Origin of the sequence: Streptomyces sp. NPDC127129 (assembly GCF_042671585.1) — a bacterium.
Lineage (GTDB): Bacteria > Actinomycetota > Actinomycetes > Streptomycetales > Streptomycetaceae > Streptomyces.
Genome location: NZ_JBHXTV010000002.1, coordinates 517,329 through 573,285 on the forward strand (window position 1 = coordinate 517,329; position 55,957 = coordinate 573,285).

The window sequence follows — 55,957 nt, forward strand, 5'->3', positions numbered from 1 at the left end:
GGCGGTTCGTCGGGGTGTGGGCATGCGGGTGCCGGCGCACAGGCCACGGCACGAGGCCCGGTGCGCCGTCGGAGCACGCCGAAGAGCGCCGAGGGCGAGAGCGGAAAGGAGGGCGAGGGTGAGCGCGGCGGGGCGGGGCGAGGAGGGCGAGGGTGAGCGTGGCGGGGCGTCCCGATGGGCCGCCGGTCCTCGGCAGACCCCGGGGCGACCCGGCCGCACGGCCTACGGGCGCGGCGGCGGGTGTGTCACGGACGCCCCCGCGGGGCCGTCCGTCGTACGCGGCGGGTCAGTAGAGCCGGGGCGACATGACCTGCGGTTCGACGCCCGGTACTTCCAGGACGCAGCGGGGGATCCCGGGGCCGGCCGCGGCGCGGACGGTCGCGGACGTCGGCGGGTCGGTCGGCAGCTCGATGTGCACGGTCACCGGGCGGTCGTGACCGGTCGTGGCGTACCCCGTCTCCTTGCCGTCGACGAGGACCTCGACGACGGCCTTGTGGCCGGTCTGGACCGTGACGCTGACCGAGTGCCCCGCGTGGTCGATGTGGAAGTGGTGGCGTCGTCTCATGGGGTCGCCTCCGACCGGTTCGCCGTCCTCGCCCCCTGCTCCAGCGTAGCCATCCGTCCCCCGGGCAGCCTGGTCGGCGGCGGCGCGGGGCGCGTCACCCGAACAGCCGCCCTCCGGGCGTGCAACCGGCCCTCCGTCGGGTGCACTGGAAGGGCAAGCGTCCGCCGAGCATGGAGACGACCATGTACGAAATGCACGTCGGCATAGCGCCCCGTGACGGGATCTTCGTCTGGCACGTGGCCGCCATCGGCACCGCGACCGCCCTGTGCGGGCAGTCGCTCCACGAGGAGCCGCTGGAGGAGCGCGAGAGGACCGACCGTCACTGCACCCCTTGTATGAGTTCGTTCCAGGAGCTGATGAACGACCGGCGTTGACGGCCGGGTTTCCGAATTCCCCCATGTCCCCCAGCCCGAGTCCCTCAGACCCCCAGTCGGTCGCGGAGCGCCGACAGCCTCGGCCGCCGCTCTGCGCGTTCGCGCGAGTGGCGGTCGAGTTCTTCCATGAGGCGGCGCCCGCGGTGGTCGAGGTCGAGCTCGTCGAGGATCCGGTCGATCTCGGCGAGCAGCGCCCCGTACAGCTGCCAGTGGCGCGGGTCGCGCTGGGCGACCTGGAGCAGGAGGCCGGCCGCGTGGTCGCGGACGGCGCGGGCCGCGCGGAGTTCGCCGGCGAGCCGTTCCTCGGCGGCGTCGGCGTCCTCGCTGACGTGGGTGGAGACCAGGACGGCGAAGCTCACGAGGGTGTCGGCGACGCGGGCCAGGAGGTCTTCGAGCGCGAGCGCGAGGTCCTCGGAGAAGAGTTCCGCGCCCTTACGCGCCTTGGCGAGGTCGGTGAGCGTGCGGGCCATGACCCGCAGGACGACGGCGCAGATCTCCAGGGTGTCGAGGCCGGTACGCAGCACGATGCGGTAGAGGACGCCTTCCTGTTCCTTGACGCGCGGGTTGAGCCGGAGGCTGTCCTCGGCCTGGCGCAGCGCGGCGTCGACGTCGGCCACGTCGTTGTCGAGCCGGCGTGCCTCGTGGAGGCGCGCGGCGGCGTGCGCGACGGTCGTGGGGGTGGCGAGTTCCTCGCCCATGCCCAGCATCAGCCGGCGCATACGGCGTGCCAGGTCCTCGATGGACTCACCGGCCGACCCGACCCAGACCGGTGGGGCGAGGAGCGTGTTGAACGTCAGGCCGACGATCGCCCCGATGAGGGTCTCCAGGACCCGGTCCCAGGCGGTGTCGGTGACCTGGGTGACGCCGAGGACGAGCATCGCGCTGATCGCGACCTCGGGCACGAACTCGTCGACGCGCACGAAACGGCCCACCACCAGCGAGGCCAGGATGATCAGCCCGAGGCTCCACCAGGTGAGACCGACCAGGGCGCTGAAGGCGATGGCGATGAGGACGCCGACGACCACCGCGTTGACCCGCCGGATGCCGGTGGTGAGGGTGGAGTAGAGGGTCACCTGGACGACGAGCAGCGCGGTGAGCGGGGCGGTCAGGGGGGCGGGTTCGCTGCTCAGCTGGAGAGCGACGACATAGGAGATCGTGGCCGCGACCGCGGACCTGACGGTCTGCACGACCACCGGGTCCCGGCGCCGCGCGTACAGGTCGGCCACCACTTTTCGCAGCGCAGCGCGCACGTCCCTCACGCTTTCAGGCTTTCGTACCGGTGGGGAGTTCGCACGCCGTACCGGTACGGCGCGCCGGAATGGCGATCTCCCCGGGGGTACGGTGGGATGGGAACCGATCACGCGTCCACGACGGATGGATGAAGGTTGTGTCGACCTCGAGCCATGCGGTGTCCGGCGCCCCCTGCTGGGTCAGTCTCATGACCCGCGATCTCCGCGCTGCCGAGACCTTCTACGGGGGTGTGTTCGGCTGGGAGTTCCGGTCCACCCGGTTGGGTGAGGAGTTCTCCGTCGCCCTGCGCGACGGCGCTCCGGTCGCCGGGATCGGCGCGCTGGCGCCGCGCCTCGCGGTGGCCGTCGCCTGGACCCCGTACTTCGCCGTCGACGACGCCGACCTGACCGCGGCGCGGATCCGGGAGCGCAGCGCCACGGTGGCCGTGGGGCCGCTGCGCTTCGGGACCGGGCGGGCCGCGCTCGCCTCGGACCGCGAGGGTGCCGTCTTCGGCATCTGGGAGGGCGAGGTGATCCCCGACTGGAGCGTCGGCAAGGGCGGGGCTCCGGCCTGGCTCGAACTGCGGACCCGGAACGCCTTCGACGCGGCGATCTTCTACGCCGAGGTGCTGGACTGGGCCGGCGAGCGGCCGGGCTGCTGCCAGGTGAGCTACGAGGACGATCATGTCGTTCTGAGCCATGCGGGTGTCACGGTCGCCCGGCTCTTCGGCGGGGCGGTGGAGGCGGCCCCTGACCCGCAGGTGCGGCCGCGCTGGCATGTGCACTTCCGGGTCCCCGACGTCGACGAGGCGGCCAAGGAGGCCGTGCGGCTCGGTGGGAAGACGGTCTCGCCGGTGAGCCCCTCGGGCAACGGGCGGCGTGTCACGCTCTGTGATCCGGACGGCGGGCTGTTCACGGTGGCGGACAGCGTGGAGTGAGGCCGGGCGCGGCGGCGGGGGCTCGCGTGCGGGCCCCCGCCGTACGGGTCCGGTCACTCCCCCGCGTGCGTGGCGCGCCGGATGGTGGCGTCGAGGAGTGCCAGGGCCTGGTCGGCGGTGCGTCCGGGGGCGCGGTTCCAGGGGCCGATGAGCCCGGTCCAGCCCTGGGCGCGCAGTTCGGTGACGATCCAGGCGGCGGAGCGGTTCATGGTGTCGGCGCTGCCGTGGCCGAGGCGGTGGGCGGCGAGCAGCGCGCCGCAGAGGCAGCGGGCGCCCCGGGCGTCGCGGAGGCGGTACGGCCTGTTCTGCCAGCCCCACTCGACGAGGACGTGGCGGGCGTGGGCGAGGTGGACGGAGGGGCGCACGTCACCCTGGCCGATGCGGCGCCAGGTGTGCAGCCGGTCGGGCAGGACGGCGCCGAGCCGGCCCGGGAGCCGCCGTTCGGCGGGCGGGGGCGGGGTGAGGCCGGCGAGGGCGGTGGCCACGAGCTGGTCGACGGGGGCGGAGAGCAGCCTGCGCCACTCGTCGGAGGCGGCAGCCGGCTCCTCGTGGGGAGCGTCCCAGTGGCGGACGATCTCCTGCCACGCGGCGGTGTCGTGGAGTGCGACGGCCGTCCGGTCGAGGACGTCGGGGGCCAGGGTCGGCAGGGACATGGGCGCTCCGGTCTCGGCGGATCCTTCACTCATCAGAATGTCGGCTTTGCCCGGAACATTCTTGAGCGATCCAGCCAAAAGTTACCAATCGGTATGCCGTGACTTCCCATGCGGGCGGCAGTAGAACTCGTTCCCATTCCACCTACAGTGAGGGCTCCTCATGGCTGTTACACGCCGTGGATTCATCACGGGAACAGGTTCTATTCTCGGCACTTTGGCACTCCCCGCGCACGCCTACGCGTCGGCCACACAGTCCCGTATCCCCGCCCTGGTGATCGGCACCGGCTACGGCGGATCCGTCGCCGCGCTGCGGCTCGCCCAGGCGGGTGTCGACGTGCGCATGGTCGAGATGGGCATGGCCTGGGACACCCCCGGCCCCGACGGCAAGATCTTCGCCAACACCACCACCCCCGACTACCGGTCCTTCTGGCTGCGCACCCGCACCAAGCAGCCGCTCAGCCAGTTCCTCGGCTTCCCGCTCGACAAGGACGTCCCCCGCCACACGGGCATCCTGGACGCCGAGGAGTTCGGCGGCATCACCGTCTACCAGGGCCGGGGCGTCGGAGGCGGCTCCCTGGTCAACGGCGGCATGGCCGTCACCCCGCGCCGGGAGAACTTCGGCGCGATCCTTCCGTCGGTCGACGTCGACGAGATGTACGGCGTCTACTACCCGCGCGCCAACGCCGGGCTCGGCGTGAACCACGTCGACCCGTCCTGGTGGGAGAGCGCGGCGTGCTACCAGTACGCCCGGGTAGGCCGCAAGCACGCACAGCGCTCCGGCTTCCCCTTCGTCTTCGTGCCCAACGTCTACGACTGGGAGTACATGAAGCAGGAGGCCGCCGGCGCCGTACCGAAGTCGGCGCTGGCCGGGGAGGTGCTCTACGGCAACAACCACGGCAAGAAGACCCTGCAGAAGACCTATCTCGCGCAGGCCCGGGCGACCGGGCGGGTCACCGTCTCACCGCTGCACAAGGTGACGTCGGTGTCCCCGGCGGCGGGCGGCGGCTACTCGGTCCTCGTCGACCGGCTGGACACCTCGGGGAACACCACGTCCACCGAGACGATCCTGGCCGACCGGGTGTTCTTCGCGGCCGGCAGCGTCGGCACCAGCAAGCTGCTGACCAGGCTGCGGGCCACCGGGGCACTGCCCGGACTCAACGGCGAGATCGGCAAGGGCTGGGGCGACAACGGCAACGTCATGTGCGGGCGCGCCAACCACATGTGGGACCCGACGGGGAAGCTCCAGGCGTCCATGCCCACGGCCGGCATCGACAACTGGGACGCGGGCGGGGCGTTCGCCGAGGTCGCGCCGCTGCCCACGGGCATCGAGACGTACGCCTCGTTCTATCTGTCGATCACGAAGAACCCGAACCGTGCCGAGTTCTCGTGGAACCCCACGGCGGGCCGGGTCGAGCTCAACTGGCAGACCGCCTGGAAGCAGCCCTCCATCAACGCCGCCAAGACGATCTTCGACAAGATCAACGCCAAGGAGGGGACGATCTACCGCACGGACCTGTTCGGCGCGTACAAGATCTGGGGCGACCACCTCACCTACCACCCGCTCGGTGGTGCGGTGCTCGGCCGGGCCACCGACAACTACGGCCGTCTCCACGGCCATCCGGGGCTCTACGTGATCGACGGCGCGCTGATCCCGGGCAACACCAGCGTCAACCCGTTCGTCACGATCACCGCGCTCGCCGAACGCAACATCGAGAAGATCATCGCCACCGACCTCTGAGTGGCCTCCGGTTCACTGGGTGGGCAGCACGCACACGGCGTCCAGGCCCAGCACCCGGTTGAGCCGGCCGAACGACAGCCAGGAGCCGATGCTCATCGTCAGCTCCACGATCTCGGGCTGACTGTAGTGAGCGGTCATACGAGTCCAGAAGTCCTCGTCGAGACCGTGATGATCCAGGGCGTACCGCTCGGCGTACTCCGCGGCCAGCCGCGTACGGTCGTCGAAGGCATCGGTGGTGCGCCACTGGGTCACCGCCTCGGCGAACGACTCCTCGACCTTCTCGCCGTCCCGGTCGGTCCTCCAGTCCAGGCAGAACAGACAGCCGTTGACCTGCGCGATCCGCAGCCGCGCGGCCTCGAACTCGCGCAGGCCCAGGGTCGTGTGGGCGTAGACGGAGAGCGAGAAGTTCGCTGCGGCGGTACCGATCTCCGGGACGATCTCGCCCCAGACGTACTCGATCGGGTGCCTGCCCTCGGGGACGTCGATCCTCATGGCCGTTTCCTTCCCAGTCGGCCCACCGCGGGGCGCAGCGGGACGTCGAGCGCGTCGTAGAGTCCGGGTTTCGTGTCCACGAGCCAGTCGACGGCGTTCACGAGCCTGCCGACGGCCGTGGCGTTGCCGCCCGCCGAGCGGTTCTCGCCCTCGTCGGTGGCCTCGACCGTGACCTCGATGCGCGGGCGGCCCTCGATGACCACCCGGTGGGCGCCGGCGCCGTCGGGCGGAGTGGGCCAGTCGGGGGCGCAGGAGGGGTGGATGCGGGTGACGTGTTCGATGACGATGCGGGGCTCGCCGCCGACGATCCCCTGGACCTCGAACCGTACGGCGCCCTGGGTGCCGGCCTCGAAGACGCCCATCGTGCGGGTGGTCACGGTGGTGTCGAGGGCGCGCCGCTCCATGGTCTCGCGGATCTCGTCGAGTTCGACGCCGAGGGCCCGCGCCATGAGCCGGATCTGGCCGCCCCAGACCATGGTCGGGATGGAGGGGGCGAGCATCAGCGGTTCGTACTCCATGGGGTGCCCCATGCCGATGAGATGGCGGACCGAGTCCTCCTGCTCGTACGTGGAGTAGTCGAAGATCTCCTGGCAGCGGACGACGTCCACGAGGGTGCCGAGGCCGCTGATCAGCAGGGGCAGGACGTCGTTGCCCCAGCCGGGGTCGACGCCGGAGACGAAGAGGGAACCGCCGCCCTCCGCCACGGCGGCGAGGACCGGGTCGCGGAACTCCGGCGGGGCGCCGCGCTGGTCGTAGAGCGGGTAGAGCGCCGGCGTCACCACCACCGCGCCGCCGCGGACTGCCCTGACGACGTCGGCGAGCGCCTCGTCGGGCCTGATGTCGCCGGAGGCGGCGTACACCACGGCGCGGGGGCGGGCGCCGAGCACGGCGTCGACGTCGTCGGTCGCCGCCACCCCGAGGGAGCGGTCGAGTCCGGCGAGCGCGCCCGCGTCACGGCCGACCTTGCCGGGGTCGTGGACGAGGACGGCGGTGAGGGCCAGCGCAGGGTGGGCGTCGACGGCCCGTATGGCCGCGCGGCCGACATTTCCGGTTCCCCAGACAACGGTCGGAATCATGCGGGGAGAGTAACCTGACGGATCGTCAGTTCCTAGGGGTGCGGACGATTTCGGCGGACGCAACCCTCTCGCAACCTCCGGCGGTGTTCGCTGGAGCCCCGGCGGACGCACGAAGAGGGGGCGGGAGATGGATCGACCCGGAGCGCGCGTGGAGTTGACACCCGGCGCGGCCGACCTGGTGCGGCGGCTGCGCGAGTCGCACGGTCCGCTGATGTTCCACCAGTCGGGCGGCTGCTGCGACGGCAGTGCGCCCATGTGTTATCCCGACGGGGAGTTCCGCACCGGCGCGGCGGACGTGCTGCTCGCCTCGCTCGATGTCGCCGGTGTCGCGGAGCCGGTCCCGTTCTGGATGTCGAAGGCGCAGTTCGAGCTGTGGAGCCACACCCGGCTGATCGTGGACGTCGTGCCGGGCCGGGGCAGCGGATTCTCCCTGGAGGCGCCGGAAGGCGTCCGTTTCCTCATCCGTTCCCGGCTCGTCGACTCCCGGTCCGACTCCGCTCACTGACGCCTGGTCACATCTCCTGACGCCCGCGAAACACGGCTCCAGCCGCCAGGGGGGATCATGCGGAGTCCGGGGACGCGCACGCGCGCGGCTGCGGCCTTCCTGCTGGCCTGCTGCGCCCTGCTGGGCCGGGCCACGCCGGGTACGGCCGACGCCACATGGACGACGGTGGCGCCGGGCGTCACCTACCGCGCCTTCGACGTGCCGGGCCTCAAGGGTCCGGCCCGGGTCCATCTGGTCTCCGTGGATCTGCGCGACCCGAGGGTCGCCGTCGATCTCCTCACCCCCGGGGCGGTCGCCGCCCGTGCCCCGCTCTCGGCGCTCGCCGACGCGAGCGGCGCGGTCGCCGGGGTCAACGGGGACTTCTTCCACCTCACCGAGACCCAGCACCCGGGCGTCGAGGCGACCGGCGCCCCCGTCGGCCCCGCGATCGCCACCGGACACGCGCTGAAGGCGGCCGTGCCGACCGGCCAGCGTTTCGGGCCGGCGCTGCCGCCGGGCACCGACACGCGTGAGGTCCTGGGCGTGGGCGTCGACCGTCGCGCCCGCCTCGGGCGCCTCACCCTGGACGGCACGGTGTCCACGCCCGACGGCCGGCTGCCGCTGGGCGGCCTCGACCAGTACGCGCTGCCCGTCGGCTCCGTCGGGGCGTTCACCTCCGGCTGGGGCGAGGCCTCACGCGTCCGCGCCACCTGCGGCACGGACACCGACCGCGCGGCGCCGTGCTCCTCGGAGACGTACGAGGTGACGGTGCGCGACGGGCGGGTCGTCGCGACGGCCGACACGCCGGGGCGCGGCCCGATCGCCGAGGGCAGCGAGGTCCTCGTGGGGCGGGAGGCGGGCGCGCGGGCGCTGCGGGGACTGGCCCTCGGCGACCGGGTGCGGCTACGGCACCGGATGGTCGCGGAGGGCTCCCGTGTCCCCTACGTCTTCGCGGTGGGCGGACATCCGGTCCTGCGGGCGGGCGCACCACTGCCCGGCCTCGACCCGCGCACCGCCGCCGTCCGCTCCGCGGCGGGCGTCGCGGACGGCGGACGCCGGCTGCTGCTCCTCGCGCTGGACGGCGCTCCCGCCTTCCGCACCGGACTCACGGTGGCGGAGGTGGCGGCGCTCCTCGACCAGGTGGGGGCGGAGGACGGTTTCAGCCTCGACGGCGGCGGTTCGTCCACTCTGGTGACCCGGGACCCGGGCGCCGCGTCCGTCACGGTACGCAACCATCCCTCCGGGGGTGTCGAGCGGCCGGTACCGAACGCCGTGGGGATCTTCTCCCGCCGCTGACCCCGGCACGGACACGGTCCGTCACCGAGCGGGGCGCGCCCGCCCTGACTAGCGTGGGACTCGGCAACCACCGGCGAGCCCCATCGATCGGAAGAGAGTCAGAGTCATGGCCGCACGACCTGAAGGCACACCCTGCTGGGCCGACGCGATGTTCAACGACGTCGAGGGCGCCAAGACGTTCTACGGCGAGGTGCTGGGCTGGACCTTCGGCGAATCGTCCTCGGAGTTCGGCAACTACACCCAGGCGTACCGCGACGGGAAGGCGGTCGCGGCCGTCGTCCCGCCGATGCCGGGCCAGGACAGCTCCGAGCAGTCGACCTGGTGTCTGTACTTCGCCTCGCCCGATGCCGCCGCGACGGCCGAGAAGATCAAGAGCAGCGGCGGCACGATCCTCATGGAGCCGATGGCCGTCGGCGACTTCGGGTCGATGTGCCTGGCGCAGGACCCGGCCGGCATCGTCTTCGGCATCTGGCAGCCCGGCGCCCACGAGGGCTTCGAGCTGGAGGGCGAGACCGGCTCCTACGCCTGGGCCGAGGTCTTCACGCGGGAGCCGGCGAAGTCGGACGAGTTCCTGACGTCGGTCTTCGGCTACAACGCCAAGAAGATGGCCGACGAGCACATGGACTACAAGGTCTTCGACCTCGGCGGCGAGATGCCGGCCCTGGGGCGGATGACGATGACGCCGGAGGACTTCCCGGCCGAGGTCCCGTCGTACATCCAGATCTACTTCGCCGTCGACAACTGCGACCAGGCGGTCGACCGGGCCGTGAAGCTCGGCGGTCAGAAGGTCTTCGGGCCGATGGACAGCCCCTTCGGCCGCTTCGCGGCGATCGTCGACCCGCAGGGCGCGGCGTTCGCCGTGATCGACACCAGGACCACCGTGGGCGACGTGCCCGAGATGGTCTGAGCGCACGGCAGCCGCGCGAGTGAGGGGACGGTGCCCGGGGCCGTACGGACGGCCCCGGGCACCCGTGTGCCCGCTCAGCCGCCGTCGCGGACGGCCACGATCCCGTTGAAGACGCCGACGTAGGCGGTTCCGTCGGGACCGATGGTGATCGGTGCCCAGTTGTTGTCGTACGCCGGACCCGTGCCGGTCAGCCGCTGCCAGGCGCGCTTCCCGGTGCGGAAGTCGACGGCCGTCAGATACCAGGCGTCCACGCCGAGCGGGTTCGGCCGCTTCTCGTAGAAGTAGAGCAGACCGTTGGCGGTGGAGAGCTTGGGGACGGTGGAGGGCGAGCGCACATCGCTCTCCCAGACGGTGTCGCAGCCGCTGCCGTCGGGGCGGACGTCGATCCGGGCGGCGCCGCCGACCACACTGCGCCCGAAGGTCAGCGTGGTCGGGTTCTCGTAGCCGTAGTTGTTCTCCACGACCAGGCTGTTGCCCCAGCTGATCAGGGAGTTGTCCGTGGTGGAGGCCCCGGAGCCGAAGACCGGGACCTTGCAGACCAGGCGCTGCTCGGCGGGGACGTCGACACCGCGGCGGTAGACGAGGACGTTCATCCGGTCGTCGGCGTTGTCGGTGATCGCCACGTACGGCCCGGCGGGTCCCCCGTCGCCGAAGAGATCGGGCGTGGTCCCCGAACCCTGGTTCACCGAACCGGGCTTGGTGCCGGTCCCCCGGTCGTACGTCTGGCGCCACTGGACCCGCGGGGTGCCGTCGGCGTCGGCGCGGAAGCTGTAGAGGGCATGGTCGGAGACGATGGAGACGCCGTCCTCGGCGACGGAGAACGAGTTCTGGATCTCCTCGCCGCTCAGGCGGATCGAGCGGAGCGTCCCGGTGGCGGGGTCGACGGTGCCGACCCGGCCGAGCCGCGTCACCCACCAGATCCGGCCGTCCCAGTCGGGCATGACGGAGGTGACGGGGTCGCAGACGCCGCTCGGGAAGAGATTGGTCCAGCTGACGCAGTCGTGCGGGACGAGCGGAGTGAGGTCCCAGTCGTCCTCGACGACGAACTCCCATGCTCCGTCGGACTTCTGACGGTGCGCGATGCGCAGGACGTGCTGGCGGGAGTCGGCGAGGACGACCCGGTCCCGGTCGTCGAGGTAGAAGTAGGCGCCGCCGGAGGTGTCCTTGAAGATCTTCTCGAAGTCGAGCCGGGTGATGGCCTCGACGGTGGAGGAACGCTGCGGCAGCTTGTACTCGGCGAGGGTGTTCAGGGTGCGGGGGTCGAGCAGCTTGAGCAGGAACCCCGAGAACGTCCCGCAGACCGTGAGCAGACGGCCGCCGGAGTCGAAGGTCACCGTGGCGCACTCGCCGCCGACGGCGGCGATCTTCTCGCTGGAGACCTTCGGATCGCGCCCGAGCGGGCCGGAGAAGGGGTGCGTGCCGCTGCCGGCGCCGTCGGCGTGCATTCCGCTGCGCCCGTTGGGCGCGAGATGGGGGTGCTGGGCGGGCGCGTCGCCCGGGACGGGCCGGGCGGCCGCGGGGGCGCCGTCGTAGTGCTCGACGAGGCGGTGACCCGGGGCCAGGGGTATCTCGTCGGCGAGGGCGACGGGGGTGGCGAACGCGAGCGCGACGGCGCTCACCGCGGCGATCAGGGCGAGCGCGCGGGCTCGTCCGGGATGGGTGGTCACATGCGGCTCCTCGGGTGCTTACGTCGGTCGCGCCGGCGGCCGACGTTAGGCCCGAGTGCGTGAGATGTACATGGAACTGCCGCTGGTTTCATGACCACTTCACGGCCGTGAAACGTTACGGCGCGGGTGGCTCAGGGCTTGAGGCTGCTGACGACGTTGGCGGTGGCGGCGACGCCGTTCTGGATGGTCGGCGCCATGCTCGTGCCCGCGAGGAAGAAGCCGAGCAGGGCGCAGACCAGCGCGTGCGAGAACTTGAGGCCACCGTTGCGGAGGAAGATCACCGCAAGGACGAGCAGCAGCAGTACGACAGAAACGGACACGGCCATCGCCCACACCCTCCTTGCGCCGCGCCGGAATCGCGGCGTTCGGCGGCCAGTGTGGCGCAGTGGGAGCGCCGTCCGGCCGTACGGCATGTCGGCCGAACGGGTGAGATTCGCCGTCAGCGGTTCAGGAAGTCCCGGAGCCCGGCGAGGTCGTCGGTGTTGATGTGGTCGACACCGGCGGCGCGCAGCTCGCTCCAGAGGGCGTCGCGGGCGGGTCCGGCCTGGTCGGGGGTGGCCCAGAAGCGGACCCGCTGGCCGCGCGTGTGGGCGGTCCCGACGATCGAGGCCAGCCGGGTCCGCTCGGCGGCGGGGAAGGGTCCTTCGCCGCGCCAGTCGAAGGACTGGGTCCAGTTGGAGCTGACGAGCGGGATGAAGGAGGCGGGCGCGGGGGTCTGCGCCGCGAGGTCGTCCAGCCGGCCGTCGTAGAAGGCATGGCGGACGCGCTGGGCCTCCATGGGGCCGCGGGCGGCGCGGTCGCCGGAGACGACGGGGGTGACGGCACCGAGGTGGACGCGGCCGGCGGTGACGGTGGACAGCATCCGCCGGTACGGGCGGAGTTGGCGGTCGAGTTCCCGGTAGGCGGCGACGCCGTCGGCCTTGATGTCGATGAGGAGCTGCACGGGACGGCGGTGACCGGAGTACACGGAGCCGTGGTGGGCTCGGACCCGGGCGAGGAGCGGGTCGAGATAGAGGGAGCGGAGGGTACGGCTCGGGTCGAGCCCGGCGGGCTCGTGGGCGACCAGCAACTCCCCGTCGACGAGGAAGACATCGGCCTCGACGCTGGTGAACCCGTGGTCGAGGGCGTCGTGGAGGGGCCGCGTGTGGAGGTAGTCGTTGTGCGCGTGCGCGAGCGGCAGGGGGCGCACCCGGTGGGCGGCGAGGGCGGTGCCGGGCAGCGCGGCCGAGGCAGCGGCGGCGGCCAGGGCGGCGACGGCGGTACGGCGGGACAGGGGCGCCATGGGACGACTCCGGGGACGTCGGGACGAGGGACTCGCACGAGTATGTGCGGGCGCCTTCCCCAACAGACCGTGCCCGGAGAAGAGTTGGCCGACACGATGCCGCCCGGTCGCCGGAGGTTCGCCCTGCGCTCCGGGGGCGGCGTACCGGCGGGGCGGAGAACCGGTTCCGGCTAGCGCGCCTTCGACGCGGCCCCGGCATCGGCTCCTGTACCCCCGCCGCCGCAACCCCCGCCGCCGCCACCCGCGCAGTCGGACCACTCGACGGTCCGGTCGCACCAGCGGTTCAGCAGGACGCGGTCGTGTCCGACGGCGAGCAGACCGGCGCCCGATTCGGCGCGGTACGCCTCCACCGCCGCGACCAGCGCCGCCGTCGTCGAGGCGTCGAGCATGGCGGTCATCTCGTCGCAGACGAGCCAGCGCGGGCGCAGCACCAACGCCCGTGCAAGACAGGCCCGTTGCAGCTGTCCGTCGCTGACCTCGTGCGGACGGCGGGCGAGCAGGTCCTCGGTGAGCCCGACGGCGGGGGCGAGCCGGGCGAGCCGCTCGGGGGCCTCGGCGCGGCGGCCACCGGCCCGGAGGGGTTCGACGATCAGATCGCCCAGCCGCAGACGCGGATCGGCCGACATCCGGGGCTGCTGGAACACCACGCCGACCGAGGTCCGCAGAGCGCGCGGCGCGCTGTGCCGCCAGCCCCGTACCCGCTCGCCGTCGACGGTGACACTCCCGGCGTCCGGCCGGTGCAGCAGCGCGGCGACCCGGGCGAGCGTGGACTTGCCGCAGCCGCTGGGCCCGAGGAGGCCGACCGACTCGCCCGGCGCGATGGCGAGCGAGGTGTCGACGAAGACGGGCGTACGCCGGTCGTAGCCGGCGGTGAGGGCGTCGAGTTCAAGCACGGGGCACTCCTGGCAGGTCGGCCGGCTGCCCCGTCGGGTGGTGACAGGCCACGCCCGCGAGCGGTTGCGGGAACGTGTCGCAGGCCGGTGTCGCCCGCTCGCAGCGCGGGGCGAACGCGCAGCCCGGCGGCAGGGCGGTCAACTCGGGGGGCATGCCCGGGATCGGGGTGAACGCGCGGTCGGGCAGGGCGTTCAGGAGGCCCCGGGCGTAGGGGTGGCGGGGGCCGGGCCGTCCGAAGAAGCGGTGGGCCGCCGTCGTCTCGACGATCCGGCCCGCGTACATCACGGCCACCCGGTCGGCGATGCGTTCCGCCGCCGCCAGGTCGTGTGTGATCAGCAGCAGCGCCCGGCCCTCGTCGGCGTGACGGCGCAGTTCGTCGACCGTCCGCTCGACGAGGTCGCGGTCGAGGCCCGTGGTCGGTTCGTCGGCGAGGAGGAGCGGAGCGTCGCCGATGAGGGCGAGCGCGGTCGCGGCGCGCTGCGCGAGGCCTCCGGACAGTTCGTGCGGGTACCGGTCGAGGTGTCCGGCCGGGAACGCGGCCCGTTCGGCCGCCGCCTCGGCGGCGGCGCGCCGCTGCCGCCGCGGGGCGCCGGTCAGCTCGCGGACGGTCTCCTCCAGCTGGGCGCGCACGGTCCGCACGGGGGTGAGGTGGGCGGCGGGGCTCTGCGGTACCAGACCGATGCGCCGTCCCCGTACCGTACGGGCCAGGGTCCGCTCGTCGGCGGCGAGCAGGTCGACGCCGTCGAGCAGCGCCGCTCCGGAGGTCTCGGCGTTCCCGGGCAGCAGCCCGAGGAGCGCGGAGGCGAGGACGGACTTGCCGCAGCCGCTCTCGCCGACGAGGGCGAGGCACTCCCCCGCCGCCAGGTCGAAGTCGGCGTCGGTGACGGCGGCGACGTGTTGTCCGCCGCGCATCCAGAAGCGGACGGAGAGCCCGCGCACGCTGAGGACGGCCTCGTCGGCGCGCCCCCTGCCCGCGGCGGGGGGACCCCCGGCGGTGGCGGCCTCCAGGGCTCGTGCGACGCGCGGGTTCACAGCATCAGCTCCGATCGGCGGCGCGGGTTGAGGCGGTCCCGCCACACTCCGGCGAGCCCGGCGATGGCCAGGGTCGGCACGATGAGCAGCAGGCCGGGGAAGAGTGTCGGCCACCAGTCGCCGGCGAGGAGCGAGGAGCGCGCGGACTGGACGAGGTTGCCGAGGCTGGCCTGGTGGCTGGGCAGCCCGAGGCCGAGGAAGGAGAGCGCGGACTCGTGCCACATGGCGTGCGGCACCATCAGGACGGCGGCGAGTCCGGCCTGCGGCAGGACGGCGGGCAGCAGGTGGCGTACGGTCACCCGCCAGCGCGACGCGCCGCCGGAGATCGCCGCGTCGACGTAGGGACGCGAGCGGAGCGAGAGGACCTCGGAGCGGACGATCCGGGCGGTCGACAGCCAGTGGGTGAGCGCGACGGAGACGATCACCGGCCACACTCCCGGCCGGAACATGGCCACGATGAAGATGCCGAGCAGCAGGTGCGGTACGGAGGAGAAGGCGTCGACGATCCGCATCACGAGCCGGTCGGTCCAGCCGCCGAGGGAGGCGGCCGCGGCGCCGACGGCCGTGCCGATGACGGTGGCGACGAGCGCGGCGACCAGGCCGACGAGGAGCGAGATCCGCAGTCCGTAGACGCAGCGCAGCAGCAGGTCGCGGCCGACGTCGTCGGTGCCGAAGGGGTGTTCCGGGGACGGCGGCAGGAGTTTCAGGGACAGGTCGACGGCCTGCTCGTCGAGCTGGACGAGCGGCGGGACGAGGAGGACGGCGCAGAGGACCGCGCCGACGATCCCGGCGGAGGACCACAGGCGCAGCCGGCGGGTGCGGGGATCAGCCATCGAAGCCCACCCTCGGGTCGGCGAGTCCGTAGAGCAGGTCGGAGAGGAGGTTGCCGAGGAGGACGGCGGCGGTGGCGAGCACGGTGAGCGCGGCCAGCAGCGGGAAGTCGACGGAGGTGGCTGCCTGGACGGTCGCGGCGGCGATCCCGGGCCAGCTGAACACGGTCTCCACGAGCAGGGCCCCCGTGATGAGTTCGGGGACCCGGGAGCCGACGAGGGTGAGCATCGGGAGCATGCCGGAGCGCAGGGCGTGGCCGAGCAGGACGGTTCGGTCCCGCAGTCCGCGCGCGCGTGCGCCGCGTACGGGGTCCTCCTCCAGCGCGTCCGCGACGCCCTGCCGGACGTACAGGAAGAAACAGGGCAGTTGGGAGACGCCGAGGACCAGGGCGGGCAGCACGAGGTGGGTGGCGACCTGGTCGGCGGTGACGGTGTCGCTCGCCGTGTCGGTGAGTCCGCCGGCGGGCAGGGCGCCGAGCCTTAGGGCGAAGAACCAGATGGCGAGCAGTCCGAGCCAGAAGGCCGGGGCGGCTTCCAGGGTGTACGCGGCCGAGCTGACGGCCCGGTCGAGCAGCCCGCCGCGCCGGCGCCCGGCGAGGACGCCGAGGACCGTGCCGAGCACGATGGCGAGGAGGAAGGCGGTGGCGGCGAGGAGCACGGACCAGCCCACGCGCTCGGTGATGACGTCGGCGACGGGCTGCCGCATGACGCTGGAGTCGCCGAGGTCGCCGTGGAGCGCGGCGGTCAGCCACTCCCACCAGCGGGTGGTGAGGGGCCGGTCGACGCCGAGGTTGGCGCGGAGCTGGTCGAGGTTCTGCTGCGAGGCGGTGAGTCCGGCGGTGCCGGCGTACGCCTTGACGGGGTCGAAGGGGGAGGCCGCGGCGACGGCGAAGACCGCGAAAGTGACGGCGAGGAGGACGGGGACGGCGAACAAAGCCCGCCGTCCCGTCATCCGGGCCATGGCCCCCCACGGGAGGCGTCGGCTCACCGTTCGGCCTTCTCCGCGCCGCCCTTGGGCTTCCAGGCCTCGACGTTCCACCAGGGGCCGGAGGCCAGACCGTGGTCGTGGGGCTCGGTCTGGGTGGTCAGGCCGTCCCAGTCGTCGTTCACGACGTACAGGTGGTCGATGTGGGTGAGGAAGGTGTAGCCGGGGTTCTTCACCAGTTCGCGCTGGACGACGGAGTAGGCGGCACGCCGCTTGACGGTGTCGTTCGTGCGGCGGCCGTCCTCCAGGGCCTTGTCGACGGCCTCGTTGTCGTACCAGGCCATGTTGTTGAAGCCGTCGCCCGCGAGGCGGGAGGTGAGGAGGAGGTACTGGTCGAAGTCGGGGTCGCCGGGCGAGCCGCCGCCGGCGAGGACCGCGTCGGTCTTCATCCGGGGTTCGATGACCTCCCAGGTGCCGCCCTGGGTCTTGACGGCGATACCGGCCTTCTTGGCGTCGGAGGCGTAGGCGAGGGCGTGGTCCTGACGGAGCTTGTCGCCGGAGAGGTACCAGAGCGGGAACTCGGCCCGTACGCCGTCCTTCACGCGGACGCCGTCGGCGCCGGGCTTCCAGCCGGCCTCGTCGAGGACTTTCTTGGCGGCGTCGAGGTCGTGCCGGCGCTCGGTGCCCTTGGCGAACCACTCGCTGTCGGTGGGGACGGGGCCGTAGGCGGGCTTGCCGGCGCCTTCGAGGATCTTGTCGACCATGGCCTGCCGGTCGACGGCGACGTCGAGGGCGCGGCGCACGGCGGTGTCCCCGGTGACCTCGTTGTGGGTGGGGAGCGTGACGGTGCGGTAGTCGTACGTCTTCGCGGCGTACGTCTTCCTGGCCTTGTCGCCCTTGAAGCCGGCGGCGAGGTTGGGCGGCAGGATGGCGCCGTCGAGGTCTCCGGCCCGGAGCCGGGTGGCGCGGACGTCGTCGTCCTTGATGATCGCCATGGTGAACTTCTTCACCTCGGGCGCGCCTCCCCAGTAGGTGGGGTTGGCCTTGAAGCTGAGCTTCTCGCCCTTGGACCAGTCGGTCAGGACGTACGGGCCGGTGCCGATGGGCCGGGTGGTGAAGGCGCCGGTGTTGACGTCCTGCTTCCCGGCGACGTGCTCGGGGGCGATGGCGAGGACCGTGCGCTCGGCGAAGGGCGCGTAGGGGTAGGCGAGCCGGAAGACGACGGTGTCGTCGCCGACCGCCTCGATGCTCTTGAGGGCGTCGAGTTCGGTGCGGGAGGGGTTGTTCGTCTTCGGGTCGAGGACCGTGCGGTACGTGAAGACGACGTCCTTCGCGGTGAAGGGGGCGCCGTCGCTGAAGGTCACGCCCTTGCGGAGCTTGTACGTGTAGGTCAGCCCATCCTGGCCGACCTCGGGCAGCGCTGCGGCGAGCGCCGGCTTCAGCCGCATGTCGGCGTCGAAGGCGAGGAGCCCGTCGAAGATCTTGGAGTTGCCGTCCTTGCCGTAGCCGAGGAGGGGGCTGAGGGTCTCGGGCTCGTAGGCGATGCCGACGACCGCGGAGTCCTTCGGACCGCCGGAGGCGCCGCCGGTCCCGCCCGGGTTCGAGCAGGCCGCGGCGGCGAGGGCCAGGGAGCCGGCGAGCGTCGCGGCGGCCAGGCCGCGTATGGATCGGGCGGTCATCGTGCCCACACCCCTCTTGAAGATCAACTGTTGTTGCGAACGACTCGCAATTAAACAGCATGGTGGGGGGCGTGCCTCCCCCTCGCCCCGGCACGGGCCGGTCCCGGCCGGGGCGAGGGGCACGTGTCAGAGGAAGCGGCGAATGGGCAGGACGGCCGCCTCGGCGACGCGCTGGAGCGCGGCCCGGCGCCGCCACCGGGCCGGGTCGACGGCGGCGCTGCGCCGCAGGTCGGCGTCGAAGTCCTCGTCGAGTCCCGCGGTGAAGGCCTCGTCCAGGACGGCGAGCATGACTTCCTCGTCGTGGCTCATGGACCGGCGGTTGAAGTTCGTCGAGCCGATCAGCCCCGCGACCCCGTCGACCGTCATGACCTTCGCGTGCATCATCGTCGGCTGGAACTGGCGGATCGACACGCCCGCTTCCAGCAGCCGTGCGTAGTGGAACTGCCCGGCGAGCCGGCAGGCACGCTGGTCCGTGTGCGGGCCGGGCAGCAGGATCTCCACGGTCACGCCGCGCCGCGCGGTCGCGCACAGCAGGTCGACGAAGTACGTGTCGGGGGCGAAGTAGGCGGTGGCGAGGCGGAAGCGGTGCTCGGCGGAGGTGAGCATGACCCGGATCAGGGTCTGCATGTCCTGCCAGCCGAAGCTCGCCGAACCCCGGACGACCTGGACGATGCTGTCGCCCGGCTGGTCGTGCTCGACGAAGCGGTCCCGCGCGTCGTACAACTCGTCGTGGCACTCGGCCCAGTTCTGGGCGAAGGCGGCGGCGATCCCGTCGACCGCGGGGCCCTGGACCCGCACATGGGTGTCCCGCCACTCCGAGGGGTCACGGGCGTCGCCGCACCACTCCTCGGCGATGCCGACACCACCGGTGAACGCGGTGCCCTCGTCGACGATCAGCGCCTTGCGGTGGCAGCGGTGATTCTGCTTGAGCGGCGAGAGCCAGAGGGGCTTGCGGAACCAGGCCACCTGTACGCCGGCGGCGTTCATGGCGTCGAGGAGTTCCGGCTCGATCCGGCTGGCTCCGAAGCCGTCCAGGAGCAGCCGGACCCGCACCCCGTCCCGGGCCCGCCGGGCGAGGGCCCCGGCGAAGTCACGGGCGATCTGTCCGCGCCAGTACACGAACGTCATCATGTCGATCGTGTGCTCCGCGGCCTCGATGGCTTCGAGCATCGCGGGGAAGATCTCGTCCCCGTTGCGCAGGGCGACGAGCTGGTTCCCTTCCGTCGCCGCGATGCCGATGAGCCGTTCCAGGCGCCGGCGCAGGCGCTGGACACGGACGGCGGCGGGCGCGGGGGCGGGTCTCTGTCCTCGTTCCAGGAGGGTCACGTGGGGTCCTTCGGTCGAGAGTGGCCGTGGGGCGGGCGGGCTGCGGGCCGGTCCGGGGCGCTCAGTCGTCGGAGCCGGTGGCGTAGCGGACGCGCGCCCAGAAGGGGAGGACGAACCAGCAGAGCACGTACCAGGCGCAGACTCCCGAGACGATCCACGGCACGTGGCTGTCGTGCGTGGCGACGCGCAGTATCAGGAAGAGCGCCGACGCGAGTGTGACGAGGAGGAGCACCAGCCCGGTGAAGGTGAGCCGGGAGGCCCACAGGACGCCCTCGGGCTTGATGCGCTTGCCGGAGACGATGCGGTGGAAGGCAACCGGTCCGATCAGCGCCCCGGTGGCGAGGGAGCCGAGGACCACCGTGACGAGGTAGATCGTCCTGTCCGTCGTGTCCAGGGACTGGAAGTGCGGGGTGAAGACGACCGTGAGCAGGAAGCCGAGCAGGATCTGGACGCCCGTCTGAGCGACGCGTATCTCCTGGATGAGTTCCTGCCAGCGGCGGTCCGCCCGCTCGTCCTCGGTCTCCCGGCGTCCGGCGCCCCGCTCCTCGGCCGTGCTCGCTCCGGTCACGCCCGTCTCGGCGCCGCTTCTTCCGGCACCGTGCTCTCCGGCCCCGGGGGCCGGCGTCGTTGTCGTATCCATGGCGCCCGGTTGCCCGGTGGCCACGGCGGTATACGCCCTCCGCGCGAAATCGTGGAACTTCCCCCGGGGACGCCGGGGCGATCACAGACGCCCGGCCGACGGGCCGGCGGGCCAGCGGGCCAGCGGGCCGGCGGGCCAGCGGGCCAGCGGGCCGGCGGGCTCATGACGGACTCGCGACGGTGCGGCCGGGGCCGCCCCTCGGGAGGGGCGGCCCCGGCCGCGTGCGGTGGATCGCAGAGGGCCGCAGCCCTCGCCGTCGCCCGTCAGGCGGGCGCGGGGAGACCGACCAGGGCGGCGATCGTGTCCTGGTGACGCCCCGTCGAACCCAGGGCGATCTGGTCCGACTTGGCCCGCTTCAGCGCCAGGTGCGCCGGGTGTTCCCACGTCATGCCGATGCCGCCGTGGAGCTGGACGCACTCCTCCGCCGCGTGGACGGCGACCTTCGCGCAGTACGCCTGGGCGACGGCGACGGTCAGGGGCGCGTCGGGGCTGCCGGTGGCGAGCGCGTCGGCGGCGGCGCGGGCCGCCGCCCGGGCGTTCACCACCTCCAGCCAGAGCTGTGCCATCCGGTGCTTGAGCGCCTGGAAGGAGCCGACGGGCCGGTTGAACTGGTAGCGGGTGCGGGTGTGGCGGACGGTCTCCTCCAGACACCACTCGGCGAGCCCGAGCTGCTCGGAGGCGAGCAGGCCGGCGCCCGCGAGCAGGCCGCGCCGTACCGCCGCCGCGGAGGTCTCCGCGTCGGCGAGCCGGACGCCGCCCGCGCCGGCCGTGGTCACCCTGGCGAGGGGCCGGGTCAGGTCGAGCGGGGTCTGCGGCTCCACGCCGGCGGCGTCCGCCGCGACCGCGTGGAGGCCGTCGGCCCGCGGGACGAGGAAGACGTCGGCCAGGGCGGCATCGGCGACACCGTTCACCGTCCCGGTGGGGAGCGGCCCCGCGTCGGGCGCGGTGGACAGCGGCAGCGCGAGCACCGCGATCCTGCGCCCGGAGGCCAGCCCGGCGAGCAGCTCGGCCACCGGGGTGCTCCCGGTGTCCAGGGCGAGCAGGGTCTCGGTCGCGACGACGGCGCTGGTGAGGTACGGCGCCGGGGTCACCGCGCGCCCCAGCTCCTCCAGGACGACGGCCGCCTCGCGGTGGCTCGCGCCCTGGCCGCCCAGCTTCTCGGGGACGAGCAGCCCGGCCGCGCCGATCTCGCCGGCGAGGGACTTCCAGAGGCCGGGGACGTACGGGTCGCCGGTCTCGATCCGGCCGAGCAGCACGCTCGGGCCGGCCCGGTCGGTGAGCAGGGAGCGTACCGCCGCCCGCAGGTCGTCCTCGGTCTCGGAGTAGAGGAGGTCAGTCATCGCGCGAGGTCCTTCCAGGCGACGTCCTTGTCGTTGCGGGGCTCGGCGGGCAGGCCGAGGACGCGTTCGGCGACGATGTTGAGCAGGACCTCGGTCGTTCCGCCCTCGATCGAGTTGCCCTTGGAGCGCAGGTAGCGGTAGCCGGCGTCACGGCCGGTGAAGTCGACCAGCTCGGGGCGGCGCATGGTCCAGTCCCCGTACAACAGCCCTTCCTCGCCGAGCAGTTCGACCTCCAGACCGCTGACGGCCTGGTTGAGGCGGGCGAAGCCGAGCTTCATCGCGCTGCCCTCGGGTCCCGGCTGGCCGGCGACGAGCTGCTGGCGCAGCCGTTCTCCGGTGAGCCGGGCCACTTCGGAGTCCACCCAGAGGTCGAGCAGCCGCCGGTGGAGGTCGTGGGTGCGCAGCTCGGGGCGTTCGCGCCAGGTCGCGGAGACCGGCCCGATCATGCCGCCCTCACGGGGGATACGGGCTCCGCCGATCGAGACCCGCTCGTTCATCAGCGTGGTCTGGGCGACGCGCCAGCCGTCGCCGGGCTCGCCGAGCCGGTGCGCGTCGGGGATGCGGACGTCGGTGAGGAAGACCTCGTTGAACTCGGCCTCGCCGGTGATCTGGCGGAGCGGCCGGACCTCGACGCCCGGGTCGCTCATGTCGCAGACGAAGTACGTGATGCCCCGGTGCTTGGGGAGGTCGGGGTCGGTGCGGGCGATGAGGATGGCCCAGCGGGCGACATGGGCGCTGGAGGTCCACACCTTCTGGCCGTTGACGATCCAGTCGCCGGTGGCCTCGTCGCGGACGGCGCGGGTGCCGAGCGCGGCGAGGTCGGAGCCGGCGCCCGGCTCGCTGAAGAGCTGGCACCACACCTCCTCGCCGACCCACAGCGGCCGGAGGAAGCGCTGCCTTACCTCGTCGGAGCCGTACGCGAGGAGGGTCGGCGCCGCCATGCCGAGGCCGATGCCGATCCGGCGCGGATCGTTGTCGGGGGCGTCCGCGGCGGCGAGTTCGGCGTCGACGACGGCCTGCAGGGAGCGCGGGGCGTCGAGGCCGCCGAGGCCGACTGGGTAGTGCACCCAGGCGAGTCCGGCGTCGAAGCGGGCGCGCAGGAAGTCGGTGGTCGCGGGCGGGTGCTCGGCGAGCAACCGCTGCGTACGGGCGCGCAGTTCGGCTGCGTCCGGGGTGGCGGCGGTCATGCGGCGGCTCCTTCCGGGACGACGACGAGACGGCCGGTGGTGACGCCCTCGCTCACGCGCTGCACGGCGTCCGCCGCGCCGGTGAACGGCACGCGCTCGCTGACCAGGGGCTTGATCAAGCCCTTGGCGGCGTACGCGGTGAGCGTCTCGTGGCAGCGCAGGACGGCGGCCGGGTCCTTGAGGTTGTACAGGCCCCAGTGGAGCCCGACGACCGAGTAGTTCTTGACCAGGGCGTGGTTGAGGGCGGCCGAGGGGATGACCCCGCTGGCGAAGCCGACCACCACGATGCGGCCCTCGAAGGCGACGACCTTCGTGGACTGGGTGTAGGCCTCGCCGCCCACGGGGTCGTAGATCACGTCGGCGCCGCGGCCTCCGGTGGCCTCCTTGACGGCGGCGATGACGTCCTCGGAGCGCCGGTCGACGACGACGTCGCAGCCGAGCGCCCGGGCGACCTCGGCCTTCTCCGCCCCGCCGACGACGCCGATGACGGTGGCGCCGGCCGCCTTGCCGAGCTGGACGGCCGCGCTGCCGACGCCGCCCGCCGCGGCGTGGACGAGCAGGGTCTCGCCCTCCTTGAGGGCGGCGCGGCGGTGCAGACCGAACCAGCCGGTCTGGTAGCCGATGTGGAGGGCGGCCGCCTCGGCGTCGTCGAGGGCCTCGGGGGCGGGCAGCAGCGCCGCCGCGTCCGCCACCGCGTAGTCGGCGAAGCCGCCGTACGGCAGGGCGGGGGTCGCGATGACCCGCCGGCCGTCCTCGGTCTCTCCGCAGATCTCCACCCCGGGGGTGAAGGGGAGCGGGGGCCGCACCTGGTACTGGCCCCGGCAGAGCAGGGCGTCCGGGAAGTTGACGTTGGCCGCGCGGACCCTGAGGAGGAGCTGCCCCTCGCCGGGGGTGGGCGCCTCCACCTCGTCGAGCTGCATCACCTCGCCCGGCTCGCCGTTCTCGTGCACTCGCCATGCCTGCATCGCGGTCCTCCACCAGCCGTCGTCCGTACTGCGCGGTCGGTCGCATACTAAGCGGTCGCTTGTGCCTGTGGAACCATGTGCCGGGGACTTCTTCAGGACTGCCTCGGCCGGGCCCTCACATGCATCCGCTCCCCCTGCGGACCGAACAGGCTCAGGAACTCCACCGGTCCGTCGGGCGTGGGTCCGAACCAGTGCGGCACGCGCGTGTCGAACTCGGCGGCCTCCCCCGCCCCCAGCACGACGTCGTGCTCGCCGAGGACGAGGCGCAGCCTGCCGGACAGCACGTAGAGCCATTCGTACCCCTCGTGGACCCGCGGGTCGGGGTCCTCGTACGGCTTCTCCTGCACCACCTTGTACGCCTGGAGTCCACCCGGTTGGCGGGTGAGCGGGAACATCGTCCTGCCGTGCCGCACGATGGGCTTGGCCTTGACCCGGGGGTCGCCGACCGGCGGCGCGCCGACGAGCTCGTCCAGCGGCACCTGATGGGCCCGCGCGATGGGGAGCAGCAGCTCCAGGCTCGGCCTGCGCTGCCCGGACTCCAGGCGCGAGAGGGTGCTCACCGAGATCCCGGTGGAGGCGGAGAGGTCCCCGAGCGTGGCGCCGCGATCGCGCCGGATCCGGCGCAGCCGCGGTCCGACCTCGTTCAGCACGGCGTCGATGCGGTCGTCCCCGGTATCTGCTTCAGTCATCTGCCCATTGCAGAAACAGCAAACGCGTTTGTCAACCCGGACCGTCGGGGAGACGCTGCTGGTATGAGCGAACACACGAGCGCACACGAGCCCGAGTCCTACGACGTGGTGGTGGTCGGCGGCGGCGCGGCCGGGCTGAGCGCGGCCCTGATCCTCGGCCGGTCACGGCGCCGGACCCTGGTGGTCGACGCGGGCGAGCCGCGCAACGCCCCGGCCGCCCACATGCACGGGTTCCTCTCCCGGGACGGGATGAGCCCGGCGGAGTTCCTGGAGACGGGGCGGCGCGAGATCGCCGCGTACGGGGTGGAGTGGACGACCGGGCAGGTGACGGGAGCGGTCCGGGAGCTCGGCGACGCCGAGGGCTTCGTGGTGACGGTGGACGACGACCGTCTGGTCCGCGCGCGCAGGCTCGTCGTCACCACCGGACTCGTCGACGAGCTCCCCGCGATCGACGGCGTCGCCGAGCGCTGGGGGCGGGACGTGCTGCACTGCCCGTACTGCCACGGCTGGGAGGTCCGCGACCGGGCCTTCGGGGTGATCGCGCACCCGGTCATGGCCGCCCATCAGGCCCTGGTCCTCTCCCACTGGTCCCCCGACGTGACTCTCTTCCTGCACACGGCCGCACCGCTCACCGAGGAGGAACGCGCACGGGTGGCGGCGGCCGGGATCGAGGTCGTGACGGGCGAGGTGGCGGGCCTGGTCGTCGAGGACGACCGGATCACCGGCGTACGGATGGCGGACGGCCGGGTCGTCGAACGTGAGGTGCTGTTCGTCGGACCGCGCATGACGCCCCGGGACGGACTGCTCACCGCGCTGGGCGCCGAGACCCGGGAGACTCCGCTCGGCGACTTCGTCGCGGTGGACGAGACCGGCCGGACGAGCGTCCCCGGCGTATGGGCCGCGGGCAACGCGATCGGCGCGCAGGAGCAGGTGATCAACGCGGCGAGCGGAGGCTACCGGGCCGGCGTGGCGATCAACACGGAGCTGCTCATGAACGACCTGGACCGCAAGGCCGCCGCCACCGCGGGCTGACAGGGCTTCAGTTCTCACCCGTCTCGCGCTATCGATGCGGCATGACGAACACGGAGACGGATCCGCCGGGACTGCCCGCCCCTCCCCCGCTCGGTGCGAGCGCGCTGCCGCCGGGGACGTACGAGGGGAGGACGGTCCTGGTGACCGGGGGCGGGTCGGGTCTGGGGAAGGCCGTCGCGGCCGAGTTCGCCCGGCTGGGCGCGGAGCTGATGCTCGTCGGCCGGACGGCCGCCCGGCTGGAGTCCGCGCGCCGGGAGCTGGCGGAGACCGGCGGGAAGCGGGTGGCGACCGCTGTCTGCGACATCCGTGACCCCGATGCCGTGGCCGGAGCCTTCGACGCCTGCGAGGCCGCGCTCGGCTCCCGGCCGGACGTCCTGGTGAACAACGCGGCGGCCAACTTCCCCGTGCCGGCGGAGGAGCTGTCGCCCAACGGCTGGCGAGCGGTCGTCGACATCACGCTGACCGGGACCTGGTTCATGACCCGGGAGTTCGCCCGGCGTCACCTCGCGGCCCGAACGCCCGGGTCCGTCGTCAACGTGGGCGCCTCCTACGCCTGGACCGGCGGTCCCGGCTTCGCGCACTCGGCGGCGGCGAAGGCCGGTGTGAAGAACCTGGTCGAGACGCTGGCGGTGGAGTGGGGGCCGTACGGGATCCAGGTCAACGGGCTGGTGCCGGGGCTGATGCCGCACGAGGACATGACGGATGACATCCGGGGCGCGCTCGCGCGGGCGGCCGGCCAGGACGCCCGGCAGCCCGCCCTGCGGGTCGGACACCCGCGGGAGCTGGGCTGGGCGGCGACCTTCCTGGCCTCTCCCTACGCCCGCTTCGTCTCCGGGCACACGCTGGTGGTGGACGGCGCGAACTGGCAGCGCCGTGCCCTCGTCAACGATCCCGTGGTGCCGGTGCGCGAGCAGCTGGGCCGTGGCAGGTTCGGCGAGTGACTCGCGCTGGTCCACGCGGATGAACCCGGGCGGCAGCGGCTGCGCGGGCCGGGGAGAGCGGCGAGGATCGGCGAGGGTGACCGGAGGACCTCCAGACGCGGAAAGGCAGGGCACACCACATGCTCGGTACGGACTTCACCAAGGGATCGCCCAGCTGGGTCGACCTGGGCAGCCCCGACACGGCGGTCGCCGCCGCGTTCTACACCGCCGTCTTCGGCTGGGAGTTCGCCTCGGCCGGCCCGGATGCCGGAGGCTACGGCTTCTTCCAGCAGGACGGCCGGACGGTCGCCGCCCTCGGCCCGCTGACGGAGGAGGGCGCGAGCAGCGCGTGGACGCTGTACTTCCAGACGCCGGACGCCGACGCCACGGCGAAGACCGCCGAGTCCGCGGGAGGGGCGGTGCGCGCCGAGCCGATGGACGTCATGACCGCCGGACGGATGGCCCAGCTGTCCGACCCGGCGGGCGCCGCCTTCGCCGTGTGGCAGCCGGGTGAGACGAAGGGCCTGGACAGGACGTCCGAGAACAACACGCTGTGCTGGGCCGAGCTGCACGTGCCCGACCCGGCGGCGGCCCTGGACTTCTACGGAAAGCTGTTCGGCTGGCGCTCGCAGGAGATGGAGGCGCCGGGCATGACCTACCGGGTGCTGTCCACCGCCGAGGGGGACCTGGAGGACACCTCCTTCGGAGGGGTCGCCGAGCTCCAGGAGGGCGGGAACGAGGCGCGCTGGATCCCGTACTTCGGTGTGGCGGACGCGGACGACATCGTCATCCGCGCCCAGGGGAACGGAGGGTCGCTCCTCATGCCGGCGGCCGACATCCCCGATGTCGGGCGGATCGCCTGGGTGGCGGACCCCTTCGGAGCCCCGTTCGCGGTACTGAAGCCCGAACCGCCGAACTAGGGCGTGTTTCTGATCCTTTACGGCGATTCCGGGTCAGGCCCTGCGTAGGGTCCGGAGCGTTACCGCTTCACGACCGCGCTTCCCACGGCTCCGATGATTGGGCACGCATTGACCGTCGACACCGGCGCGGAGACCCGGCAGGCCGTTCCGCAGACACCGCTGCGGAACGGTCTCGCCCGGCGCGCCTTCCTGTCGTACCGACGCGCCCGGCCGGCGATTCTCTGCTACCTGGCATGCAAGGTCCTGGGGATCGGCTGGATCGCGGTGCGGTCGGCGGAGAGCGGCACGCCACTCGAGACATCGCTCGGCTACGTCTGGGATGCGCGGTGGTACCTGGGCATCGCTCAGAACGGCTACGGCCATGCGGATCTGATTCCCGGCTACGGCGGCGGCCCGGCCGGCCGATGGCAGGACCTCGCGTTCTTCCCGCTGTATCCGGGCGCCGTGCGGGCGGCCGGCGAACTGCTGCCGATGACGATCGTCGGTACCGCGCTGCTGATCACCTGCGTGTCCTCCCTGGTCGCGGCCTGGGGGATCCACGCGTTCGGATCGGCCCTGCACAGCCATCGCGTCGGGGTCCTGCTCGTCGTCCTGTGGGGTCTGCTGCCGCAGGCTTTCATCCAGTCCATGGCGTACCCGGAGGCGATGTTCACCGCGCTGTGCGCCTGGACGCTGTACGCCCTGCTGACGCGACGCCTGATCACGGCGTCCATGCTCGCCGTGGCGGCGGGCCTGACCCGTCCACTGGGCATCGCCGTGGTGGCCGCTGTCGTCGTCACGGCGGTGCTCGCATCGCCGCGCGGGCGCCGAACGCTCGCCCCGGTCCTCATCGCACCCCTGGGGTTGCTCGGCTACGCCGTGTGGGCCGGGGTGTGTACCGGGCGGCCCCTGGGCTACTTCGACGTGCAGCGCGACTGGAAGACACAGGTCGACTTCGGCGAGTCCGTGATCGCGGCCACGAGCAGGGTGGCCGCCGGCCATGTCAGCGCGGTGGAACAGGCCTCCGTGCTCATCGTGATCGCGGCCCTCGTGCTCCTGTGGGCTCTCCTGAGCTCGCGTCCGCCGACGGCCGTCGTCGTCTTCACCCTGGCCCTGATGGCCGTGGCGATCGGCGTGAGCGGCTTCATCCAGATCAAGCCGCGCTTCCTGCTGCCCGGTTTCACCCTGCTCCTGCCGGCGGCCGTCGCTCTGGCCAGGGCGAAGCCGCTCACCCTGGTCGCCACGCTCTCCGCGCTGGCGTTCATCTCCTTCACGTACGGGGCCTACTTCGTCACCTCCGGATACACGCCGTAACGAGAAGGCGTACGGGAGTGTGTCAGCCGCCCCCGAAACGCGGGGTCCGGCGGGCCGCCTTCGCGGCGTAACCCTCGCGAGCGTCGTCGGAGGTGAGGGTGAGCGCGGCGGAGAGGGCCGTGCGGTCGAGGGCGGCGGTCAGTCCCTGGTCCGCGTAGGCGTCGATGTTCCGTTTGATCGCGCGGACCGCGAGCGGCGCGGCGGACGCGATGGCGTCCGCCGTCTCGCGGGCCGTGCGATCCAGGTCGTCGCGGTCCGTGACGACCTGCACGAGGCCGAGCCGTTCGGCGGTGGAGGCGTCGATCCGACGGCCGGTGAGAGCCAGGTACTTCGCCCAGCCGGCGCCTGCCTCCCGGGCGATCCGCAGATCACCGCCCGCGTCGACGGCGACTCCGATCCCCGCCTCGGGCAGGGCGAACACGGCATCGGTGGCGGCGATCCGGATGTCCGCCATGAGAGCGAGCTCGAAGCCGAAGCCCAGGCAGTAGCCCTGGACGGCGGCCACGACGGGCTGGGGCAGCCGGGCGAAGACCGCGAAGCGTTCGTGGACCCAGCGGATGCCTTCGTCGTACCGCTGCATCCTCTCGGCGGCCGTGCGGCCGGTGATCCCGCCGCCGGGCGCCGTGACGTCGATGCCCGCACAGAACGCGCGCCCCTCGGCCCGGAGCAGCACGACCCGTACGCGCTCGTCGAAGCGGATCCGGTCGGCCATGAGGCCGAGCTGACGGCTGGCCTCCCAGCTCCAGCCGTTGAGCTTCTCAGGCCGGCAGAGCGTGAGGACACCGACGCCGTCCTCGACCGTGAGGGCGAGGCGCGCCTCGCCCTCCGGGACCTCCGTGTCGAGCGTGTCGATCACAGCCTCACCCCTGATTCCTGACGCACTGTCAGACAGGGGGTCAGGCTAGGCGCTCAGCACTGCCACAGGAAGGCCGCCCGCGAGCATCCCTCGCAGACGAAGACATAGGCGTATCCCCCGCCGAAGTTGGCGACCTGGTCCAGCTGTGCCACGAACGCCATCCCCCTGCCGCAGCCGGCACAGTCCGGGGTCTCGTCCCACTGGAGCCAGTACGGCTGTCCGCCGAGCTGCCCCAGGACCTCCTTGCCGTCCACGGGTCCGAAGGTGTCCTCCTCGCCGTACGTCTCCGCCTCGACGGGCCGCGCGACGAGGACGGAGACCTTGTCGAGCCGTGTCTCGCCCACGGCCGGGGCGGTGGCCGGAAGGAGTCCCTCGGTGGGGAAGACGTACGCCCGGTTGCCACCCGCGGCCGGATCCCACTCCTCGCACATTCCCGGCTCGTTCTGGCACATGAAGACGGAGACGACGTCCGCGCCCCGGTCCAGATGGGCGATGAACTGCATCGCTCCCCCGCACTCCGCGCAGAGCGGCCAGACGAATCCCTCCGGCACGAGGGGCAGGCCGCCCGCGCGGGAGACGGACGCGGCCGGGGCGGTGGCGCCGCCGTGGAGAAGCAGAGTGGTCATGCGGACGAGATTAGGCCACACCGCTGACAGCGCCCCGGGGGCAGGCGGCTTCCCCGGCCGCCCGGCGCCGGTGTCAGCGGGAGGCCGGCGTCGGCGTCGGCGGGAGGCCGGCGTCGGCGTCGGCGGGAGGCCGGCGTCGGCGTCGGCGGGAAACCAGCGCCGGTGTCAGCGGGTGAAGAGCTCGAAGGCGACGGTCGGCCGGTCGCCGTAGCGGGCGGCGAAGCGCTCGTTGTTCTGCGCCAGGAAGGTACGGACGTACTCCTCGGGATCCTGGTCCGTCAGGCCCTCGATGTACGCGCGGTGGGCGAGCAGCGACCGGACGGAGCGCTCGACGCCGGGCGTGGCGTCGACGGCGTGGGTCGGCGTGTTCGTTCCGGCGACCGCCACCCAGCGCACGCCGTTCCACGGCTCCAGGCCCTGCTCGGTCAGTTCGGGGAAGATCCAGCGGTTGCCCGCGTCGCCCGCGGCGTCGAGCGTGGCGCGGCCCACGGCCAGGTGGTCGGGGGTGTTCCAGTACCCGCCGGGGCCGAAGCCCCAGGTGTCGCGGTGGTTCAGGGTGATGACGAGTTCGGGCCGGTGCCGGCGGACGGCCGCCGCGATGTCACGGCGCAGACCGAGTCCGTACTCGATCACCCCGTCCCGGTGGTCGAGGAACTCCACGGCCGACACCCCGACCACCTCCGCGCTCGCCCGCTGCTCCTGCTCGCGCAGCGGGCCGCAGGTGGCCGGGGCGAGCGCGTCGATGCCGGCCTCGCCGCGGGTCGCGAGGACGTAGACGACCTCCTTGCCGGCGTCCGTCCAGGCCGCGATGGCCGCCGCGCAGCCGTACTCGAGGTCGTCCGGGTGGGCGACCACGGCGAGCGCGCGCTGCCAGTCGTCGGGCATGTCGTCGAGGGGGGAGCTGCTCGTGTCGATCATGGGCGCAGGATACGGGGATTCACCCGCGGATCGCCGCGGAAAGGATGACCGAGCGCGACGCGTGACGCGGGCGGTCCGGGTTGAGGCCGCGCCGGGCGGCGAGGGTGACGGCGAGACGCTGGGCGCGTACGACGGCGGCGAGGGGGTCGATGGCGTCGGCGGCGAACAGGGCTCCGGTGGACTCCACTTCGTCCCGGAGGCCGGCCGGCTCCGGACCGAGGCAGCACACGAGGCTCGTGCGGTCGCTGATGACGATCGGCCCGTGACGGTACTCCATCGCCGCGTACGATTCGGCCCAGGCGCGCGCCACGCCACGGAGCTTGTGGGCGGCCTCGTCGGCGAGTCCGACCGTCCAGCCGGTGCCGAGGAACGTGAACTGGGTGCGCCGTTCCCAGACCGTGGGAAGCGGTTCGTAGAGGGCGAGTTCGGCGTCGGTGATCGAGGGGGTGAGATCCACGCCCAGGCCCGCGCGCAGCAGTTGGAGGGCGGTGGTGGCGAACCGGGTCTGGACGACGGAGCGTTCGTCGGCGAAGTCGAGGACGATCGACCGGTCCGCGTGGTGCGCGGCCCCGCTGTCGGGTACGCCCGTGAGGACGAGCGTCGGGATCCGCCCCGAGGCGCGCGCGAGCAGGGTCACCACCTCGGTGGTGGCCCCGGAGCGGGTGAGGGCGACGATCCGGTCGTAGCCGCGGCCGAGCGGGGTCTCGTCGGAGGCCGGGAAGGCGTCGGTCTCGCCCGCGCCGAGGGATTCGCGCAGGGCGGCGTAGGCCCGGGCCATGAAGTACGAGGTGCCGCAGCCGACGACCGCGATCCGCTCACCCGGCCGGGGCAGCAGGCCGGCGTGGTCGGCGGCGATGTCCGCCGCACGCCGCCAGCAGTCGGGCTGTCCGGCGATCTCGGCACTGACGTGGGTGGTCATCTCCGGTCCTCTCCTCGGTGCGCTCCGGAGGAGTTCTATCTCGCCGGCCCCGCACGCACCATGAGTAATCAGGACGCACTGCTTGGACTTTTACGCGCGGCCGGGGCGCGGGCCCCTCCGCGGGTGGCCCGGCGGTCAGATCTGGTCCCGGGCGAGGGCGAGCAGCCGGTCGAGCACCCGTGGCCCTCCGGACCGTACGCCGTCGTGCTCGAACTCGTCCGTCACCCAGGTCCGCAGCCCCCGGACGGCGCGTGCGGTCTCCAGCGAGTGGGCGGTGTCGACGTACATGTCGTCGTGGTAGACGGCCGCGGCGACGGGCACCTCGTTGGCGGCGAGCCGCGCGGGGTCGTAGAGCGGCGCCCAGTCGGTCCGTTCGGCGAGGAGGTGGGCGGTCTCGCGGAGCGGGCGCAGCGCGGGATCGGTCTCGAAGTGCCAGGGATGGACGGTCTCGCCGGTGAAGAGCAGGGGCGCGTCGCCGGCCAGGGTCTTCTCCGCGTCGAACTCGGGGAACTCGGCGCGGACGCGTTCGGCGGCCCACGCGGTCGGTCCGTGGCCCTGGGCGTAGATGGCCTCGTGGAGCACGGCGTACAGCGGGTGTCCGGCGTACGAGAGCCTGCCCTGGACGTTCTCCAGGAAGGCGTCGGAGAGCGCGGGGCCGCCGGGCGTGGGGACGAAGGCCTCCTCCAGGAGGTAGTGGAGCTCGTGGGTCCCCTCGCCGCCGCCGAGGAGGATGCCGAGGGACTGGAAGGCCTGGGCGGTGAGGAGCCCGCCGTTCGGCAGGGTCGCGGGGTGCTCGAGCAGGTGGGCGGCGATCCGGCGGGCGCGGGCGACGTCCTGCGGGTAGCGGGCGTAGTGGGCCTCGGCCTTGCGCCGGACACGGGGGTAGGCGGCCCGGTAGACCTCGTCGGCGGTGGCGTGCAGGGAGGGCAGACCGCCGGTGACGAGGGCCGTGCGCAGGCCCTCGGGGGCGGTGGAGAGGTAGTGGGTGGCGCAGAAGCCTCCGAAGCTCTGGCCGAGGACGGTCCAGGGGGCGCCGCGGGTGAGGCGCTTCCGGATGAGTTCGCAGTCCTTGACGATCGAGTCGGCCCGGAAGCGGGCGAGGTGGTCGGCCTGCTGCCGCGGGGTGCCGCGCAGGGGCAGGGTCTGGCGGTTGACGGGGGTGGAGTGCCCGGTCCCGCGCTGGTCGAGGAGGAGGACGCGGTGGTCCTGCACGGCCCGGCCCAGCCACGCCTGCCGGCCGATGAAGCGGCGGGCCCCGAAACCGGGCCCGCCCTCCAGGTACACCAGCCACGGCAGGTCGTCGGCCGGCCGGTCGCCGGCGACGACCTCACGGCCGTAGACCTCGATCTGTTCGCCGTCGGGGTCCGCATGGTCGAGCGGAACGGCGAAGCGGCGGTCGGTGAGGACGAGGCCGGACTGGCGGTAGCTGGTCAATGCGGCTCCTGTTCGATGCGCCCCCGCCCGCCCAGTGCATCACAGGGCGTGGGACGGGGGCGCGTCGAGGTGGGTCGGCCGGTGCGTCAGGGGGTGCGCGGAAGGCGGGGCGGGAGGGTCAGGAGGTGGGGAAGTCGTCGGCGGACCTGATCCGGTCGCGGATCCAGACGCCGGCCTCCTTCAGGGACGAGGTGCCCGTCCAGGGACCGCCGCCGTCGCACGTGCCGGTCTTGAAGACCGCGCCCGAGCGGTGGTCGTCGGAGAAGTTCCAGTTGGTCCAGCTGATCTTCTTGGCGGCCATCAGGTCGATGTACTTCTGCGTCATGGCGAAGTCGTTGGCGCCCTCACCGGCGTAGTCCTGGGTGCCGAACTCGGTGACGAACACGGGGATCCGGTCGGCGGCCCGGGAGAGGGTGTTCAGGTACTCCTCGCGGTGGGACATCGCGTAGAAGTGGAAGGTGTACATGACGTTGGCGGCGCCGACCGGGTTGTTGACGACCTCGGTCTCGCTGCCTCCGTCCGAGACGCCCAGGGAGGACCAGGCGCGGGTGCCGAGCAGGATCGGGGCGTTGCCGTCGATGTTCCGGATGACCGGGATGATCTGCTCGTGGTAGCTCTTGATCCTCGGCCAGGTCACGCTGTCACCGTTGGGCTCGTTGGCGACCTCGTAGAAGATGTTGTTCTTGTTCTTGTGCCGGTTGGCGATGTCGGTGAAGAACCTCTTGGCGTTCGCCAGGTTGGCGTGCGGGTCGCCCGGGTCGAGCATGTGCCAGTCGACGATCACGTACATGCCACGCGCGGTGGCCTGGTCGATCAGCGTGTGGGCGAGGTTGGTGAACTTGACCGGGTCGGTCTCCCAGCCGTCCTCCTGGACGTAGGTGGAGACGCGCAGGACGTCCGCCTTCCAGTCCTTGGCGAGGGCGTCCAGTGAACCGCCGGTCAGGCACTGCGGGTACCACTGGGTGCCGTGGCTGGACATGCCACGGAGCTGGACGGGCTTGCCGTACTGGTTGCAGAGCTTGACGCCGCAGACCGTGAGCTGGCCGTTGATCGCGACCGGGGTGTCGCCGACCGGGGGCGCCGCGGCGGTGTCGACCGTGATGTGGTCGACGTTGGGGCCGCCGTTGGCGGTGGTCGCGGTGGCACGGACGGTGTTGGCGCCCGCCTTGAGGTTCACGGTGAGGGTGGTGGTCGCCCAGGTGGTCCAGGCGCCCGTGCCGGCGAAGGCCTTGCCGGCGGCGGCGACGGTCCCGTTGACGGCGATGTCCATGGGCCGGTCGGCCGTGCTGCCGTTGGCGTACCGGAGGGTCAGGGTTGCCTGGCCGGCCTGTGCGGCGTCGACGTTCCACTGGACGTAACCGCCGGTGGTGTTGTCGTAGTTGACGAACCCCGTGCCGGTGAAGCCCGCGTGGTTGGACTCGACCGCACCCCGCGAGACGGTGGCGGTCTCCGCCTCGTGGGTGACGGGGGCGGCGACCGCCGCGGGCGGTGCGGTGGCGAGGCCGAGGAGGAGCGCGGCCGCCGCGGTGCCGGCGGCACCCAGGGAGCGGAGCCGGAGACGTGCCGATCGTGCCGATGTCATGGGGGTCTCCCGGAACGATGGATTGAAAGGAAAGTTTCCTAACGGATTGAATAGCAGTAGGGGAGAGAGGCTCGCAAGGGTCATGACAAGAGACGGTGTTCAGCGGGCTGTCGCTCCCCGGACGGCCCCGGCCCCCGTGCGGGGTGCGGGGTGCCGTGTGCGGGAGGGCCCACATATGCCGAGGGCAAGGAATCTGGACGACGTGACTTCCACAACGGCCCACCCGTTAGCTGATCATGGTTAGTGATCAGGTACATCGCTTCACCTTCGGCGACTTCGGCTATCGGTGCCGGGTAGTGGAGAACTCTTCTCCCACGACCGAGCCCATCGTGGTTGTCGGGGGCGCCTTCCAGGACATGTACGCCTACCGACGGCTCGAAGGTCTCTGGTCGGCGTCGGCAACCGTGGTCGGCGTCGACCTGCCGGGCTCGGGCTCAGCCGACGAACTGCCCGCCTCCTACGGTTTCGGCTTTCTCTCCACCGCGCTGAACCATCTGCTGGACCAGCTGGGACTGGATCAAGTGAACCTCTTCGGGGCCTCCTACGGTGCGCCGGTCGTCTACGGTCTGGCACAGGAGCGGCCGGAGCGGATCGCCCGCATGGCCCTGGTGGGCGCGGCACCGGTCTACCCGCCGGCCGGACTTCACGCACTGCGCGCCATGGTGAACGCTTTGGAAGCGGGTGACACCGAGGCCTATTCCCGGCTGAGTGTCGCCGCCCTGGTGTCACCGGCGGATCGGGCAGTCCGCAACCGTGCGGTCGTCACCCGCCTGCTCGCGCGAGACATGCGTTCGGTGGCCGTCGCCGATGTCCAGCGGCACATCGCCTCCACACGGCGCGTCATCGACTGGCCGGGGCTGCAGCCCGGCGGTGTCAACGGGATTCCGGCCCTGTGCTTCACCGGCGAACACGACAGCCTCACCCTCCCCTCTCTCGGACGTGAGGTCGCCGCAACGATCCGGGGCAGTGTCTTCACACTGATCCGTGAAGCCGATCATCTTCCCCTTCTCGAAAGGCCCCGGGAGATGTCCGAGCTCGTCGCCCGGTTCTTCACCGATCAGCCACTGCACGGCCTGCCCTACCTCACGCCCCTCGAACACCCTCGGGCAACCTCCCTTGCCACGGTGCCGTAGCGCCCCTGGCAGACGCGTGCCACCGACCGGGCCCCACACCCGCGGCCCGCCCTGCGCCCAAGCACGATCGCCCGTCCAGCGGGGGCACGGACCGACGAACGTGCAGCAAGTTCCCCGTGCACCAACTCACCGGAGAAACCATGTCCGATGCACCGCCAGCGCCGGTCGACCGTCGCTTCACCAGCTATGCCGAGGCCATTCTTCATGTGTTCGCGCAGCACCCCGACCGGGCGGTGGTGACCGCCGCCGGAGGCCGGCGATACTCCGCCGAAGAAATCCGCTCGACCACCCACCGGCTCGCACGCACCCTGGCCGCTCGAGGACTGGGTCCGGGCCAGACCGTATGCCTTCTGACCGGCAACACGCCGGAGGCCCTCTACGCCCGGTACGCGGCGAACCTGGCCGGCGCCCGGGTCGTCTACCTCTACGAGCGCCTGTCCTTCGAGATCCTGGCGGACATCGTGGAGAGCGTCGAGACCCGACTCCTGCTCGTCGACCCCACGCGGTACGCGGACGTGGACCGGTTGCTGCCGCTGGTCAGCGTTCCGGCCGTGGCGACCCTCGGACCCGGCCGGCATGGCGACGACATCCTTGCCGAGGCAGCTGACCAGCCGCCCACGGCCTTCGTCGTGCCGGTCGATCCCGACGACGACTGGTGTATCCGACACAGCGGTGGCACCACCGGCGTCCCGAAGGGACTCCAGATGAGACACGGCGCGTACCGCCGCGCTCTCGAACACCTTCGCACCCGGACAGGAAGCCCACCGCGCTACCTCGCCTGCACTCCAGTCACCCATGTCGCCGGGCTCTGCTGCGACCTGGCGTTCCTCCAGGGCGGCTCGGTCCACCTGCAACGCGCCTTCGAACCGGGCGAAGCGATCGCCGCGATCGAGCAGGAGCGGATCACCCACCTGTGGCTCCTGCCACCCCTTCTCCACCAGGTGCTGGACCACCCCGCCCTCGCTGCCGCCGACGTGTCCACCATCGAGCGCATCACCTACGGCGGCAGCCCCGCCTCCTCGGCCAGACTGCGGCAGGCGGCTGACACCTTCGGTCCCGTACTCCATGGCTGGTACGGACAGACCGAGACCCTCGGCCTCACCGAGGTCCGCGCGGACGAGCACACCGTGACCGGCCGCAACGGCCAGATCACCGTAGGCCGCCCCATGCCCGGCGTCGAGATCGTCATCCGCAACGACCGGAACGAGCCGCTACCGCCCGGGCACGAGGGCGAGATCCACGCCCGCACCAGCAGCATGATGCACGGCTACTGGAAGCAGCCCGAACTCACCGACCGGGTACTCCACGACGGCTGGGTGCGCACCGGCGACGTCGGATACCTCGACGAAGACGGCTATCTCTTCCTCGTCGACCGCAGCACGGACCTGATCGCCGTGGACGGCGACAACGTCTCCCCCAGCGAGGTCGAGGAACTGCTGCTGACCCACCCGGGAGTAGCCCAGTGCGCCGTCTTCGGCACCCGGGACAAGGACGCGCCGGAACGAATCCACGCCGTTGTCGTCCCTTCCCGGGACCATCACCTCAGCGTCGATGAGCTGCTCACCTTCGTCACCGCCCGCAGAGGCAGCGACCACGCCCCTCATACGATCCAGTTCGTCTCGGCGCTCCCACTGACCGCCGTGGGCAAGCCGGACAAGAACCGGCTCCGCCGACAGCTCAGCTGAGAACGTGCCGCCGCCGAGGCCGCCCGCATGCATCACGTGCCGGGCGACGCCGGCCCGAGGGAATCAGTGGAGGATGCCGCGTCGGGAGTCGGGCGGCAGACCGCGCAGGCCCGGATTCCGCCTTCTGCGCGGCCTCGTCCGGCAGCGGGCGGGTTCTAGCCCGGGTAGCGCTCGTGGAGGTCGTCGGGCCAGGGTTCGTGTTCTTCGCGCAGGGCCTTTTCGCTGCGCTCCTTGAGCTCCTCGCCCTGCTCGCGCAGCCGCGCCGCCTCCTCGGGGTCGGCGCTCCGCCGGGCCCGCTGGAGGAGGTTCTCCGCCTTGTCGCGCTGGTACTGGGCGTGCGCGTGCGCCGCCTCGCCCTCCCTTCTGCTCTCCCGTCCCCCGCTCTCGGGGCCGCCCCTGCCGTCGTGTCCTGACATGGCACACCTCCTCGGCCCGCGGCTTCCCGTACGGCAGCGGGGGAAACGCGACGGCCCGGCCCCCGCGCTCGGGGCCGGGCCGTCGCCGTCGTACGGCTCGCTACTCCTGGATGACGGAGAGGACGTTGCCCGCCGGGTCCTTGAACCAGGCGATCGCGGTCGGCCCCTCGGGGCCCCTCACCACGCCCTTGGCGTCGTGCTCGAACGCGGGATAGCGCTCCAGGGTCACGCCCCGCTTCGCCAGCTCGTCGACGGCCACCTCGATGTCGTCGACGGGGAAGTTCAGGATCGTGAAGGACGCGGGCGTGTGGTCGTCCTTGGGGTAGACGAAGATGTTCGCGCCGCTCCCCAGCTTGATCGTCAGCATCCGCATGGGTCCGCCACCGGTGTCCTCCACCTGGAGACCGAGCGTGTCGCCGTAGAACCGGCGGGCCTTGTCCATGTCGTCGACCGAGAAGCCGCTGAACGCCTTCGACTGTCCGAACATGCCGTTGTCTCCTTCGCGTGTGCCGTTCGGGATCTCCGAGGGCACACCCAGCGGACCACCATCCGGACGCCCGCCACGCGGGCTGACGGCCGGATGGTCTCCGCCCGTCACCCTCAGGGAGCGATCGGCAGCCGGCGCTTGTGGTCGGTCAGCTCGTAGCGGCGGGCGATCGAGGCGAACGCCGCCTCCGCGACCGGCTTGCCCTCCAGGAAGTCGTCGATGTCGTCGTACGTGACGCCGAGCGCGTCCTCGTCGGGCTTGCCCGGGTCGAGGGTCTCCAGGTCGGCCGTCGGGGTCTTCCACACCAGCTCGGCGGGGGCTCCGAGGGCCTCGGCGCAGGCGCGCACGCGACGCTTGGTCAGACCGGTCAGCGGGACGACGTCGGCCGCGCCGTCGCCGTACTTGGTGAAGAAGCCGGAGACCGCCTCCGCCGCGTGGTCCGTGCCGACCACGAGGCCGTCGTGGGCGCCCGCGACGGCGTACTGCGCGATCATGCGCTGCCGGGCCTTGATGTTGCCCTGGACGAAGTCCTGGTGGTGGGCGTCCCGGAAGGTCACCCCGCCGGCCACGCAGGCCTCCAGCGCCGCGTCGCTCGACGCCTTGACGTCCACGGTCAGGACCCGGTCGGCGGCGATGAAGCCCAGGGCGAGCTGGGCGTCCTTCTCGTCGGCCTGGACCCCGTAGGGCAGGCGCATGGCGTAGAAGGCGGCGTCGTGGCCCGCCGCGCGCGCCCGCTCCACGGCGAGCTGGCAGAGCCGGCCCGCGGTCGTGGAGTCCACGCCGCCGCTGATGCCGAGGACCAGGCTGCGCAGCCCGGTGGAGGTGAGGCGCTCGGCCAGGAAGGCGACCCGGCGTTCGATCTCGACGAGCGGGTCGAAGGTCGGGGACACCTCGAGTTCCCGGGCGATCTGCTGCTGCAGGGCGGTGGACGCCGCGTCGGTCACGGAGTGCTCCTCGGGGTGGTGCGACGGTACGGGGACGGGCGCGGGTCCGGTACGCCGGTGAGGCGGCGGATCCTCGCCACCGCCGACTCTATGCGGCCCCGCCCGGGCCACGGCTCGCGGGCCCGGCCCGGACCGGGGCCTCATCCCCGAACGCGCCCCGCACCGTTCGCCACAGATGCTGCCGCGACCCTTTACGGCCCTGTCATGCACGGGTAATTTTCGGCCACGCAAGCGCTTGCAGCAAGTTGCCGAACGAACTTTCACCTCCCTCGCCGCGACCTCCCCGTCGTGGCCCTGCTCCGGAGAAGAGACGCATGCGACGCTCCCCCGTTCCGCGCTTCGGCCGCGCCCCGGCATCGGCCCTGGCCGCCGCCTGTCTGGTCGGGCTGCTCACCGCCACACCCCCGGCCGGCCCCGCCTCCGCGGCCTCGGTGCCCGTCGCGGCCGCGGAGAACACGGCGACGGTCTTCTACTACACGAAGACCAAGAACTGGTCGGCCCGCAACCTCCACTACGCCCCCGACGGAGGCGCCTGGACCGCCGTCCCGGGCGTGGCGATGGAGGCGGCCTGCACGGACTGGGTGAAGAAGACCGTCGCCCTGGGCCCGGCCGAGGGGCTCCAGGCCACCTTCAACAACGGCGCGGGCACCTGGGACAACAACGGCGGACAGAACTACGACCTGGGCACCGGGACGATCACGGTCAGGGACGGCGTCGTCGCCCACTCCGACCCGTGCGCCGACGACCCCGGCGGACCGGCCGGCCCCGGCAACCAGGCCACCGTCTACTACTCCACCGCCGCGCTCGGCTGGACCACCGCCAACCTGCACTACGCCCCCGCCGGCGGCTCCTGGACCACCGTCCCCGGCATCGGCATGGAGGCGGCCTGCACCGGCTGGTGGAAGCGGACCGTCGACCTCGGTGCCGCCACCGCCATGAGCGCCGTCTTCAACAACGGCAACGGCGTCTGGGACAACAACAACGGCGCGAACTACGCGCTGTCCGCCGGCACGACGACCGTCAAGGACAGGGTGGTCACCGGCGGCGCCGCGAATCCGTGCGCCGCCGAGGTCCCCGACACCCGCGCGCCCAGCGTGCCCACCGGGGTCACCGCGAACGCCGACGGCACCTCCGTCGTCCTGACCTGGGAACCCTCCACCGACGACCAGGGGGTGACGGGCTACCAGGTGACCCGGACCGGCGGCACGGGCGGCACGACGGTCACCGACGTCGGCTCCACCGTCCTCTCCGACACCGACCTGGCGGAGAACACCGCCTACACCTACACGGTCAGGGCCCTCGACGCCGCGGGCAACGTCTCCGCCGGCTCCGCGCCCGCCCGGGCGACCACCGGCACGGCGCCCCCCGCTCCCGACCCGGGCCGCCCGCTGGGCACCGACCCCCGGAAGGACCCGATCTACTTCGTGCTCACCGCCCGGTTCAACGACGGCGACTCGTCGAACAACCGCGGCGGCAGCCAGCACACCAAGTCCGGGAACGCGGCCAACGGCGATCCGATGTTCCGGGGCGACTTCAAGGGGCTGGTGAACAAGCTCGACTACATCAAGGGGCTCGGCTTCTCCGCCGTCTGGATCACCCCCGTGGTGCTCAACCGCTCCGACTACGACTACCACGGGTACCACGGGTACGACTTCTACCGGGTCGACGCCCGTCTGGAGTCGGCCGGAGCCTCGTACCAGGACCTGATCAACGCCGCCCACGCCAAGGGCATGAAGATCTACCAGGACGTCGTCTACAACCACTCCTCCCGCTGGGGCGCCAAGGGGCTGTTCACCCCGAAGACGTACGGCGTCCGCGACAGCCAGTGGAGCTGGTACTACGACGAACCGAACTCCTCCTTCGAGTACGACGGGCTGACCGTCGAACCGAAGTCCGGGAAGTCCTACTACAACGGCGATCTCTGGTCGACGGCCGAGCCGACCGGCAACACCTGCGTCAACTGGGGCACCCCGACCCAGTACACCTCCCCGGAGGGCTACCGGATCTACAACTGCCAGTGGCCGAACCCCACGTCGGGCATGTTCCCGAAGTCGCTCTACCACAACTGCTGGATCGGCAACTGGGAAGGCGAGGACTCCCGTTCCTGCTGGCTGCACGACGATCTGGCCGACTTCAACACCGAGTCGGCGCCCGTGCAGAACTATCTCATCGGCGCCTACGACAAGTACATCGACATGGGCGTCGACGGCTTCCGCGTCGACACCGCGGTCCACATCCCGCGCACCACCTGGAACCGGCGCTTCCTGCCCGCCATCCAGGAGCGGGTCACCCAGAAGTTCGGCGCGGAGGCCGCGAAGAACTTCTTCGTCTTCGGTGAGGTCGCCGCCTTCGTCAACGACAAGTGGAACCGCGGCTCGGTCAACCACTCCGCCCAGTTCTACACCTGGAAGGAGCGCAAGGAGTACGCCCTCGACGACGCGGCCGCCGCGCTGGAGATGTACGCCTACGAGCAACAGCAGGGCCCTGCGAACCAGCCCACGTCGAACAACGCGTTCCTGAACGGCAACAGCTACCACGCGCCGGACCACAGCAGGTTCTCCGGGATGAACGTCATCGACATGCGCATGCACATGAACTTCGGCGACGCGCAAAACGCCTTCGGCAACGGCAAGGACTCCGACGACAGTTACAACGACGCGACCTACAACGTCGTGTACGTCGACAGCCACGACTACGGGCCCAACAAAAGCAGCGAGCGCTACGCCGGCGGTACGGACGCCTGGGCCGAGAACATGTCGCTGATGTGGACGTTCCGCGGCATCCCGACCCTGTACTACGGCTCCGAGATCGAGTTCCAGAAGGGAAAGAAGATCGACTGCGGACCCACCTGCCCGCTGGCGACCACGGGCCGTGCCTACTTCGGCGACCATCTCGCCGGGGACGTGAAGGCCTCCGGCTTCTCCACCGTCGAGTCGGCGAGCGGAGCGGTCGCCCAGACCCTGGCCCAGCCGCTGGTCCGGCACGTCCAGCGGCTCAACCAGATCCGCCGGGCGATTCCGGCGCTGCAGACGGGTCAGTACTCCACCGAGGGCATCAGCGGCTCGATGGCGTACAAGCGCCGCTACACCAGTGGTACGACGGACAGCTTCGCACTCGTCACCGTCAGCGGCGCGGCCACCTTCACCGGCGTCCCGAACGGCACCTACACCGACGCGGTGACCGGCGACCGGCGGGTCGTCGCCGACGGCACCCTGAGCGTCGCGGCGCCGGGGAAGGGCAACCTGCGGGTGTACGTCCTGAACGGGCCCGGCCGGATCGGGACCGCCGGGCCGTACCTGAAGTAGCGGTACCACGGGCGCGGGAGGGGCGGGCGGCGTCGGCGGTCGACGCCGCCCGCCCGCTTCCGTCCAGGGGCTCGGGTCAGCCGCCGGCGCGCCGCAGCGGTCCGCGCAGGGTCCCCTCGGCGACCCGCAGCAGCCGCAGGACGCACGGCGTGGGCGCGTCGATGCGGTACCGGCCGCCCATCAGCGTCCACTGGTCGAGGACGCCGAGCAGGCCCGAGTCGCAGAACGTCACCCGGGAGGCGTCGAGGACGAGGTCGGTGACCCCGGACTCGGCGGCGGAGGCCAGTATCGCGCGCAGCGGCGCCGCGCCGCGGTGGTCGACCTCTCCCTTCAGGACGACCAGCAGGCCTGTGGCGCCGAGGTTTCGGCACGAGTGGACCGCTATGTCCCCGGGCGCGGTGTCCGCGCCGTCGTCACACATGACGGGGCGGGGGATGTGGGTCAGTATCGGTGCGGTGCGCTGGGTACTCACCCCTCCATCAACACCGGTCGCCCCGTCCACGGGAAAACGGCGCGCCGCCCGGTCACCCCGGAGCGCGGCAGTGATCCACTTCCGGGGGACAACCGGGCCGGAGAGGACGGGGGTGACTCCTCACCCGTCCGGTGGCGGCGCGTCGTCGAGCAGGGCCGCGGCGAGCCGGGCCGCCCGCCGGTGCCAGGAGCCCGCGTTCCGGAGCATGCTGTGGCCGCCCTCGGGCATCCGGACGGCGACGGCGTCCGCGCCGGCCCTTCTCGCCCGGCGGACGAACTCCCAGGACTCGGCCGCCGAGGTCACCCGGTCCCGCTCGTCGTGCAGCAGGTAGAGGCGACGGCCGCCCAGATGGACCACCGGCTCGCCGGGCGGGCACCAGGGGGCGAGGGCCACCACGCCCCGGACGTGCGGGTCGCCGGCCGCACGGAGTGCCGCGCGGCCGCCCATGGAGTGACCCATGAGGACCACGGGAACCTCGCCGACGAGCCGGCGGATCCGTGCGAGGGCCGCGGCGGCGTCCCTGGCCGCGTCGCAGCGGTCGCCGTTCCAGCCCCGGTGCCGGTAGCGTACCTCGGCCACGAGGACGTCGGCTCCGCGGGTCGCGCGTACGACCGCCGCGGCGAAGGGCCGCATCCGCAGGGCGGGGAGATTGAGGGCCGGCGGCGGTTCCGGTCCGTCGGCCCGGCCGCCGTGCAGCAGCAGAACGGCCGCCTTCGGCGCGGCCGGTGAGGAACGGAACACCAGCGCGCCTTCGTCGTCCGTCGCCGTCCTGCGGCGGTCGGCGTCGGCGCTCATCCGGCCGCCCGGCGGGGCGGGCGCGGGAAGAAGCCACTGGTACGGGCGGCGTAGGCGGCGAAGCCGGGACGGTCCGCCATGTGCGCCTCCAGCAGTCGTTTGCCGCTGCCCCAGATGAGCAGCGCGCTCATCACCACCGGCGAGACCAGGGTGAGCGCCGCAGTCTGCCAGGTCGCGCAGGCCAGGAGCCAGAGCCCCCACCAGACCAGGAAGTCGCCGAAGTAGTTGGGGTGGCGGGTCCAGCTCCACAGCCCGCGGTCCATGATCATTCCGCGGTGGGCGGGGTCGGCCTTGAAGCGGGCGAGCTGGTGGTCGCCGACCGTCTCGAAGGCCAGCCCCACGGCCCACAGGAGCAGTCCGAGCGCGCCGAGCGCGCCGAGCGGCTCCGTCAGGTACGCGGCGGCCTGGACGGGCAGCGAGACGAGCCAGACGAGCCCGCCCTGGAGCAGATAGATCTTCCGCAGCGCGTAGAGCCGGGGGTCGCCGGGGGCGCGGGCCAGCATGCGGGCGTACCGCGGATCCTCGCCGTGGCCCCGGCCGCGCCGCGCGATGTGGAGGGCGAGGCGGAGCCCCCACACCATGGTGGCGAGGGCGACCGCGAGGCGTCGGCCGTCCTCGCCGTGGCCCGCTGAGAGCAGCCAGGTGACGAGGGCGACCGCGGCGAAGGCGGCACCCCAGGCGATGTCGACGATCCGGTGGACCCCCCTGGCGGTGCCGACGGCGAAGGCGGCCAGCATGACGGCGAGCGCGGCACCGGCGGCGACGGCGAGGTTCAGGGCGAACGCGCCCGTGTCGAAGCCGTTCACCGGAGCCCTCGCTTCAGGTCGTCGGAGACCAGCTGGATCTGGCGCACGTCCAGGTAGCGGGAGCGGAATCCCGCTTCGGAGTAGGCGAGGTACAGCTCCCACATACGGCGGAAGACGGGGTCGAAGCCCAGGGCGGCCACCTCGTCGGCGCGTCGCACGAACTCCTCGCGCCACAGCCGGAGCGTCTCGGCGTAGTGGTCGCCGTAGCCGGTGTCCTCGGTGATCCTCAGGCCCACGGCGGCGCTCTCCGCCGCGACGGCCTCGCGCGAGGGGATGAGGCCGCCGGGGAAGATGTACTTGCTGATCCAGGTGTGGGTGCGGGCGGTGCGCAGCATCCTGTCGTGCTCCATGGTGATGGCCTGGAGGGCGACCCGGCCGCCGGGGGCGAGGAGCCGGTCGAGGGCCGCGAAGTAGGCGGGCCAGTACTCGGCGCCGACGGCCTCGATCATCTCGACGCTGACGACGGCGTCGAAGGAGCCCTTGACGTCCCGGTAGTCCCGGAGTTCGACGGTGACCCGGTCGGAGAAGCCGGCGGCGGCGATCCGCGCGTGCGCCAGCTCGGCCTGTTCCTCGGAGAGGGTGACGGTCAGTACCCGGGCGCCGCGGCCCGCCGCGCGGAGTGCAAGTTCGCCCCAGCCGGTGCCGATCTCCAGGAGCCGGGTGCCCGGTCCGACGCCGGCGAGGTCGAGCAGGCGGTCGATCTTGCGGTGCTGGGCGGCGGTGAACGTCGCGGGTGAGGCGGGGAAGGCGGCGAAGACGGCCGAGGAGTAGGACATGCTCGGGTCGAGGAAGAGGGCGAACAGCTCGTTGGAGAGGTCGTAGTGGCAGTGGATGTTCTCCCGGGCTCCGTCGGGGGTGTTGCGCTGGTCGGCAGGCCTGCGGCGCACCCACGCGCCGCGCAGCCGGCGCAGCGGCGCCGGGACCAGGTCGTCGACGTGGGTGGCGAGCACGGTCAGGACGCCGACCAGGTCGTCGCTGTCCCATTCGCCGGCCATGTAGGACTCGCCGAAGCCGATCAGTCCGTCGGCGCCGATCCGGCGGAAGAAGGCCTCGGGGTCGTACAGCGTGAGGGTGGGGGCGGCGCCGGGCAGGGCGGGGACGCTCGGGGCGCCGGCGTCGGCGTGCCGTACGCGCAACGGGATGCGGGCGAAGGCCCGTTCGACGATCCGCCGGGCGACGGCGGTGCGCAGGGCCGAGGCTCGGGGCGGCTCGACGACGCCGGACCGGCACGCGGGTGCGGTGGTGCCGGGCGCGGCCTCGGGGACGGGCTCGGCGGCGCACGCCTGTGCCAGAGAGTGCGGAGCGGTCACAGCATTCCTTCGTGCGTGGGGTGGACGGGACGGGGCTGGACGGGAAGTCCACGGAGATAGAGGCGGATGCCGTGCAGGCGGATGCCGAGGGAGACCTTCGCGGTCGACCAGGGGTGGCGCAGGGCCACGGAGAGGAGTGCGCGAGGACTCGCCGGCCGGTGCCGGCCCCGCACGGTCGCGGTGAAGGGCGGCCGGCCCGCGCCGTGGTGCAGTTGCACGCTCAGGTCGAGAGCGTCCCCGGGCACGGGCAGCCGCATGCGGTAGGTGCCCTCGACACCGTAGAAGGGCGAGACGTAGAAGTCCTTGGGTACGTCGGCGCGGCCCTGGGCGTCGGGCCGCATCAGGTAGCAGTGGCGCTCGCCGTAGGTGTTGTGGACCTCGGCGACGACGCAGACGAGGGTGTCGTCGCGGTCGTGGCACCAGTAGAGCGTCAGCGGGTTGAAGACATGGCCGAGGACCCGTGCCTGGGTCAGCATGAGGACGCGTCCGTCGGCGTCGTGCGCTCCGTTCGCGCGCAGGTACCTCCGCAGCGCGGCACCCAGCGTCGGTGCCCGGCCGCCGAAGTGGTCCCGGGTGTCGAAGCGTGCGAGGGCACGCAGGCCGCGCGGCATCCGGGGCAGGTCGTCGACGTCGACCAGCCAGAAGTAGGTGCGCGTCCGGAAGACGTGACGGACGGGGGCGAGGCGCGCGTGGGCCACGGTCGACTCGTAGAGCGCCGGGACACGGGGCCGGTCCGGCTCCCTGGGGCGGGTGTTCACCACGTCACCCCCAGGGCCTCGGCGGCGGCGGCTCCGGAGCGGCAGCCGTCCTCGTGGAAGCCCCAGCCGTGGTAGGCGCCGGCGAAGGCGGTGACCGTCGTGTTGAGGCCGGGCAGTTCCCGCTGGGCGGCGACGGACCGGGGGGTGTAGACCGGGTGCTCGTAGACCATGCGCGCCAGCACGGTGCCGGGGTCGACGCGGTCGCCGGCGTTCAGCGTGACGATGTGCGCATCGGCCGTCTCCAGCCGCTGCAGCCGGTTCATGTCGTAGCTGACCTGGACCGCGTCGGGACGGGCGGTGCAGGAGGGCAGCCAGTAGTTCCACGAGGCGCGCGCGTGCGGCCCGCGCGGCAGCAGGGAGGTGTCGCGGTGGAGCACGGTGGGGTTGCGGGAGTAGGTGAAGGCTCCGAGGACCCGCCGCTCGGCGTCCGTGGGGTCGGCGAGCATCCGCAGCGCCTGGTCGGGGTGGACGGCGAGGACGACGGCGGCGTACGTCGCGGTGTCGCCGTCCTCGGTGGTCACGCGCGCGTGGTCCGCGGAGCGCTCGACCGCGCGGACCGGGGTGGAGGTCCGTACGGCGGTGAGGTGTTTCGCGGCCCGCGCGACGTACGTGGCCGACCCTCCGGTCACGGTGCGCCATCGGGGCGATCCGGTGACGGACAGCAGCCCGTGGTGGGCGAGGAAGCGGAAGAGGTACCGGGCCGGGTAGAGCAGTGCGGTGCCGGGGGCGCAGGACCAGACGGCGGAGACCAGGGGGACGACGAAGTGGCCGGTGAAGTGGGCGGAGAACCCGTGCGCTTCGAGGAAGTCCCCGAGGGTCGGGGTGTCGTCCCCGGAGGCGAGCAGGCGGCGGGCGGCCCGGTGGAAGCGCGGGACGTCGGCGAGCATGCGCAGGTGCCGGCCGCGCAGCACGTTGCCGCCGCCCAGCAGACCGGCGGGGCCGCGCGCTCCGGCGTACTCCAGGCCGCAGCCGTCGCACCGCACGGACATGCTCATCTCGGAGTCCTGGGTGGTGACGTCCAGTTCGCGGAAGAGCCGGAGGAGGTGGGGGTAGGTACGCTCGTTGTGCACGATGAATCCGCTGTCCACGTGGACGGTCCCGCCGTCCCCGGTGGGCAGTTCGTGGGTGTGGGCGTGGCCTCCCAGGCGGTCGTCCGCCTCGTACAGCACCACGTCGTACGCGCGCCGGAGCACGTGGGCGGCGGTCAGCCCCGCCACTCCCCCGCCGACGACCGCGACCCTCTGCCGTTCCACGTTCCTCGACCCCTCCCTGTCGGACCGCGCGCCGGGTGCGCGCGGGTGTCTCAGGAGGTACTTCGGAGCTGAGGGGCCGCCGGATGGGGATCTGGTCCCATGGTCCGATCTTCGGGTCGTAGCGCATCCGTCCGGCGCCTCGCGGCGGAAGTGCGGGGTCGCGCGGCGGCTCCCGGCCCGCGGGAGCGCGGCGTTCGGACGGGTCAGGTGTGTCAGGCGTGCCGTGATCCGCGCAGGGCGCGTTCGAGACCGTCCTGTGCGAGCCCGGAGAGGGCCCGCAGGAAGATCTCCTGGTAGGCGGTCGAGCCGATCGACGCGCGGGCGGTGTGCTCGTACCTGAGGCGCAGGGCGTGCAGTTCGGGCATGCCGCGCTGCGGGTGGCCGGTGGAGCGCCAGTACGCCTCGCCCGTGCCGGAGACGTCGGCGGCGAGTTCGCCGTCCCCGGAGGCGGCGAGCGCGGCGGCGAGGACGTCCAGGCCGAGGGCGACGCCGAAGCCGTCGCCGAGCTTCCGCTTTCCCGCCAGCATCTCGCGGGCGTGGTCGGCCGCGGACTCGGGCTCCCCTTCGAGGAGGCCGATGAGGGCGAGCTGGTAGTCGAGGTAGGCGCGGGTCCAGTGCTCGCCGAGCTCCACGCAGGCCGACCGCAGGGCGTGGGCCTCCGCACGGGCCTCGTCGAACCGTCCGAGTCCGGTCAGTCCGAAGACCCGGACGAGGAGGCAGCGCAGGCGGGCGGCCGAGTCGGTCGGACGGCCGGGGGCCGCGTCGAGCACGTGTCCGACGAGGACGAGCGCGGCTATCGGCCGGCCGGTCATGAGCGCGAGCAGGCCCGCGAGGTAGGCGGCGTCCAGGGTGTCGGTTCCCACGCCGGCGAGTCTGGTGCGGGGGGCCGCGGTCCGGGAGGCGTACTCGGCGTGCCGGGCTTCGCGCGCGCAGCGTTCGCTGACGTCCTGGGCGGGGACGAAGTCGCCCTGCAGGGTCAGGACCACGCCCAGGGCCCAGAGGGCACGGGCCCGGTCGGCGCCTCTGGCCTCGCTGAGGACCAGGGCCTGTTCCAGGTAGTCGCGGGCCTCGCGCAGCCGGCCGCAGCACGACCAGTAGAAACCGACGGCCCCGGCGAGCGCCAGTGCGGCGTCGGGGTCGGTGCGCAGCAGCCGGTCCAGGGCGGTGCACAGATCGGTGTAGTGCTCGTCGACGGTGGTGTACCAGTGGAGTTGCTCGGGACCGAGCCATCCGGCGTCGGCCCGCCGGGCCAGGTCGAGGCAGTAGGCGGCGTGCCGGTCGGCGACGGCCTCCGTCTCGCCGAGCCTGGCGAGCCAGGCGGCGCCGTACTCACGGATGGTGTCCAGGAGACGGTGGCGGGCGCCCTCCCTGCGGACCACGGAGGCGCGGACGAGCGCGTCGAGGGCGGCGGGCAGCGTCTCCCGGGTCAGCGGGCCTCCGGTGCAGACGAGGAGGGCCGAGTCGAGGTCGAACGGGCCGCGGAAGACGGTCAGCCGCGCCCAGAGCAGTCGTTCGAGGGGGCCGCAGAGCTCATGGCTCCAGCCGATCGCGGCGCGCAGGGTCTGGTGCCGCTGGGGCCACACGCGCTCGTGGTGGACGAGGAGTTCGAAGCGGGAATCGAGCTGGTCGCGGACGGACTCGACGCCCTGGAGGCGGATCTGGGCCGCGGCGAGTTCCAGGGCGAGGGGGATTCCCTCCAGCCGGGAGCAGATCTCCGCGGCGGGCCCGGCCGCCCAGGGGGCGGGGACGCGGGCGCCGCGCTTCGGGCCCGCCGCGGTGCGCTGCCGGAGCAGGTCCATGGCGTCGCGCCCGGCGGCGGCGAAGGGTTCGAGGGTGAGCACCTTCTCCTCGGGCAGGCCGAGGGGGCGCCGGCTGGTGGCGAGGACGGTGAGTCCGGGGGCCGCGGCGAGCAGGTCGGTGAGGAGCCGGGCGCACCCGTCCGTGACGTGTTCGCAGGAGTCGAGGACGAGCAGGAGCCGTTTGTCGGCGAGCCATCGGCCGAGGACGGCGGCGGGCATGCCCGGGGTGTGGAAGGTGAGGTCGACGGCGTCGGCGACGGTCGCCACGAGCAGCCGGTCGCCCTCCAGCGGTGTGAGGTCGGCCCACCACGCGCCGTCGGGGAAGCCGTCGGCGAGGCGGGCCGCGGTGTGGAGGGCCAGCCGCGTCTTGCCCACGCCTCCGACCCCGGTGACCACGACCAGGCGGCGGTCCTTCAACTGCGCTGCCAGCCGGTCCAGTTCCCTGTCGCGCCCCACGAAACTGGTGTTCTCGTCCGGGAGATGTCCACGCACGGGAGCAGTGTCCCTCATGTCTCGCTCGAACGGACCCCCCGGCCTGAGTCATTCCACGGTGACGGTGCCCGGACGACCGGGAGCGGCGGTCACCGGCCCAGGTCCCGTGACCCCGGCCCGCTCTCGCACCGATTGTGCGTCGTTATCAGGTCGCGCCCGCCACGAGGCGCCGGTCGGGCCCCTCGCTCAGCGCGCGGCGCATCCGGTGCAGCCCGCGCCGCGCGTGGCTCTTCACGGTGCCGAGCGGCATTCCGGTGCGCTCGGCGATCTGCACCTGGGTGAGGTCGCCGTAGAAGGCCATGGCCAGCACCTCGCGCTGCACGGCGGGGAGTTTCGCCAGCTCGCGGGTGACCACCAGCCGGTCCAGGACCGCCTCGGGGCCGGGTGTCGGCTCGTCCTCGCACGGCAGCCGGACCCCGGCCGCGGTGACCAGGTCCCGGCGCCGGGTGCGCGCGGAGAGCGCGTCGGCGATCTTCCGCCGGGTGATGCCGACGAGCCACCCGGGGAACGGGCCGCGCTCGGGCCGGTAGCCGGCGCGGCCCTTCCAGGCGGCGAGGAAGACCTGCTGGCTCACGTCCTCGGCCTCGCGCGGGTCTCCCAGGGTCCGGGCCGCCAGGGTGCGCACGAGGCCGTTCCACCGGTGGTACGCGACGGTCAGGCACCGCTCCTCACCGCGCACGAACCCCTGGGCGACGTCCTGGTCGGAGAGGCGCTCGTCGACGGAGAGGCCCTCATGGACGGAGAGGCCCTCGTCGAGGCCGGGAAGCGGGGAGACGACGGGCGGTGCGGTCATGACGGTCATGACGACTGCTCCTGACGGCCGGGACCGGAGGCGATCGGTCGGAAGGCGGAGCCCCGGGTGCGGGGCACCTCCAGATTCCGTTCCGGCCCCTCCGCGACACCACTCGCATCGATTGTGCGTCGTATGGTGGAACCATGACCGAACCCACCCCAGGTCTCACCAGCGGCGCGGTGGCACGCCGCCTGGGCGTCGCGCCCACGACACTGCGTTCCTGGGACCGGCGCTACGGCATCGGCCCGGCGTCCCGGGAGAGCGGACGGCACCGCCGGTGGACCCCCGGCGACATCGCCGTCCTCCAGGAGATGTGCCGTCTGACGGCGTCGGGGGTCCCGCCCGCGGAGGCGGCACGTGCCGCCCGCGCCGCGTCGGCCTCCCCGGCGGCGGTCGAGGACGTGGCCCCGGCGCCTCCGCCTCCGCGGAAGCGGCCGGAGCTCCCGGAGAAGCGGCCGGAGCTCCCGGACGAGGTGCGCCAGGAGCGCCGGGGACTGGGCCGGGCGGCCGTCCGCCTCGACTCCGCGGCCATGGACGAGCTGCTGGATTCCGTGATCGCGAGGCGGGGTCTGGTCGCCGCCTGGGAGGACGTCATGGCGCCCGCCCTGCACGCCGTGGGCCGCCAGTGGGACACCTCGGAGGACCGGTACGTCGAGGTGGAGCACCTGCTGTCGTGGCACGTGTCGACCGCGCTGCGCCGGGTGGGCGCTCCGGACCGTGCGGCGCGGGCGGCCTCGACTCCCCCGGTCCTGCTCGCCTGCGTGCCGAACGAACAACACACCCTGCCGCTGGAGGCGCTCGCCGCCGGCCTGGCCGAACTCGCCCTTCCCACCCGCATGTTCGGTGCCGCCGTGCCACCCGAGGCGCTCGACCAGGCCGTGCGCAGGACCGGCCCGGCCGCCGTCGTGCTGTGGGCCCAGGCGCGGTCCACGGCGCACCATCCGCTGGCCCGCCACGTGGCCGAGACCTCCTGGGGCGTCAAGGGCGCCCGGTCCCGGACGACCGTCCTTCTCGCGGGCCCGGGCTGGGCGGGGCAGACCCCCGGACCCGGGATGCTGCGCCCCGGCGGGCTCCGGGAGGCCCTGGCCCTGCTGCGCGGGCTCTGCGAGGCGGCTCGGGGCGGGGAACCGCCCGCCTCCCCCGCCCGGCGGTCCTGAGCCTCCGGCTCAGTCCTGGCCCCGGGCGCGCCGGAACCGGGCCAGCCCGTCGGGGAGTTCGACCACGGGGTCCGGGTAGTCGTAGCGGGCCCGTTCGAGTCCGGGCAGCTTCCACGGCTCGTGGACCGCGGGGCCTTCGAGTCCGGCGAGTTCCGGCACCCACCGGCGTACGTACGCGCCCTGGGGGTCGTACCGCTTGCCCTGGGTCACCGGGTTGAGCACGCGGTTGGGGCGGGTGTCGGTACCGGTGCCGGCCATCCACTGCCAGTTGAGCTGGTTGTTGGCCACATCACCGTCGACCAGCAGGTCGAGGAAGTGGCGTGCTCCGGCACGCCAGTCGATGTACAGCGTCTTGGTGAGGAAGGACGCGGCGAGCAGGCGCCCCCGGTTGTGCATCCAGCCCTCGTGGGCGAGCTGGCGCATCGCCGCGTCCACGACGGGGTAGCCGGTGCGGCCCTCCTGCCATGCCCGGAGGTCGGCCTCGGCCTGCTTCCCGTGCCGCCACGCGTCGGACCGGGAGCGGTAGTCGTCCTCGGCGGCCTCGGGGCGCGCCGCGAGTACCTGGTGGTGGAAGTCGCGCCAGCAGAGCTGCCGTACGAACGCCTCGGCGCCCGGTCCGCCCCTGGTCCTGGCCCGGTGGACGGCCTCGGCCGCCGAGACGGCGCCGAAGTGGAGGTACGGCGACAGCCGGGACGTGGCGTCGCCGGCGAGGTCGTCGTGGCGCTCCTCGTACGCGTCGGCGCCCCGGCCCAGCCAGGCGGTGAGCCGCTTGCGGCCCTCCTTCTCACCGCCGGCGGCCAGGCCTTCGGAGACGGAGGAGACGTCGGAGCGGTCCGGGAGGTCCTCGGAGCGGATCCCCCGGGGCACCCGGACCTTGTGCGGCGCCGCGAGCGGCTCCCGCAGCCGCTCGCTCGACCAGCGCTTGAAGTAGGGGGTGAAGACGGCGTAGTGGTCCGATCCGTCCGGGGTGACGGCCCCGGCGGGCAGCGCCGTGACGACGCCGTCGTGGACGTACAGGCGCCGTCCGTCCTCCTCCAGGGCGCGGCGGAGCCGGTCCTCGCGCCGCCGCGCGAAGGCGCTGACGCCGGCCGCCATGTGCACCTCGTCGGCGTCGGCCTCGCGCACGACGGCACGCACCTCGTCGACGGGGTCGCCGGAGCGCACCACGAGCCGGCCGCCGCGCTCGCGCAGTCCGGTGTCGAGATCGCCGAGACAGTCCGCGAGGAAGGCGAGCCGGTTCGGGGCGGCGAAGCCCGCCCAGTCCACGGCCGGATCCCGGACGAAGAGGGGCACGGTCTCGTTCCCCGGCCCCAGCGCGGCGCGCAGCGGCGGATGGTCGTGGACGCGGAGGTCCGAGGTGAACAGGACGACCGAGACGTTCATGGCACCGCTCCTGGCTTCGTCACCGGACGGCCGCCCGGAGGGCGCCCGCGGTGGGCACTGCGCTGACCTTGCGGGCCCCTTCGCCCGACGGGGCCGCGCCGGATGCGGCGGCCCGGCCGCCGGTCATCGGTCGCCGTCCGTCTCCGTGGCGGGCGCGGGGCCGGCCACCGGTGCGGGGCGCCGAGGTTCGGCCGGAGCCGGTGTGGTCTCGGTCGCCCGGGCCCTCTCGGCGATGTTGCGGGCCATGCCGCCGAAGACCACGGCGTGGAAGGGCGACACGCTCCACCAGTAGAGGTGGCCGGCCAGGCCCCGCGGGTGGAAGAGGGCCCGCTGGCGGTAGCGGGTCACCCCGTCCGGGTCCTGCTCGGCGCACATCTCCAGCCAGGCGAGACCCGGGAGCCGCATCTCGGCGCGCAGCCGCAGCAGCCGGCCGCGCTCGATCTCCTCGACCCGCCAGAAGTCCAGCGAGTCGCCGACCCTGAGCCGTGTGGCGTCGCGCCTGCCCCGGCGCAGTCCCACCCCGCCGACGAGCCGGTCGACCCAGCCGCGTACGGCCCAGGCGAGAGGGAAGGAGTACCAGCCGTTCTCCCCTCCGATTCCCTCGACCACACGCCACAGCGCCTGCGGTGACGCGTCGACCGTCAGCTCGCGCTCGTCGGTGTAGAGGCTGCCGCCCGCCCAGTCGGGGTCCGTCGGGAGCGGGTCGCTCGGGGCGCCGGGCAGGGCCGCGGAGGACCAGCGCGTGGTGACCTGGGCGTCGCGGACCCGCTGGAGCGCGAGGGAGAGCGCCCTGCCGAAGGCGAGGGGGGTACCCGGCGGATCCGGCACCTGGTCGGCGATGTCGTGCTCGTCGCAGACGACTTCGTACTTCAGGGACTCCGCGAGGGGGCGGGCGATGGACCGGGGAACCGGTGTGACCAGTCCGATCCACAGGCTGGACAGACGTGGTGTCAGGACCGGGACGGGAAAGATGAGCCGTCGTGGCAGCCCGGCGACGGCCGCGTAGCTGCGCATCATCCCGAGGTAGGTGAGGATGTCGGGCCCGCCGATGTCGAAGGCCCGGTTGACCTCCTGGGGCATGCGCGCGCTGCCGACGAGGTAGCGCAGCACGTCCCGGACGCCGATCGGCTGGATCCGGGTGCGCACCCAGCTCGGGGTGACCATCACCGGGAGGCGCTCGGTGAGGTAGCGGAGCATCTCGAAGGAGGCCGAGCCGGAGCCGATGATGACGGCGGCGCGGAGCACGGTGGTCGGGACCCCCGATCGCAGGAGGATGCGTCCGACCTCGGCCCGCGAGCGCAGGTGCGGCGAGAGGTCACGGTCGGGGACGCCGCGCGGGGCGAGCCCGCCGAGGTAGACGATGCGCCGGACGCCGGCGGCGCGGGACTGCTCGGCGAAGGTCGTGGCCGCCATGCGGTCGGTGCTCTCGAAGTCGGAGCCGCCGCCGAGGGCGTGCACCAGGTAGTAGGCGACGTCGACGTCCTGGAGGGCGGGGGCGAGGCTCTCGGCGTCGGTGACGTCGCCGCGTACGGTCTCCACCTCGTCGGCCCAGGGATGGTCCCGCAGTTTCGCGGGGGTACGGGCCAGGCAGCGCACCCGGTATCCGGCCGCCAGGAGTTCGGGGACGAGGCGGCCGCCGATGTAGCCGCTGGCTCCGGTCACGAGGCACAGCGGCCCAGGGGTGGGGGGCTCGGGGGACTCATGGGCTGGTGCGTCCGTCATCGAGGTGCTCCGTTCCGCCGTACGGGGGAGGTGGGGCGTGCGCCGCGCTCCCCCGCCGGCCGGGTTTCTTCGTCCGACTCTTCCCGGGGTACGGCCGCTGTGGATGCACGGACCGGTTTCTATAGGCTGATCGTGTGGCCAGCACAGAGGAATCCGAGACCGGGGACACCGCGCCCGAGCGCGCACCGGGCGATCTGCAGAGTTTCGCCGTCGAGCTGCGGCGGACGAACGGGGAGATCAACCGGCTGGTCCACGGTTTCGCACTCGCGCAGGGTCTGCATCCCACGGACGTGCAGGCGCTCTCGGTGGTCCTGGACAGCAGCGAGCCCCTGACGCCGGGCCGGCTGCGGGAGCGTCTGGGGCTGACCTCGGGGGCGGTGACCGCCTGTCTCGACCGGCTCGAGAGGGCCGGACACATCCGCCGTTCCCGCGAGAGCGCCGACCGCAGGGTCGTCCATGTGCATTATGTGGAGGGGGCGAAGGCCGCCGCGCGGAGCTACTTCATGCCGCTGGCGCAGGCGGCGGAGCGGGCCCGGCTC

The 55,957-nt window shown here is 72.7% G+C and carries 53 protein-coding genes (1 of these 53 running past the window's edge); 15 read left to right on the forward strand and 38 right to left on the reverse strand.

From position 1 onward, the window contains the following. Window positions 1–286: 286 nt before the first annotated feature. Window positions 287–565 carry a hypothetical protein gene (locus ACFVGW_RS05555; RefSeq protein WP_352188954.1) on the reverse strand — a complete coding sequence of 93 codons (279 nt, stop codon included), beginning with the start codon at window positions 563–565 and terminating at the stop codon, window positions 287–289. A gap of 182 nt (window positions 566–747) precedes the next feature. On the opposite strand from ACFVGW_RS05555, the gene ACFVGW_RS05560 reads away from it, so the two are divergent. Continuing rightward, complete coding sequence (locus ACFVGW_RS05560; RefSeq protein WP_352188955.1) at window positions 748–939, forward strand: hypothetical protein; 192 nt, start codon at window positions 748–750, stop codon at window positions 937–939. A gap of 44 nt (window positions 940–983) precedes the next feature. On the opposite strand, the gene ACFVGW_RS05565 is transcribed toward ACFVGW_RS05560, so the two are convergent. Beyond that, window positions 984–2,198: an aromatic acid exporter family protein gene (locus ACFVGW_RS05565; RefSeq protein WP_385850919.1), complete on the reverse strand. Its 1,215-nt coding sequence runs from the start codon at window positions 2,196–2,198 to the stop codon at window positions 984–986. A gap of 179 nt (window positions 2,199–2,377) precedes the next feature. Here ACFVGW_RS05565 and ACFVGW_RS05570 point away from each other — a divergent pair, with 179 nt between their 5' ends. Further along, entirely contained in the window at window positions 2,378–3,106 is a 729-nt protein-coding gene (locus ACFVGW_RS05570) for a VOC family protein (protein ID WP_383220530.1), read from the forward strand. Between the two features lie 53 nt (window positions 3,107–3,159). Here ACFVGW_RS05570 and ACFVGW_RS05575 read toward each other — a convergent pair whose 3' ends face one another. Then, a complete protein-coding gene (locus ACFVGW_RS05575; protein ID WP_385850920.1) occupies window positions 3,160–3,759 on the reverse strand; it encodes a hypothetical protein in 600 nt (199 codons plus the stop codon). 160 nt (window positions 3,760–3,919) lie between these two features. On the opposite strand from ACFVGW_RS05575, the gene ACFVGW_RS05580 reads away from it, so the two are divergent. Continuing rightward, the gene (locus tag ACFVGW_RS05580) at window positions 3,920–5,497 is read left to right on the forward strand and encodes a GMC oxidoreductase (protein ID WP_383220528.1); all 1,578 of its coding nucleotides are present in this window, start codon (window positions 3,920–3,922) and stop codon (window positions 5,495–5,497) included. Window positions 5,498–5,509: 12 nt separating this feature from the next. On the opposite strand, the gene ACFVGW_RS05585 is transcribed toward ACFVGW_RS05580, so the two are convergent. Beyond that, the gene (locus ACFVGW_RS05585; RefSeq protein ID WP_361675909.1) at window positions 5,510–5,989 is read right to left on the reverse strand and encodes a carboxymuconolactone decarboxylase family protein; all 480 of its coding nucleotides are present in this window, start codon (window positions 5,987–5,989) and stop codon (window positions 5,510–5,512) included. Further along, the gene (locus ACFVGW_RS05590) at window positions 5,986–7,065 is read right to left on the reverse strand and encodes a dihydrodipicolinate reductase (protein ID WP_383220526.1); all 1,080 of its coding nucleotides are present in this window, start codon (window positions 7,063–7,065) and stop codon (window positions 5,986–5,988) included. Before ACFVGW_RS05590 ends, ACFVGW_RS05585 begins: the two co-directional genes overlap by 4 nt. A gap of 127 nt (window positions 7,066–7,192) precedes the next feature. Between ACFVGW_RS05590 and ACFVGW_RS05595 the strand changes: the two genes are divergently transcribed. From ACFVGW_RS05595 to ACFVGW_RS05605, 3 genes are all read left to right on the forward strand, one after another. Continuing rightward, window positions 7,193–7,570 carry a DUF779 domain-containing protein gene (locus ACFVGW_RS05595; protein WP_352188961.1) on the forward strand — a complete coding sequence of 126 codons (378 nt, stop codon included), beginning with the start codon at window positions 7,193–7,195 and terminating at the stop codon, window positions 7,568–7,570. 57 nt (window positions 7,571–7,627) lie between these two features. Then, window positions 7,628–8,845 carry a phosphodiester glycosidase family protein gene (locus tag ACFVGW_RS05600; protein WP_385850921.1) on the forward strand — a complete coding sequence of 406 codons (1,218 nt, stop codon included), beginning with the start codon at window positions 7,628–7,630 and terminating at the stop codon, window positions 8,843–8,845. Window positions 8,846–8,951: 106 nt separating this feature from the next. After that, window positions 8,952–9,752 carry a VOC family protein gene (locus ACFVGW_RS05605; RefSeq protein WP_383220523.1) on the forward strand — a complete coding sequence of 267 codons (801 nt, stop codon included), beginning with the start codon at window positions 8,952–8,954 and terminating at the stop codon, window positions 9,750–9,752. A gap of 74 nt (window positions 9,753–9,826) precedes the next feature. Here the strand turns inward: ACFVGW_RS05605 and ACFVGW_RS05610 are convergent, their stop codons facing one another. From ACFVGW_RS05610 to ACFVGW_RS05675, 14 genes are all read right to left on the reverse strand, one after another. Next, entirely contained in the window at window positions 9,827–11,419 is a 1,593-nt protein-coding gene (locus ACFVGW_RS05610) for a hypothetical protein (protein WP_385850922.1), read from the reverse strand. 131 nt (window positions 11,420–11,550) lie between these two features. Continuing rightward, complete coding sequence (locus ACFVGW_RS05615) at window positions 11,551–11,745, reverse strand: hypothetical protein (protein WP_352190023.1); 195 nt, start codon at window positions 11,743–11,745, stop codon at window positions 11,551–11,553. Between the two features lie 113 nt (window positions 11,746–11,858). Beyond that, window positions 11,859–12,701 carry a phosphatidylinositol-specific phospholipase C/glycerophosphodiester phosphodiesterase family protein gene (locus ACFVGW_RS05620; protein ID WP_385850923.1) on the reverse strand — a complete coding sequence of 281 codons (843 nt, stop codon included), beginning with the start codon at window positions 12,699–12,701 and terminating at the stop codon, window positions 11,859–11,861. A gap of 170 nt (window positions 12,702–12,871) precedes the next feature. After that, a complete protein-coding gene (locus ACFVGW_RS05625) occupies window positions 12,872–13,594 on the reverse strand; it encodes an ABC transporter ATP-binding protein (protein ID WP_385850924.1) in 723 nt (240 codons plus the stop codon). Further along, entirely contained in the window at window positions 13,587–14,507 is a 921-nt protein-coding gene (locus ACFVGW_RS05630; RefSeq protein WP_385851017.1) for an ABC transporter ATP-binding protein, read from the reverse strand. The genes ACFVGW_RS05625 and ACFVGW_RS05630 overlap by 8 nt, the downstream gene beginning before the upstream one ends. A 116-nt stretch (window positions 14,508–14,623) precedes the next feature. Beyond that, window positions 14,624–15,460, reverse strand: a complete 837-nt coding sequence (locus ACFVGW_RS05635; RefSeq protein ID WP_383220519.1) for an ABC transporter permease — start codon at window positions 15,458–15,460, stop codon at window positions 14,624–14,626. Next, window positions 15,453–16,445, reverse strand: a complete 993-nt coding sequence (locus tag ACFVGW_RS05640; RefSeq protein WP_385850925.1) for an ABC transporter permease — start codon at window positions 16,443–16,445, stop codon at window positions 15,453–15,455. The genes ACFVGW_RS05635 and ACFVGW_RS05640 overlap by 8 nt, the downstream gene beginning before the upstream one ends. Then, a complete protein-coding gene (locus ACFVGW_RS05645; RefSeq protein ID WP_385850926.1) occupies window positions 16,442–18,061 on the reverse strand; it encodes an ABC transporter substrate-binding protein in 1,620 nt (539 codons plus the stop codon). Before ACFVGW_RS05645 ends, ACFVGW_RS05640 begins: the two co-directional genes overlap by 4 nt. A gap of 126 nt (window positions 18,062–18,187) precedes the next feature. Next, window positions 18,188–19,387 carry a phosphatidylserine/phosphatidylglycerophosphate/cardiolipin synthase family protein gene (locus ACFVGW_RS05650; protein ID WP_385850927.1) on the reverse strand — a complete coding sequence of 400 codons (1,200 nt, stop codon included), beginning with the start codon at window positions 19,385–19,387 and terminating at the stop codon, window positions 18,188–18,190. A 61-nt stretch (window positions 19,388–19,448) separates the two neighbouring features. Next, on the reverse strand, window positions 19,449–19,955 hold the full coding sequence (locus tag ACFVGW_RS05655) for a DUF6328 family protein (RefSeq protein WP_385850928.1): 507 nt from the start codon (window positions 19,953–19,955) through the stop codon (window positions 19,449–19,451). A 335-nt stretch (window positions 19,956–20,290) separates the two neighbouring features. Beyond that, window positions 20,291–21,367, reverse strand: a complete 1,077-nt coding sequence (locus tag ACFVGW_RS05660) for an acyl-CoA dehydrogenase family protein (protein WP_383307919.1) — start codon at window positions 21,365–21,367, stop codon at window positions 20,291–20,293. Further along, entirely contained in the window at window positions 21,364–22,554 is a 1,191-nt protein-coding gene (locus ACFVGW_RS05665) for an acyl-CoA dehydrogenase family protein (protein ID WP_385850929.1), read from the reverse strand. Before ACFVGW_RS05665 ends, ACFVGW_RS05660 begins: the two co-directional genes overlap by 4 nt. Then, window positions 22,551–23,519, reverse strand: a complete 969-nt coding sequence (locus ACFVGW_RS05670; protein WP_385850930.1) for an NADPH:quinone oxidoreductase family protein — start codon at window positions 23,517–23,519, stop codon at window positions 22,551–22,553. The genes ACFVGW_RS05665 and ACFVGW_RS05670 overlap by 4 nt, the downstream gene beginning before the upstream one ends. Before the next feature lie 92 nt (window positions 23,520–23,611). Beyond that, window positions 23,612–24,208, reverse strand: coding sequence for a helix-turn-helix domain-containing protein (locus tag ACFVGW_RS05675; RefSeq protein ID WP_383220511.1), 597 nt, complete (start codon window positions 24,206–24,208; stop codon window positions 23,612–23,614). A gap of 63 nt (window positions 24,209–24,271) precedes the next feature. On the opposite strand from ACFVGW_RS05675, the gene ACFVGW_RS05680 reads away from it, so the two are divergent. The 4 genes from ACFVGW_RS05680 (at window position 24,272) to ACFVGW_RS05695 (ending at window position 28,373) form a co-directional block, all read left to right on the forward strand. Beyond that, window positions 24,272–25,240: an NAD(P)/FAD-dependent oxidoreductase gene (locus ACFVGW_RS05680; protein WP_385850931.1), complete on the forward strand. Its 969-nt coding sequence runs from the start codon at window positions 24,272–24,274 to the stop codon at window positions 25,238–25,240. A gap of 41 nt (window positions 25,241–25,281) precedes the next feature. Beyond that, entirely contained in the window at window positions 25,282–26,181 is a 900-nt protein-coding gene (locus ACFVGW_RS05685) for an SDR family oxidoreductase (protein ID WP_385850932.1), read from the forward strand. Between the two features lie 119 nt (window positions 26,182–26,300). After that, window positions 26,301–27,080, forward strand: a complete 780-nt coding sequence (locus ACFVGW_RS05690) for a VOC family protein (RefSeq protein WP_385850933.1) — start codon at window positions 26,301–26,303, stop codon at window positions 27,078–27,080. Window positions 27,081–27,188: 108 nt separating this feature from the next. Continuing rightward, complete coding sequence (locus tag ACFVGW_RS05695) at window positions 27,189–28,373, forward strand: hypothetical protein (RefSeq protein WP_385850934.1); 1,185 nt, start codon at window positions 27,189–27,191, stop codon at window positions 28,371–28,373. 22 nt (window positions 28,374–28,395) lie between these two features. Here ACFVGW_RS05695 and ACFVGW_RS05700 read toward each other — a convergent pair whose 3' ends face one another. The 6 genes from ACFVGW_RS05700 to ACFVGW_RS05725 all read right to left on the reverse strand — a co-directional run bounded on the left by ACFVGW_RS05700 (window position 28,396) and on the right by ACFVGW_RS05725 (window position 34,792). After that, complete coding sequence (locus tag ACFVGW_RS05700) at window positions 28,396–29,229, reverse strand: enoyl-CoA hydratase/isomerase family protein (RefSeq protein ID WP_385850935.1); 834 nt, start codon at window positions 29,227–29,229, stop codon at window positions 28,396–28,398. A 53-nt stretch (window positions 29,230–29,282) separates the two neighbouring features. Further along, window positions 29,283–29,855, reverse strand: a complete 573-nt coding sequence (locus ACFVGW_RS05705) for a hypothetical protein (protein WP_385850936.1) — start codon at window positions 29,853–29,855, stop codon at window positions 29,283–29,285. Between the two features lie 165 nt (window positions 29,856–30,020). Next, window positions 30,021–30,773: a PIG-L deacetylase family protein gene (locus ACFVGW_RS05710; RefSeq protein ID WP_385850937.1), complete on the reverse strand. Its 753-nt coding sequence runs from the start codon at window positions 30,771–30,773 to the stop codon at window positions 30,021–30,023. 19 nt (window positions 30,774–30,792) lie between these two features. After that, a complete protein-coding gene (locus ACFVGW_RS05715; RefSeq protein WP_385850938.1) occupies window positions 30,793–31,692 on the reverse strand; it encodes an SIS domain-containing protein in 900 nt (299 codons plus the stop codon). 135 nt (window positions 31,693–31,827) lie between these two features. Continuing rightward, a complete protein-coding gene (locus ACFVGW_RS05720) occupies window positions 31,828–33,126 on the reverse strand; it encodes an alpha/beta fold hydrolase (RefSeq protein ID WP_385850939.1) in 1,299 nt (432 codons plus the stop codon). Between the two features lie 118 nt (window positions 33,127–33,244). Then, window positions 33,245–34,792 (reverse strand): cellulase family glycosylhydrolase, encoded by a 1,548-nt coding sequence (locus ACFVGW_RS05725; RefSeq protein WP_385850940.1) that lies wholly within the window; start codon window positions 34,790–34,792, stop codon window positions 33,245–33,247. A gap of 152 nt (window positions 34,793–34,944) precedes the next feature. On the opposite strand from ACFVGW_RS05725, the gene ACFVGW_RS05730 reads away from it, so the two are divergent. Together ACFVGW_RS05730 and ACFVGW_RS05735 are read left to right on the forward strand one after the other, a co-directional pair. Continuing rightward, window positions 34,945–35,841: an alpha/beta fold hydrolase gene (locus ACFVGW_RS05730; RefSeq protein WP_385850941.1), complete on the forward strand. Its 897-nt coding sequence runs from the start codon at window positions 34,945–34,947 to the stop codon at window positions 35,839–35,841. Window positions 35,842–35,981: 140 nt separating this feature from the next. After that, the gene (locus ACFVGW_RS05735) at window positions 35,982–37,526 is read left to right on the forward strand and encodes an AMP-binding protein (RefSeq protein WP_385850942.1); all 1,545 of its coding nucleotides are present in this window, start codon (window positions 35,982–35,984) and stop codon (window positions 37,524–37,526) included. A gap of 155 nt (window positions 37,527–37,681) precedes the next feature. Here ACFVGW_RS05735 and ACFVGW_RS05740 read toward each other — a convergent pair whose 3' ends face one another. From ACFVGW_RS05740 to nadE, 3 genes are all read right to left on the reverse strand, one after another. Next, window positions 37,682–37,942, reverse strand: a complete 261-nt coding sequence (locus ACFVGW_RS05740) for a DUF6381 family protein (protein WP_385850943.1) — start codon at window positions 37,940–37,942, stop codon at window positions 37,682–37,684. Between the two features lie 100 nt (window positions 37,943–38,042). Next, a complete protein-coding gene (locus ACFVGW_RS05745; RefSeq protein ID WP_383220499.1) occupies window positions 38,043–38,429 on the reverse strand; it encodes a VOC family protein in 387 nt (128 codons plus the stop codon). 113 nt (window positions 38,430–38,542) lie between these two features. Further along, window positions 38,543–39,373, reverse strand: a complete 831-nt coding sequence (gene nadE / locus ACFVGW_RS05750; RefSeq protein WP_385850944.1) for an ammonia-dependent NAD(+) synthetase — start codon at window positions 39,371–39,373, stop codon at window positions 38,543–38,545. 314 nt (window positions 39,374–39,687) lie between these two features. Between nadE and ACFVGW_RS05755 the strand changes: the two genes are divergently transcribed. Next, the gene (locus tag ACFVGW_RS05755) at window positions 39,688–42,678 is read left to right on the forward strand and encodes a carbohydrate binding domain-containing protein (RefSeq protein ID WP_385850945.1); all 2,991 of its coding nucleotides are present in this window, start codon (window positions 39,688–39,690) and stop codon (window positions 42,676–42,678) included. Between the two features lie 76 nt (window positions 42,679–42,754). Here the strand turns inward: ACFVGW_RS05755 and ACFVGW_RS05760 are convergent, their stop codons facing one another. From ACFVGW_RS05760 to ACFVGW_RS05795, 8 genes are all read right to left on the reverse strand, one after another. Then, complete coding sequence (locus ACFVGW_RS05760) at window positions 42,755–43,150, reverse strand: STAS domain-containing protein (protein WP_385850946.1); 396 nt, start codon at window positions 43,148–43,150, stop codon at window positions 42,755–42,757. Window positions 43,151–43,270: 120 nt separating this feature from the next. Continuing rightward, window positions 43,271–43,945: an alpha/beta fold hydrolase gene (locus ACFVGW_RS05765; RefSeq protein ID WP_385850947.1), complete on the reverse strand. Its 675-nt coding sequence runs from the start codon at window positions 43,943–43,945 to the stop codon at window positions 43,271–43,273. Then, on the reverse strand, window positions 43,942–44,751 hold the full coding sequence (locus tag ACFVGW_RS05770) for a DUF1295 domain-containing protein (protein WP_385850948.1): 810 nt from the start codon (window positions 44,749–44,751) through the stop codon (window positions 43,942–43,944). The genes ACFVGW_RS05765 and ACFVGW_RS05770 overlap by 4 nt, the downstream gene beginning before the upstream one ends. Then, window positions 44,748–46,061 (reverse strand): class I SAM-dependent methyltransferase, encoded by a 1,314-nt coding sequence (locus ACFVGW_RS05775; RefSeq protein ID WP_385850949.1) that lies wholly within the window; start codon window positions 46,059–46,061, stop codon window positions 44,748–44,750. Before ACFVGW_RS05775 ends, ACFVGW_RS05770 begins: the two co-directional genes overlap by 4 nt. After that, window positions 46,058–46,819 (reverse strand): DUF1365 domain-containing protein, encoded by a 762-nt coding sequence (locus ACFVGW_RS05780; protein WP_385850950.1) that lies wholly within the window; start codon window positions 46,817–46,819, stop codon window positions 46,058–46,060. The genes ACFVGW_RS05775 and ACFVGW_RS05780 overlap by 4 nt, the downstream gene beginning before the upstream one ends. Beyond that, complete coding sequence (locus ACFVGW_RS05785) at window positions 46,816–48,072, reverse strand: NAD(P)/FAD-dependent oxidoreductase (RefSeq protein WP_385850951.1); 1,257 nt, start codon at window positions 48,070–48,072, stop codon at window positions 46,816–46,818. Before ACFVGW_RS05785 ends, ACFVGW_RS05780 begins: the two co-directional genes overlap by 4 nt. Window positions 48,073–48,284: 212 nt before the next feature. Continuing rightward, on the reverse strand, window positions 48,285–50,363 hold the full coding sequence (locus ACFVGW_RS05790; RefSeq protein ID WP_385850952.1) for an ATP-binding protein: 2,079 nt from the start codon (window positions 50,361–50,363) through the stop codon (window positions 48,285–48,287). A gap of 145 nt (window positions 50,364–50,508) precedes the next feature. Then, window positions 50,509–51,156, reverse strand: coding sequence for a sigma-70 family RNA polymerase sigma factor (locus ACFVGW_RS05795; RefSeq protein WP_385851018.1), 648 nt, complete (start codon window positions 51,154–51,156; stop codon window positions 50,509–50,511). Between the two features lie 143 nt (window positions 51,157–51,299). Between ACFVGW_RS05795 and ACFVGW_RS05800 the strand changes: the two genes are divergently transcribed. After that, on the forward strand, window positions 51,300–52,313 hold the full coding sequence (locus ACFVGW_RS05800) for a MerR family transcriptional regulator (RefSeq protein WP_385850953.1): 1,014 nt from the start codon (window positions 51,300–51,302) through the stop codon (window positions 52,311–52,313). A gap of 9 nt (window positions 52,314–52,322) precedes the next feature. On the opposite strand, the gene ACFVGW_RS05805 is transcribed toward ACFVGW_RS05800, so the two are convergent. Both ACFVGW_RS05805 and ACFVGW_RS05810 read right to left on the reverse strand, forming a co-directional pair. Then, entirely contained in the window at window positions 52,323–53,696 is a 1,374-nt protein-coding gene (locus tag ACFVGW_RS05805; protein WP_385850954.1) for a cryptochrome/photolyase family protein, read from the reverse strand. Between the two features lie 123 nt (window positions 53,697–53,819). Then, complete coding sequence (locus tag ACFVGW_RS05810; RefSeq protein ID WP_385850955.1) at window positions 53,820–55,418, reverse strand: SDR family oxidoreductase; 1,599 nt, start codon at window positions 55,416–55,418, stop codon at window positions 53,820–53,822. A gap of 134 nt (window positions 55,419–55,552) precedes the next feature. Between ACFVGW_RS05810 and ACFVGW_RS05815 the strand changes: the two genes are divergently transcribed. Next, a protein-coding gene (locus ACFVGW_RS05815) for a MarR family winged helix-turn-helix transcriptional regulator (RefSeq protein WP_383294023.1) crosses the window boundary here: on the forward strand, window positions 55,553–55,957 show its 5' portion. The gene runs 90 nt beyond the window's last position; 405 of the gene's 495 nt are visible here — the first part of the coding sequence; the start codon lies at window positions 55,553–55,555; its stop codon lies off the right edge, out of view.

Coding starts and splice junctions, on each gene's coding strand:
- ACFVGW_RS05560 (WP_352188955.1), top strand. CDS start 748: ATGTACGAAATGCACGTCGGCATAGCGCCCCGTGACGGGATCTTCGTC.
- ACFVGW_RS05590 (WP_383220526.1), bottom strand. CDS start 7,065: ATGATTCCGACCGTTGTCTGGGGAACCGGAAATGTCGGCCGCGCGGCC.
- ACFVGW_RS05630 (WP_385851017.1), bottom strand. CDS start 14,507: ATGCGCGGCGGACAACACGTCGCCGCCGTCACCGACGCCGACTTCGAC.
- ACFVGW_RS05635 (WP_383220519.1), bottom strand. CDS start 15,460: ATGGCTGATCCCCGCACCCGCCGGCTGCGCCTGTGGTCCTCCGCCGGG.
- ACFVGW_RS05705 (WP_385850936.1), bottom strand. CDS start 29,855: ATGACCACTCTGCTTCTCCACGGCGGCGCCACCGCCCCGGCCGCGTCC.
- ACFVGW_RS05555 (WP_352188954.1), bottom strand. CDS start 565: ATGAGACGACGCCACCACTTCCACATCGACCACGCGGGGCACTCGGTC.
- ACFVGW_RS05675 (WP_383220511.1), bottom strand. CDS start 24,208: ATGACTGAAGCAGATACCGGGGACGACCGCATCGACGCCGTGCTGAAC.
- ACFVGW_RS05600 (WP_385850921.1), top strand. CDS start 7,628: ATGCGGAGTCCGGGGACGCGCACGCGCGCGGCTGCGGCCTTCCTGCTG.
- ACFVGW_RS05725 (WP_385850940.1), bottom strand. CDS start 34,792: ATGACCCTTGCGAGCCTCTCTCCCCTACTGCTATTCAATCCGTTAGGA.
- ACFVGW_RS05645 (WP_385850926.1), bottom strand. CDS start 18,061: ATGACCGCCCGATCCATACGCGGCCTGGCCGCCGCGACGCTCGCCGGC.
- ACFVGW_RS05755 (WP_385850945.1), top strand. CDS start 39,688: ATGCGACGCTCCCCCGTTCCGCGCTTCGGCCGCGCCCCGGCATCGGCC.
- ACFVGW_RS05595 (WP_352188961.1), top strand. CDS start 7,193: ATGGATCGACCCGGAGCGCGCGTGGAGTTGACACCCGGCGCGGCCGAC.
- ACFVGW_RS05660 (WP_383307919.1), bottom strand. CDS start 21,367: ATGACTGACCTCCTCTACTCCGAGACCGAGGACGACCTGCGGGCGGCG.
- ACFVGW_RS05710 (WP_385850937.1), bottom strand. CDS start 30,773: ATGATCGACACGAGCAGCTCCCCCCTCGACGACATGCCCGACGACTGG.
- ACFVGW_RS05740 (WP_385850943.1), bottom strand. CDS start 37,942: ATGTCAGGACACGACGGCAGGGGCGGCCCCGAGAGCGGGGGACGGGAG.
- ACFVGW_RS05690 (WP_385850933.1), top strand. CDS start 26,301: ATGCTCGGTACGGACTTCACCAAGGGATCGCCCAGCTGGGTCGACCTG.
- ACFVGW_RS05745 (WP_383220499.1), bottom strand. CDS start 38,429: ATGTTCGGACAGTCGAAGGCGTTCAGCGGCTTCTCGGTCGACGACATG.
- ACFVGW_RS05735 (WP_385850942.1), top strand. CDS start 35,982: ATGTCCGATGCACCGCCAGCGCCGGTCGACCGTCGCTTCACCAGCTAT.
- ACFVGW_RS05685 (WP_385850932.1), top strand. CDS start 25,282: ATGACGAACACGGAGACGGATCCGCCGGGACTGCCCGCCCCTCCCCCG.
- ACFVGW_RS05715 (WP_385850938.1), bottom strand. CDS start 31,692: ATGACCACCCACGTCAGTGCCGAGATCGCCGGACAGCCCGACTGCTGG.
- ACFVGW_RS05765 (WP_385850947.1), bottom strand. CDS start 43,945: ATGAGCGCCGACGCCGACCGCCGCAGGACGGCGACGGACGACGAAGGC.
- ACFVGW_RS05730 (WP_385850941.1), top strand. CDS start 34,945: ATGGTTAGTGATCAGGTACATCGCTTCACCTTCGGCGACTTCGGCTAT.
- ACFVGW_RS05805 (WP_385850954.1), bottom strand. CDS start 53,696: ATGAACGTCTCGGTCGTCCTGTTCACCTCGGACCTCCGCGTCCACGAC.
- ACFVGW_RS05665 (WP_385850929.1), bottom strand. CDS start 22,554: ATGACCGCCGCCACCCCGGACGCAGCCGAACTGCGCGCCCGTACGCAG.
- ACFVGW_RS05680 (WP_385850931.1), top strand. CDS start 24,272: ATGAGCGAACACACGAGCGCACACGAGCCCGAGTCCTACGACGTGGTG.
- ACFVGW_RS05580 (WP_383220528.1), top strand. CDS start 3,920: ATGGCTGTTACACGCCGTGGATTCATCACGGGAACAGGTTCTATTCTC.
- ACFVGW_RS05605 (WP_383220523.1), top strand. CDS start 8,952: ATGGCCGCACGACCTGAAGGCACACCCTGCTGGGCCGACGCGATGTTC.
- ACFVGW_RS05670 (WP_385850930.1), bottom strand. CDS start 23,519: ATGCAGGCATGGCGAGTGCACGAGAACGGCGAGCCGGGCGAGGTGATG.
- ACFVGW_RS05575 (WP_385850920.1), bottom strand. CDS start 3,759: ATGTCCCTGCCGACCCTGGCCCCCGACGTCCTCGACCGGACGGCCGTC.
- ACFVGW_RS05800 (WP_385850953.1), top strand. CDS start 51,300: ATGACCGAACCCACCCCAGGTCTCACCAGCGGCGCGGTGGCACGCCGC.
- ACFVGW_RS05615 (WP_352190023.1), bottom strand. CDS start 11,745: ATGGCCGTGTCCGTTTCTGTCGTACTGCTGCTGCTCGTCCTTGCGGTG.
- ACFVGW_RS05570 (WP_383220530.1), top strand. CDS start 2,378: ATGACCCGCGATCTCCGCGCTGCCGAGACCTTCTACGGGGGTGTGTTC.
- ACFVGW_RS05585 (WP_361675909.1), bottom strand. CDS start 5,989: ATGAGGATCGACGTCCCCGAGGGCAGGCACCCGATCGAGTACGTCTGG.
- ACFVGW_RS05795 (WP_385851018.1), bottom strand. CDS start 51,156: ATGACCGCACCGCCCGTCGTCTCCCCGCTTCCCGGCCTCGACGAGGGC.
- ACFVGW_RS05620 (WP_385850923.1), bottom strand. CDS start 12,701: ATGGCGCCCCTGTCCCGCCGTACCGCCGTCGCCGCCCTGGCCGCCGCC.
- ACFVGW_RS05810 (WP_385850955.1), bottom strand. CDS start 55,418: ATGACGGACGCACCAGCCCATGAGTCCCCCGAGCCCCCCACCCCTGGG.